This is a genomic window from Bacillus sp. SIMBA_074 (genome assembly GCF_046534555.1).
Taxonomy (GTDB): domain Bacteria; phylum Bacillota; class Bacilli; order Bacillales; family Bacillaceae_G; genus Bacillus_A; species Bacillus_A mycoides.
Window position 1 is genome coordinate 173,015 of record NZ_JAWRYM010000006.1, and the last position, 40,691, is coordinate 213,705.

The following is a 40,691-nucleotide window of genomic DNA, read 5'->3' on the forward strand; positions in this document are numbered from 1 at the left end:
CCGTAATGATAAACTATATGTTAACGGGAAACCTTATGAGGAGCCGTATTTAGATAAGCAGAAAAAACAACTTGCTGACGGACCGCTTACATATGATTTTACTCTTGAAGAAATGACAGGAAAGAAAACTGTTCCAGAAGGTCAATTATTTGTTTTAGGCGATAATCGTCGTTTTAGTAAAGATAGCCGTTCGATTGGTACAATTTCAATGGACCAAGTGATTGGTAAAGCAAATATGCTATATTGGCCGTTAAAAGATGCACGTATTGTGAAATAAAAGAAAAAGAAGGTGGCAACATGGTAATTCAATGGTTCCCAGGACATATGGCAAAGGCTAGACGCCAAGTAACAGAAAAATTAAAGTTAATTGATGTTGTAATTGAGCTTGTAGATGCTCGATTACCTTTATCTTCTCGTAATCCAATGATTGATGAAATTATTACACATAAACCAAGGCTTGTTGTTTTAAATAAAGCGGATATGGCGGATGATCGTCTTACAAAGCAGTGGATTGCATATTTTGATGAAAGAGGTCAAAAGGCAATTTCAATTAATGCGCAAGCTGGACAAGGTATGAAAGAAATTGCAGCAGCTTGTAAAGTTCTTGTCAAAGAAAAATTCGATAAAATGGTTGCTAAAGGCATTAGACCAAGAGCAATTCGTGCTTTAATTGTAGGTATTCCAAACGTTGGTAAATCTACACTAATTAATAAATTAGCGAAGAAGAATATAGCAAAAACAGGAGATCGTCCTGGTGTGACAACGGCCCAGCAGTGGATTAAAGTTGGGAAAGAAATGGAATTATTAGATACACCAGGTATTTTGTGGCCTAAATTTGAAGATGAATTAGTTGGTCTTCGTTTAGCGACGACTGGTGCAATTAAAGATTCTATATTAAATCTACAGGATGTAGCTATTTATGCGTTACGTTTTATGGAAAAACATTATCCAGAACGTTTAAAAGAGCGATATAATTTAAATGACATTCCAGAAGAAATTGTGGAGTTATTTGATGCAATTGGAAAAAATAGAGGTTGCTTAATGGGCGGCGGAATGATTGATTATGATAAAACATCTGAGCTTATACTTCGTGAGCTTCGTGGTGGAAGATTTGGAAAAATGACATTTGAAACACCAGAAGAGTTTGCAGAGCAGGTAGAAGATGCGGAAAAAGTAGAAGAAGTATAAGACGTGCGTTTGTACGTCTTTTCTTTTTGGTTACGTTTAAAAGGAGTGTAAATAGATGCAAAAAATGACTATTCATGAAGCGGAATGTTTGCTGCAAGAAATTATGAATGAAGAAGACGAGCGTTTTCAAATGTTAGTGAAAGATGAGCGAAAAGGTGTTCAAAAACTAATTTTGAAGTGGTATAAACAAAAAGAGTTAGCGCAAAAAGAAAGAGAAAAATTTCTAGAAATGTCAAAGTACGAAAATGAGTTACGTGAAAAAGGGCTCACATACATTGCTGGCATTGATGAAGTGGGTCGTGGGCCGTTAGCAGGACCGGTTGTGACGGCGGCTGTCGTCCTTCCGGAAGATTTTTATATTCCAGGATTAAATGACTCGAAAAAATTAAGTGAAGCGAAACGTGAGCGTTTTTATGATGAAATTAAAGAGCATGCAATTGCGATTGGAGTTGGAATTATATCACCACAAGTTATTGATGAAATAAATATTTATCAAGCGACGAAGCAAGCGATGTTAGATGCCGTTGCTAATTTATCATGTACACCAGAATATTTATTAATCGATGCGATGAAGCTTCCTATATCAATTCCGCAAACATCAATCATTAAAGGTGATGCGAAAAGTGTCTCTATTTCAGCTGCATCTATTATTGCGAAAGTGACGAGAGATCGCATGATGAAAGAGTTAGGAGGAAAGCATCCTGCATATGGATTCGAACAACATATGGGATATGGGACGAAACAGCATTTAGAAGCGATTGAAGTACATGGAGTATTAGAGGAACATCGAAAATCATTCGCGCCAATTAAAGATATGATTCAAAAATAAGCTGTATATTCACAGCTTATTTTTTATTTTGGCATATAAACATTATTATTTCCGAAAAAGAATAAAGCGATTTCAGTTTTCTGACACTTTATTGTAGACAGCGTGCCAATCATCTTATACAATGGCAATGTAATGTTTTTTAAACATTAAAAAACTTTTCGAGTAAAACAGGAAAACAGGGGAGGATGGGACCATGAATATCCATGAGTACCAAGGTAAGGCAGTCCTTAGAAGCTATGGGGTTAGCGTTCCGAACGGGAAGGTTGCATTTACAGTAGAAGAAGCTGTAGAAGCAGCGAAAGAATTAGGAACGGAAGTATGTGTAGTTAAAGCGCAAATTCACGCTGGTGGACGCGGCAAAGCTGGCGGTGTAAAAGTTGCGAAAAATTTAGAAGAAGTTCGTACATATGCAGAAAGCATTTTAGGAACTACACTTGTGACGCATCAAACAGGTCCTGAAGGTAAGGAAGTAAAACGCTTACTTATCGAAGAAGGTTGCGATATTAAAAAAGAATATTATGTAGGTCTTGTATTAGATCGTGCAACTTCTCAAGTTGTTTTAATGGCATCTGAAGAAGGTGGAACAGAAATTGAAGAAGTAGCAGAAAAAACGCCTGAAAAAATCTTTAAAGAATATATTGATCCAGCAGTAGGTTTACAAGGTTTCCAAGCGCGTAGAATCGCGTTTAACATCAATATTCCAAAAGAACTTGTAGGACAAGCTGTGAAGTTTATGATGGGCTTATACAGTGCGTTTATCGAAAAAGATTGCTCTATCGCTGAGATTAATCCACTTGTTACAACAGGTGACGGTAAAGTTATGGCGTTAGATGCAAAATTAAACTTTGATTCTAATGCGTTATATCGCAATAAAGATATTTTAGAACTTCGTGATCTTGAAGAAGAAGATTCAAAAGAAATTGAAGCTTCTAAATATGACTTAAACTACATTCCTTTAGATGGAAATATCGGTTGTATGGTTAATGGTGCAGGTTTAGCAATGGCTACAATGGATATCATTAAACATTACCATGGTGACCCAGCTAACTTCTTAGATGTTGGTGGCGGCGCAACAGCTGAAAAAGTTACAGAAGCATTCAAAATTATCCTTTCTGACAAAAATGTAAAAGGTATCTTCGTTAACATTTTTGGTGGCATTATGAAGTGTGATGTTATCGCAGAAGGTGTTATTGAAGCGACGAAGCAGGTAGGTCTTGAGTTGCCTTTAGTTGTACGTCTTGAAGGTACAAACGTAGAGCTAGGAAAGAAAATTTTAAATGAGTCTGGTTTAAATATTGTTGCAGCAGAATCTATGGCAGACGGTGCACAAAAAATTGTTTCACTAGTGGGCTAATAGAAAGCGGGGGAGAAAAATGAGCGTATTAGTTAATAAAGATACAAAAGTTATTGTTCAAGGTATTACAGGTTCTCAAGGGTTATTCCATACAAAGCAAATGATTGAATACGGTACGAAAATTGTAGGTGGTGTAACACCAGGTAAAGGTGGCACTGATATTGAAGGCGTACCAGTATTTGATACAGTAGAAGATGCTGTGAAAGCAACAGGCGCAAACGCTTCAGTTGTATACGTTCCACCCGCTTTTGCGGCTGATGCAATTATGGAAGCAGTTGATGCAAAGATTGATTTAGTAGTATGTATTACTGAAGGAATCCCTGTATTAGATATGGTAAATGTAAAGAGATATATGGCGGGTAAACATACACGTTTACTTGGACCAAACTGCCCTGGTGTCATTACACCTGACGAATGTAAAATTGGTATTATGCCAGGATATATTCACAAAAAAGGTCATGTTGGTATCGTATCTCGCTCTGGTACATTAACGTATGAAGCTGTACATCAGTTAACGCAAGAAGGTATTGGCCAATCTACTGCTGTAGGTATCGGGGGAGACCCTGTTAACGGTACGGACTTTATTGATGCGTTAAAAGCATTTAATGAAGATGAAGAAACGCATGCTGTAATTATGATTGGTGAAATCGGCGGTACGGCAGAAGAAGAAGCAGCAGAATGGGTACAAGCTAATATGACAAAACCAGTTGTAGGCTTCATTGGTGGTCAAACAGCGCCTGAAGGCAAACGTATGGGGCATGCTGGGGCGATCATTTCTGGCGGCAAAGGAACTGCTGCTGAAAAGATTAAAACAATGGAAGCTTGTGGTATTAAAGTAGCGGAAACACCAGCTGTTATGGGTGAAACATTAATCTCTGTTTTAAAAGAAAAGGGATTATTTGAGACTTGTAAAAACTACTAATCTTTTTGAAAGACACCTTCTTATTAGAGGGTGTCTTTTTACACATTTTTTGTTTACATAATAAAAATTATGGGTAAGGAGAATTGAGATGAAAAGAGAACGTTTATTGCACCTTCATTACATGTTGGCGGATCATTGGAAGGCGATGGAGAGACTACTATATGTTGATCCAGAACTGAAGGGAATATACACTTTTAGTCCGAAACAATTTGAATATTACGCTGGAATATCCTCGAAAAAATCTTTAGAACTAGTAAATTTTCTTCAAATTTCAAATCTCCAACAATATGTATCCCAGTTAGAAAAAAAGAGAATATTTTATATAACAATATGGGATAAGGACTATCCACAATTACTGCGAGAAATACAAGATCCCCCTTTTGTTTTATACGGAAAAGGAGAAAGAGATTTTCTAAATAAAGTAAATAAATTAGCGATTGTTGGAACGAGAGAACCGTCTTTATATGGAAAGGAGAGTATGAAGTTTATTTTACAACCTTTACTTGAAAAAGAATGGCTTATTGTTAGTGGGTTTGCAAGAGGGATAGATACAATTGCTCATGAAGTTACAGTAAGGCAGCATTGCCCGACCATTGCAATATTAGGACACGGATTATCTTATATGTATCCAAAGGAGAATAGAGGTTTATATGACACGTGGAAAGATTATATATTGTTATTGACAGAGTATCCGCCCCATTATGTGCCGAAAAAATGGTATTTCCCAAAAAGAAATCGAATTATTAGCGGTATAAGTAAAGGTGTTTTAGTTGTAGAAGCAAAAACGAGAAGTGGATCCCTTATTACTGCAGACCTTGCGCTAGAACAAAATAGAGAGGTGTTTGCGCTTCCTGGACCTATATTTATAGAGAGTGCAGCAGGAACGAATCATCTAATTCAACAAGGCGCCAAGCTAGTAAGAAATGCGGAGGATATCCTTGAAGAAATTTTAAATTAACCATATATTTTTATGTTTTTATTAAACAATTATTGACAAATGGTAGATTGTCGCTGTATGGTATATTCATTCTTGATTGACAAAAACAAGAGAAATCAATAAGATTGATGAAGACTTGAATCCACCTCTTAAGGAGGCACTAGCATGTCAGATTACCTCGTAATCGTGGAGTCGCCTTCTAAGGCGAAGACCATTGAAAAATATTTAGGGAAAAAATACAAAGTCGTCGCGTCCATGGGACATGTCCGCGATTTACCTAAAAGCCAAATGGGGATAGAAGTAAAGAATAACTTCACTCCGAAGTATATTACCATTCGTGGTAAGGGTCCCGTTTTAAAAGATTTAAAATCAGCGGCAAAAAAAGCAAAGAAAGTCTATCTCGCGGCCGATCCGGATCGTGAAGGAGAAGCAATTGCTTGGCATTTAGCAAATACGTTAAATGTGGACGTTGAATCAGATTGCCGAGTTGTATTTAATGAGATTACAAAAGATGCAATAAAAGAATCATTTAAATATCCTCGTGCAATTAATATGGATTTAGTAGATGCACAACAGGCAAGGCGTATACTCGATCGTCTTGTTGGTTACAATATCAGTCCTTTATTATGGAAGAAAGTAAAAAAAGGATTAAGTGCAGGACGCGTACAATCTGTAGCAGTTCGTTTAATCATCGAACGTGAAAAAGAAATTCAAAGTTTTGAACCTGAAGAATTTTGGACAATTAAAACAGAATTTGTGAAAGGGAAAGACACATTTGAAGCAAGCTTTTACGGTGTAGATGGTGAAAAAGTTCAATTAACGAACGAAGCACAAGTGAACGAAATAATCGAAAAGATGAAAGACAATGCGTTTTCGGTTGAAAATGTAACGCGAAAAGAGCGAAAGCGTAACCCTGCATTACCGTTTACAACATCTTCCTTGCAACAAGAGGCAGCGCGTAAGTTAAATATGCGAGCAAAGAAAACAATGATGCTTGCACAGCAGCTGTATGAAGGGATAGATCTTGGAAAACAAGGGACTGTAGGTCTTATTACGTATATGAGAACTGATTCAACACGTATCTCAGAAACAGCTCAAACAGAGGCTCGTGATTACATTACTGAGGCGTTTGGTGCGGAATACATAGGAACAGAGAAGAGGAAAGAAACGAAAAAGTCGAAAGCACAAGATGCGCATGAGGCGATTCGTCCTACTTCGGTAATGAGAAAGCCAGAGGAACTAAAAAGTTTCTTAAGTCGTGATCAACTCCGTTTGTATAAACTGATTTGGGAGCGATTTGTTGCAAGTCAAATGGCATCTGCTATAATGGATACTGTTACAGCGAAACTCATTAATAACAATGTTCAGTTCCGTGCAAGTGGATCAGTTGTAAAGTTCCCAGGATTTATGAAAGTGTACGTAGAGTCGAAAGATGATGGTGCGGAAGAAAAGGATAAGATGTTGCCACCGTTAGAAGTAGGTGAAACTGTATTTTCAAAAGATATAGAACCAAAGCAACATTACACACAGCCTCCGCCGCGTTACACAGAGGCTCGTCTAGTAAGAACACTTGAAGAGCTTGGAATTGGGAGACCGTCTACTTATGTACCGACACTTGAAACAATCCAAAAACGAGGATACGTTGCTTTAGATAATAAACGCTTCGTTCCGACTGAGCTTGGTGGAATAGTAATCGAACTTATTTTAGAGTTTTTCCCAGAAATTATTAACATTGAATTTACTGCCAATATGGAGCAAAGCCTTGATGAAGTAGAAGAAGGAAATGCAAATTGGGTGAAAATTGTTGATGATTTCTACGTAGGATTTGAACCGCGCTTAGAAAAAGCGGAAAAAGAAATGCGTGAAGTGGAAATTAAAGATGAACCAGCTGGGGAAGACTGTCAATTATGTAGTCACCCGATGGTCTTTAAAATGGGTAAATATGGGAAGTTTATGGCTTGTTCAAATTTCCCGGAATGTCGTAATACAAAACCGATTGTAAAAGAAATCGGTGTTACTTGTCCGAAGTGTGATAAAGGGCAAATTATTGAACGCCGTAGTAATAAAAAGAAACGCCTTTTCTACGGATGCGGTACGTATCCAGAATGTGACTTTGTATCTTGGGATAAGCCGATTGGTCGTAAATGTCCGAAGTGTGAAGGTATGCTCGTAGAGAAAAAGTTAAAAAAAGGCGTGCAAGTACAATGTATTTCGTGTGATTATGAAGAAGAACAACAAATGTGAGCGTAACTGCTCACATTTTTTTCGGGAAGAAAAGGAAAGGTGATATATATGACAACACAAGTAGTAAACGTCATTGGCGCAGGTCTTGCAGGAAGCGAAGCAGCTTACCAAATTGCAAAGCGTGGTGTCCAAGTAAAATTATATGAAATGAGACCAGTAAGGCAAACACCAGCTCATCATACAGATAAATTTGCTGAATTAGTATGTAGTAACTCACTTCGCGCAAACACATTGACAAATGCTGTTGGTGTTATTAAAGAAGAAATGCGTCTAATGGATTCTGTCATTATTCGTGCAGCTGATGAGTGCTCTGTACCAGCAGGAGGTGCCTTAGCTGTAGACCGTCATGAATTCGCGGCGAAAGTGACTGAATATGTGAAAAATCATCCGAACGTAACTGTAATGAATGAGGAAATCACTGAAATTCCAGAGGGACCAACTGTTATTGCGACAGGTCCACTTACGTCTCCGGATCTTTCTGCACAATTAAAAAAACTAACAGGTGAAGATTATTTTTATTTCTATGATGCTGCAGCGCCAATCGTTGAGAAAGACAGCATTGACATGAATAAAGTATATTTAAAATCCCGTTATGATAAAGGTGAAGCGGCATATTTAAACTGTCCAATGACAGAAGAAGAGTTTGATCGTTTTTATGAGGCTTTAATTGCTGCTGAGACAGTGCCTTTAAAAGAATTTGAAAAAGAAATTTTCTTTGAAGGTTGTATGCCAGTAGAAGTTATGGCAAGTAGAGGAAGACAGACGTTAGTATTTGGACCGATGAAGCCTGTTGGGTTAGAAGATCCGAAAACAGGGAAAACACCGTATGCGGTTGTTCAGTTACGTCAAGATGATGCAGCAGGAACATTATATAATATTGTAGGCTTCCAAACACATTTAAAGTGGGGGCCACAAAAAGAAGTGTTACAGCTAATTCCAGGACTAGAAAACGCAGAGATTGTACGTTATGGTGTAATGCATCGTAATACGTTTATTAATTCGCCTAATTTGCTTCGTCCAACATATCAATATAAACAACGTGATGATTTATTCTTCGCTGGTCAAATGACTGGTGTAGAGGGTTATGTTGAATCAGCAGCATCAGGATTATTAGCGGGTATTAACGCTGCTCGACTTGTACAAGGTGAAGAGCCAGTTGTATTACCACCTGTAACTGCAATGGGAAGTATGGCAAATTATATTACTGCGACAAATGCGAAAAACTTCCAGCCAATGAATGCAAACTTTGGTTTATTTACACCGTTAGAGAAGAAAATTAAAAAGAAACAAGAGCGAAATGAAGCATATGCTACACGCGCTTTGGAAACAATTCAAAATTTTGTAAATATTTAATTAAATTTCTTGCAAAGGCTACTAAGTTGTGATACGATTTAGTAGCCTTTATTGAGGTGAATTATATGGATGTGAATGTGAAGAAATTGTTACAATTATTCGTTGGATATTTACAAATTGAAAGAAATTATTCAAAATATACAATTGCAAGTTATCAAAATGATTTAGAACATTTTGTGCAATTTATGGAGCGAGAAGGCATATCCTCTTTTTTAGATGTTACATACGCGGATGTTCGTTTATACTTGACGACGTTGCACGATCAGAAGTTAGCCCGTAAATCTGTCGCAAGGAAAGTATCAAGCTTACGAAGTTTATATCGTTTTTTGATGCGTGAAGGTTATCAAAAAGATAATCCGTTTGCACTTGCGTCACTTCCCAAGAAAGAATTGTCAATCCCAAAGTTTTTATATGCTGAAGAGTTAGAGGAATTGTTTGAAGTTTCTGATACAGGGGCGCCACTCGGTCAAAGGAATCAAGCTTTATTAGAGTTGATGTATGCAACTGGGATTCGTGTAAGCGAATGCGTTAATTTGCAACTTACCGACATTGACTTTGCAGTGGGAACAATTTTAGTGATGGGAAAAGGGAAAAAACAAAGATATATTCCGTTCGGAAGCTATGCACAAGATGCTTTAATTACTTATATAGAGAACGGGAGAAAACAGTTAGCTCAAAAGACTGAAGAACAATCTCATATGGTATTTTTAAATGCGAAAGGTAAGCCGTTAACAGATCAGGGTGTACGTTATGTTTTGAACGAACTCATTAAGAAAGCTTCACTTACAATGCGGATAAGTCCCCATATGTTAAGGCATACATTTGCTACACATATGTTGGATGAAGGAGCGGATTTACGTACTGTGCAGGAGCTATTAGGTCATGAGAATTTGTCAACCACACAAATTTATACGCATGTCTCTAAAGAAAGATTGCGTTCTGTGTACATGAAGCATCACCCGCGGGCATAAATTGCTTTTAAGGCTATAAAAACATATAAAGGAGTTTTTTCTATGGGAAATTTCCACGCTACAACGATATTTGCAGTTCATCATAATGGAGAATGTGCAATGGCTGGAGATGGTCAGGTAACGATGGGGAATGCTGTTGTAATGAAACATACAGCTCGCAAAGTTCGCAAACTTTTCCAAGGGAAAGTTTTAGCTGGTTTTGCAGGATCAGTTGCTGATGCATTTACTCTTTTTGAAATGTTTGAAGGGAAATTAGAAGAGTATAATGGCAACTTGCAGCGTGCTGCAGTTGAGATGGCGAAACAATGGCGTGGTGATAAAATGCTACGTCAGCTAGAAGCAATGCTCATTGTCATGGATAAAACAACGATGCTCCTTGTTTCAGGTACAGGAGAAGTGATTGAACCAGATGATGGTATTTTAGCAATTGGTTCAGGCGGACATTATGCACTTGCTGCTGGTCGTGCTTTAAAGCAACATGCAAGTGAACATTTAACAGCGAAACAAATTGCGAAGGCCAGTTTAGAAATTGCAGGCGATATTTGTGTTTATACGAACCACAACATAATTGTTGAAGAATTGTAGAATCGTAAGGGAGGCATTTTATATGCATTTACATTTTACTCCGCGTCAAATTGTGGAAAAATTAGATCAATACATCATCGGTCAAAAAGATGCAAAGAAAGCGGTTGCTGTAGCTCTACGAAATCGATACCGTCGCAGTAAATTAGTTGAAAATTTACGTGATGAAATTGCACCTAAAAACATTTTAATGATTGGACCGACAGGTGTTGGTAAAACAGAGGTAGCACGGCGAATGGCGAAACTCGTTGGAGCACCTTTTATTAAGGTTGAAGCGACGAAATTTACAGAAGTTGGATATGTGGGTCGAGATGTAGAGTCGATGGTCCGTGACCTTGTTGAAACGTCTGTTCGCATTGTGAAAGAGGAAATGGTAGTTAAAGTTCAAGATAAAGCAGAAGAGCAAGCGAATCAACGTCTTGTTGAAATTTTAGTGCCGAGTCCGGAGAAGCAATCTGGATTTAAAAATCCATTAGAAATGCTTTTTGGTGGTAATCAAAATTCAAACCAAACATCTGATGCGCAGGAAGATGATGAAATCGAAAAGAAACGTCAAGATGTGGAAAGAAAGCTTGCGGCAGGCCTTCTTGAAGATGAAGTGATATCGATCGAAGTGACGGAACAACAGTCTTCTATGTTTGATATGTTGCAAGGAACTGGCATGGAGCAAATGGGAATGAATTTCCAAGATGCACTAGGAAGTATCATGCCGAAAAAAACGAAAAAACGTAAACTTTCTGTAAAAGAAGCAAGAAAACTCTTGACAAATGAAGAGGCACAGCGCTTAATTGATATGGATGAAGTTACACAAGAGGCTGTTTATCGTGCTGAACAGCTCGGGATTATTTTTATCGATGAAATTGACAAAATTGCTGGTAAGCAGTCGAATAGCGTAGATGTATCGCGTGAAGGTGTGCAACGTGACATTTTACCGATTGTAGAAGGATCGAATGTAGCAACGAAATACGGATCAGTAAAAACGGATTATATTTTATTTGTTGCAGCTGGAGCGTTCCATATGTCTAAACCGTCGGATTTAATTCCGGAATTGCAAGGGAGATTTCCGATTCGAGTAGAATTAACAAAATTATCGGCGGATGATTTTGTTAAAATATTAATCGAGCCTGACAATGCGCTAATTAAACAGTACACGGCGTTATTAGCGACTGAAGGTATAGAAATTGAATTTTCAGACGAAGCTATTCGTAAGATTGCTGAGATTGCTTATCAAGTTAATCAGGATACAGATAATATTGGAGCGAGAAGACTTCATACTGTTATGGAGAAGCTCCTTGAAGATTTATCGTTTGAGGCATCTGAAATTACGTTAGAGAAAATAACGATAACACCTCAATATGTTGAGGAAAAATTAGCGACAATAGCTAAAAATAAAGATGTGAGCCAGTTTATTTTGTAATAGTGTCATCAGGTGACTCGCCCTAGTTTCCAAGTGATGAAAAAATATGTAAGTAACATGTAGGAGGAAATTTTGAAATGGAATTATTAGCAAAAACGAGAAAATTAAATGCGTTATTACAGAGCGCAGCAGGAAAGCCTGTAAACTTTAGAGAGATGTCTGACACAATGTGTGAAGTAATTGAAGCGAACGTGTTCGTTGTAAGTCGTCGCGGTAAATTATTAGGATATGCGATTCACCAACAAATCGAAAACGAACGTATGAAGCACATGCTTGCAGAGCGTCAATTCCCAGAAGAGTATACGCAAAGTTTATTCAATGTTACAGAAACATCTTCAAATTTAGGTGTGGATAGTGACTACACAGCATTCCCAGTAGAAAATAGAGAATTATTCGGTCAAGGTTTAACTACAATCGTACCAATCGTTGGTGGCGGTGAGCGTCTAGGTACACTAGTATTAGCTCGTCTTGGTCAAGAGTTCTTAGACGATGATTTAATTCTTGCTGAATACAGCTCAACTGTTGTAGGTATGGAAATCTTACGTGAAAAAGCAGAAGAAATCGAAGAGGAAGCACGTAGTAAAGCTGTTGTTCAAATGGCGATTAGCTCATTATCTTACAGTGAGTTAGAAGCAATCGAGCATATCTTCGAAGAATTAAATGGAACAGAAGGTTTACTTGTTGCAAGTAAAATTGCTGATCGCGTAGGAATTACTCGTTCGGTAATCGTAAATGCACTACGTAAATTAGAAAGTGCTGGTGTTATTGAGTCTCGCTCTTTAGGTATGAAAGGAACATACATTAAAGTGCTAAACGACAAGTTTCTACAGGAACTTGCTAAATTAAAAACAAACTAATTTATAAAAAAACTCTCCTCGCTTGAGGAGAGTTTTTTGTTTTTTTAAGTGAATGATTTTGCTTACGTAAGGCGTCATGACAACATTCATTAGAAAACTATTAATTAACCTTCAATTCCTTGCTTAAAGGAATTGAAGGTTGGTAATACTAGGATTTGAGCGTGAAAAAAAGAAAGTTTTACATTGTTCGCATTTTCGACTTGATTGTAATATTTCAGTATGATATAGTAAGCAGTGGTGTCAGTACAAAGTACACACGTTTACTGATTTAAGTGTTGGTGCTACGTTCGTAGTTTCGCTTAGAGATGAAGTAAACGGAGGATATCAAAAAAACCATTTAGGAGGAACTAAATTATGTCAGTAATTTCTATGAAACAATTGCTTGAAGCTGGTGTTCATTTCGGACATCAAACTCGTCGTTGGAACCCAAAAATGAAGCGTTACATCTTCACAGAGCGTAACGGTATCTACATCATCGACTTACAAAAAACTGTGAAAAAAGTTGAGGAAGCTTACAGAACGATGCGTGACATCGCTGCTGAAGGTGGAGACATTTTATTCGTAGGTACTAAAAAACAAGCACAAGAAGCTATTAAAGAAGAAGCAACTCGTGCTGGTATGTACTTCGTTAACCAACGTTGGTTAGGTGGAACTTTAACAAACTTCCAAACAATCCAAAAGCGTATCAAGCGTCTTAAAGATATCGAAAGAATGCAAGAAGATGGTACTTTCGAAGTACTTCCTAAGAAAGAAGTTGTTCAACTTAAAAAAGAGTTAGAGCGTCTTGAGAAATTCTTAGGCGGTATTAAAGATATGAAAGGTCTTCCAAGTGCATTATTCATAGTAGACCCTCGTAAAGAGCGTATTGCAGTTGCTGAAGCACGCAAATTACACATTCCAATCATCGGTATCGTTGATACAAACTGTGATCCGGACGAAATCGATCACGTTATTCCAGCAAACGATGATGCAATTCGTGCTGTAAAACTTCTTACATCTAAAATGGCAGACGCGATCCTTGAAACAAAACAAGGTGAAGAAACTGTTACTGCGTAACAAATTTGGAAAGGTGATAAGGGGTTCGGCCTTTTATCACCTTTTTTAAGGTATAAACACCTTTATAAAAGGTATAAATACATATTTTAGGAGGATGAAAAATATGGCAATCACTGCACAAATGGTAAAAGAACTTCGCGAAAAAACTGGCGCAGGTATGATGGACTGCAAAAAAGCTTTAACAGAAACTAACGGCGACATGGAGAAAGCAATTGACTTCTTACGTGAAAAAGGTATTGCGAAAGCTGCTAAAAAAGCAGACCGCATCGCTGCTGAAGGTTTAACTTTCATCGAAACAAACGGTAACGAAGGTTTAATCTTAGAATTAAACTCTGAGACTGATTTCGTTGCGAAAAACGAAGGTTTCCAAGCGTTAATTAAAGAATTAGCTGCTCACTTATTAGCTAACAAACCTGCTAACGTTGAAGAAGCTATGGCTCAAACAATCGAAGGCGGCAAAACAGTAGAAGAGCACATCAACGAAGCAATCGCTAAAATTGGTGAAAAACTTACACTTCGTCGTTTCGAAATCGTATCAAAAACTGATGCTGATGCATTCGGCGCTTACCTACACATGGGTGGACGTATTGGTGTATTAACAGTTCTTGAAGGTTCTACTGACGAAGCAGCTGCTAAAGATGTAGCAATGCACATCGCAGCAGTTAACCCTAAATACATCGACCGCGATGCTGTAACAGCTGAAGAAGTTGAGCATGAGCGTCAAGTATTAACACAACAAGCTTTAAACGAAGGCAAGCCTGAAAAAATCGTTGCGAAAATGGTAGAAGGTCGTCTTGGCAAATTCTTTGAAGAGATTTGCTTACTTGACCAAACATTCGTTAAGAATCCTGACATGAAAGTTCGTCAATTCGTTGAGTCTAAAGGCGGAACATTAAAAGGATTCGTTCGCTACGCTGTTGGTGAAGGTATCGAAAAACGCGAAGACAACTTTGCTGAAGAAGTAATGAACCAAGTAAAAGGTAACAACTAATACAGATTAGGGAACACATTGTGTTCCCTTTTTTAAAATAAAGATGTAAGCAATTGGAGGTTCATTATGAGTAAACCGAAATATAATCGTGTCGTTTTAAAGCTGAGCGGAGAAGCTTTAGCTGGCGAGCAAGGATTTGGAATTAACCCAGCTGTTATTAAGTCAGTTGCGGAACAAGTGAAAGAAATTGCAGAACTTGATGTAGAGGTTGCTGTTGTTGTTGGTGGCGGTAACATTTGGCGTGGGAAAATTGGAAGCGAAATGGGCATGGATCGTGCAGGAGCAGATTACATGGGCATGTTAGCAACAGTTATGAATTCATTAGCTCTTCAAGATAGCTTAGAGAATATTGGAATTCAAACTCGCGTACAAACTTCAATTGAGATGCGTCAAGTGGCAGAGCCTTACATTCGTCGTAAAGCAATTCGTCACTTAGAGAAAAAACGTGTTGTTATCTTTGCTGCAGGTACAGGTAACCCATACTTCTCTACAGATACAACAGCAGCATTACGTGCAGCTGAAATCGAAGCGGACGTTATTTTAATGGCGAAAAATAATGTGGATGGCGTATATAGTGCAGATCCATCTATTGACCCAACAGCTACGAAATACGAAACACTTACTTACTTAGATGTATTAAAAGCAGGTTTAGGTGTAATGGATTCTACAGCTTCTTCTTTATGTATGGATAATGATATTTCATTAATTGTATTCTCGGTTATGGAAAAAGGTAACATTAAACGTGCCGTTTTAGGCGAAAATATTGGAACAGTTGTAAGGGGGAAATAAATTATGGGACAACAAGTATTGAAGTCTTCAAATGAAAAAATGGAAAAAGCAGTTGCTGCTTATTCTCGTGAATTAGCAACAGTTCGCGCTGGTCGTGCAAGCTCGTCTGTATTAGATAAGGTACAAGTTGATTACTATGGTGCACCAACACCAGTTGTGCAATTAGCGAACATTACAGTTCCAGAAGCACGTTTGCTTGTAATTCAACCTTATGATAAAACTTCTATCGGTGATATTGAAAAAGCAATTTTAAAAGCAGATTTAGGCTTAAACCCTTCTAATGATGGAACTGTAATTCGTATTGCATTCCCTGCATTAACAGAAGAGCGTCGTCGCGATCTTGTAAAAGTTGTGAAGAAATATGCTGAGGAAGCAAAAGTTGCTGTTCGTAACGTACGTCGTGACAGTAATGATGACCTTAAGAAGCTTGAAAAAGCTGGCGACATTACAGAAGATGATTTAAGAGGATATACTGAAGATATCCAAAAAGAAACAGATAAATATATTGCAAAAGTTGACGAAATCGCAAAAAACAAAGAAAAAGAAATTATGGAAGTGTAATAGCGATAATTTCGCAAATATGACCCTCTTCTTAAGGGGGTCTTTTTACACTTTTAGGCATACGTCTGCTTGTTGGAGGGTATGAATGATGTTTAAAAAGTTTCCTTTTTTTAAAAGTAAAAAGGTCACATCGTTTGATCATCTCATTGAAAAAGTGAAAAAAGGATATATCCCAGAACATATTGCTATTATTATGGATGGTAATGGAAGATGGGCAAAGAGAAGAGCCATGCCTCGCATTGCTGGTCATCATGAAGGTATGCAAGTTGTGAAGAAAATCACAAAATTTGCAAGTAAGCTTGATGTGAAAGTATTAACTCTTTATGCTTTTTCGACTGAGAACTGGAAAAGACCGAAAAAAGAAGTTGATTATTTGATGAAGCTTCCAGAAGAATTTTTAGGTGCATTTTTACCAGAGTTGATTGAAGAAAACGTACAAGTCCGAGTAATAGGGCAAAAAGATCGTCTTCCTACGCATACGCGCAGAGCGATGGAAAAAGCCATGGAAGATACGAAAGAGAATACGGGATTAATTCTTAATTTCGCGTTAAACTATGGAAGTCGAGATGAAATCGTTTCTGCTGTGCAACATATGATGAAAGATAGTGAGGAAGGAAAAATTCGTTCGGAAGAAATAAGTGAAGAAAAGATTTCTTCTTACTTAATGACGAGTTCTTTACCTGATCCAGAGTTGTTAATCCGTACAAGCGGAGAGCTACGTATTAGTAATTTCATGTTATGGCAAATTGCTTATTCGGAATTTTGGTTTACAGATGTGTATTGGCCAGATTTTACCGAGGAACATTTGCTAAATGCGATTACAGACTTTCAACATAGAGGGCGCAGATTCGGAGGCGTGTAGAAAGAGAGGGTTTGGTAGTGAAACAGAGAATTATTACTGGAGTGATTGCTGCCGCGCTATTCATTCCCATCGTAATTTACGGTGGCGTGCCTTTTACAGTTTTAGTGTATGCACTTGCTTCTATAGGTTTATATGAATTAATTCGTATGAACAAGCTTACGCTTATTTCGGTACCAACAGTTTTAGCTGCAGTATTATTGTGGATTATTTTAATTCCGAGTAGTGCATCAGAACTGTTTACGTGGATTGGGTTAGGTAAATTAGAAATCACATTTGTGATTGTTTTATTACTTTTATCATATACAGTCCTTTCTAAGAATACATTTACTTTTGACAATGCTTCATTTTTACTTATGGCAACGACATATGTTGGAATGGGATTCTTATATTTAAATGAAACGAGAATATTAGGAATCAAATATGTGTTCTGTGCACTATTTGTCATATGGGCAACTGATTCAGGTGCATATTTCATAGGGAAAGCATTTGGAAAAAGAAAATTATGGCCAGAAATTAGTCCGAATAAAACGATTGAAGGTTCATTAGGCGGTATTGTTTGTGGAATTGTTGTTGCACTTGTTTACAATATGTTCTTCCCAGTTGAAGCGAATGTAGGAGTTTTAATCGTTCTGACGATTATCATTTCTATTTTTGGACAAATTGGTGATTTAGTGCAATCTGCATTTAAACGCCATTATGGTGTAAAGGATTCAGGTACAATTTTACCTGGACATGGTGGTATTTTAGATCGAACAGATAGTTGGTTATTTGTGTTACCAATTCTATACTTCTTATTACAATACAATTAATAAATGAACGAGGGGTTGGAGTCATGAAAAACATTAGTTTACTAGGTGCAAGCGGATCAATTGGTACACAAACATTAGATGTGTTACGCTCGCACCCAGACCAATTCCGTCTCGTTGCTTTTTCTGTAGGGAAAAATGTTGATTATGCAGTAAAGGTAATTCAAGAATTTTCCCCGCAAATTGTCTCTGTGCAAAGAGAGGAAGATGTTTTAAAATTACAAGCTGTTTCTGGTAATACAAAAGTAGTATATGGTAGCGAAGGCTTATTAGAAGTAGCGCTGCACCCAGATACAGAAATTGTAGTGAATGCTGTTGTAGGTAGCGTAGGGTTGTTACCGACACTCCGCGCAATTGAGGCGAAAAAAACAATTGGAATTGCAAATAAAGAAACGTTAGTAACTGCAGGGCATCTTGTAATGGAAGCAGCACGAAAACATAATGTATCGTTACTTCCAGTAGACAGTGAACATTCAGCTATTTTTCAATGCTTGAATGGTGAAAATGAAAAAAGAATCTCTCGCTTAATTATAACTGCTTCAGGCGGAAGTTTTCGTGATAAAACGAGAGATGAATTGCATCAAGTGACCGTAGAAGATGCACTTCGTCATCCAAACTGGTCAATGGGTTCGAAAATTACAATTGATTCTGCTACAATGATGAATAAGGGGCTAGAAGTAATTGAAGCACACTGGCTTTTTGGTATCCCTTATGAGCAAATCGATGTTGTTCTACATAAAGAAAGTATTATTCATTCTATGGTTGAATTTGAAGATCGTAGTGTAATGGCACAGCTTGGCTCACCTGATATGCGAGTACCGATTCAATACGCGCTTACATATCCTGATAGATTGCCTCTTTCAGACACGAAACAGTTAAATTTATGGGAAATGGGAACATTGCATTTTGAGAAAATGAATCAAGAGCGTTTCCGTTGTCTACGTTTTGCGTATGAAGCTGGAAAGACAGGTGGAAGTATGCCGGCTGTAATGAACGCGGCAAATGAAGTAGCTGTTGAAGCTTTTTTACAAAAGAGAATTGGTTTCTTAACAGTGGAAGACCTCATTGAAAAAGCAATGCACCATCACACTGTCATTGCACGTCCGAGCTTAGAGGAAATTCAGGAAATTGACGCAGCCACAAGACGGTTTGTGATGGAACAAATTTAGCAAAGGTGGTTATGGAATTGAATACAGCGATTGCCTTTATATTAATTTTCGGTGCACTCGTATTTTTCCATGAGCTAGGGCATCTATATTTCGCAAAAAGAGCAGGTATTTTGTGCCGCGAGTTTGCGATTGGTTTTGGTCCGAAAATATTCTCATTTGAAAAGAATGAAACGGTGTATACGATTCGATTACTGCCCCTTGGTGGCTATGTAAGAATGGCTGGCGAGGATGCGGACACAGTTGAGTTAAAACCTGGAAAAAAGGTTGGACTTGTATTAAATGAAAAAGACGAAGTTGTGAAATTAGTTTTTGACGGACATGAAAAATATCCAAATGTTCGTGTCATTGAAGTCGAACAAGCTGATTTAGAGCATAATCTTACAATTTTGGGTTATGAAGAGTACGAGGAAGAGCTGCAAACATTCCGAGTGAATGAAAAAGCTCGTATCATTTCTGCGGGAGAAGAAATTCAAATCGCTCCGTACAATAGACAATTTGGCTCTAAAAAATTGGGCCAACGTGCTCTAACAATCTTTGCAGGTCCTGCAATGAACTTTATTCTAGCATTTGTTATTTTTGTGATTCTTGGATTTGTACAAGGAGTTCCTGTTGACAAACCAATGGTTGGAAAAGTAATGGAGAATAGTGCTGCAGAACAAGCTGGATTAAAAGAAAACGATACGATTCAAGCAATCAATGGGAAGAACACTAGTACATGGAAAGATGTTGTAACGATTGTACGTGAAAACCCAAATAAAGAAATTACGTTACATGTAAAGCGTGATAGTGAGCAATTTAATGTGAAAGTAACACCAACGCTTGATAAAGAAGGAAAAGACGAAGTTGGTAGAATTGGTGTTTATTCTCCTGTAGAGAAAACAGTGATGGGTTCTATTAAATCAGGGTTTGAACAAACATACGAATGGACGAAACTAATTTTTGATTCTCTTGTGAAATTAGTAACGGGTCAATTTTCTATTAATGAGTTGTCAGGTCCAGTAGGAATTTATAATCTAACAGATCAAGTTGTAGATTATGGATTTACGCGTGTACTAAGTTTAGCGGCAGTTTTAAGTATTAACCTTGGTTTATTTAATTTATTACCAGTCCCAGCTTTAGACGGTGGACGTTTGTTCTTCTTCTTAATTGAAGCGTTACGAGGAAAACCAATTGATCGTCAAAAAGAAGGAATGGTTCACTTTATTGGGTTTGCATTATTAATGTTGCTTATGTTAGTTGTAACATGGAATGACATCCGTAAGTTTTTCTTGTAAAATAAGAAGAAGTTTATAATGAAATAGAGCTCATAGAATAAAATCCCTCACCTAACTCGAGGTGAGGGGTTTTATTGCGTGTAAGAGTAAAATGAAGAGGTGCGAATAAATGAAACAAAGTATGGTATTCAGTCCTACATTACGTGAAGTTCCAGCAGATGCTGAAATTAAGAGTCATCAATTATTACTTCGCGCAGGGTTTATGCGTCAAAATGCTTCTGGTATTTATAGTTTTCTACCATTTGGTTTAAAAGTGTTACACAAAGTAGAACGTATTGTTCGTGAAGAAATGGAGCGCGCAGGGGCAGTAGAACTATTAATGCCAGCTATGCAAGCTTCTGAATTATGGCAAGAATCAGGTCGTTGGTATTCTTACGGATCAGAATTAATGCGTATGAAAGATCGTAATGCTCGCGAGTTTGCGCTAGGGGCAACTCATGAGGAAGTAATTACAGATCTTGTACGTGATGAAATTAAATCATACAAAAAACTACCATTAACATTATATCAAATTCAAACAAAATTCCGTGATGAGCAAAGACCACGTTTCGGTTTATTACGCGGAAGAGAATTTTTAATGAAAGATGCGTATTCTTTCCATGCAACACAAGAAAGTTTGGATGAAGTATATAGCGGTTTATACAAAGCGTATTCTAATATCTTTGCTCGTTGTGGTTTGAATTTCCGTGCAGTTATCGCTGATTCTGGAGCAATGGGTGGAAAAGATACACACGAATTTATGGTGTTATCTGATGTAGGTGAAGATACAATTGCGTATTCTGATACATCTGATTATGCGGCAAATATTGAAATGGCTCCTGTTGTTGCTACGTATACGAAGAGTGATGAAGCCGAAAAAGCACTTGAAAAAGTAGCAACTCCAGATCAAAAAGCTATTGAAGAAGTATCTGCATTCTTAAATATCGCAGCGGAAAAATGCATTAAATCTATGGTGTTTAAAGTAGATGCGAAATTAGTAGTAGTACTTGTTCGTGGCGATCATGAAGTCAATGATGTAAAAGTGAAGAATGTATACGGAGCTTCAGTCGTTGAGCTTGCTTCACATGAAGAAATAAAAGAGTTATTAAACTGTGAAGTGGGTTCTTTAGGACCGATTGGTGTTACAGGGGATATCGAAATTATCGCTGACCATGCTGTAGCATCAATTGTCAACGGATGTTCAGGAGCGAACGAAGAAGGGTTCCATTATGTAAATGTAAATCCAGAACGTGACTTTAAAGTAAGTCAATATACAGATTTACGCTTCATCCAAGAAGGAGACCAATCTCCAGATGGAAATGGAACAATTCTTTTCGCACGTGGAATTGAAGTTGGTCATGTATTCAAATTAGGAACTCGTTATAGTGAAGCAATGAACGCAACGTTCCTAGATGAAAACGGAAAAACAAAACCACTTATTATGGGTTGTTACGGTATCGGTGTATCTCGTACAGTGGCAGCAATCGCAGAGCAGTTTAATGATGAGAACGGTTTAGTTTGGCCAAAAGCTGTTGCACCGTTCCATGTGCATGTAATTCCAGTAAATATGAAATCTGATGCACAACGTGAAATGGGTGAAAATATCTACAACTCATTACAAGAACAAGGGTACGAAGTATTACTAGATGATCGTGCAGAACGTGCAGGTGTTAAATTTGCAGATGCAGATTTATTCGGCCTTCCAGTTCGCGTGACAGTTGGTAAAAAAGCAGACGAAGGTATTGTAGAAGTGAAAGTACGTGCTACAGGCGAGTCTGAAGAAGTGAAAGTAGAAGAACTTCAAACATATATTGCTAATATTTTAAAATAAGAAGAGGTACCTCGTAATGAGGTACCTTCTCTTTCTTTGTAAACGTATTTTGTAAAAGAAGAAGGAAGAAATCTTTCTTTGTAGTACGTTTCAATTTATAATAGCAAATGGAAGGAGAGTGCTTATGTCATTAACAAATGAACAGCAAGAGCGATTTCAAATTTTGCTCCAACAGTTGCAAATACCAGAAGACCTTATAAATCAATATTTACATGGCGGTGGTATTGAAAAGCTAGTTATTGATAAAGCGAATAAAAGTTGGCATTTTGACTTACAAGTGCCACGTATTTTGCCGACAGAATTATATGAGTTGCTAGAAACAAAGCTTAAGCAATCATTTTCTCATATTGCAAGAACAACATTTGCATTAGAAGCAGAGAATAAACAATTTACAGAAGAAGAAGTGAAGGCATATTGGCCGCTTTGTACAGAACGAATTACATTTTCACCTATGTTCGCGTACTTAAAGAAGCAACTTCCGCAGGTCAATGGCGTGAAGTTGCTATTAAATGTGAATAATGAGCTGGAATCTACTACTTTAAAGAAAAACGTTGCGAAACCAGTAGGTGATCAATACGAAGCTTTTGGATTCCCGCGTTTTCAGTTAGACACACATATAAAGCAAAATGCAGAAGAAATGCAAAAGTTTCGTGAGCAGACACAGGAAGAAGATCGTCAACGAGTTATACAGGCTATGGAAGAGATGGCTAAAAGGCAAGCTGAAGAAAGTGATGTTGTTCATGAAGGACCAGTTGTGCTTGGTTATCTTATTAAGCCAGATGAAGAGATTACGCCGCTGCGTGAAATTCAAGATGAAGAAAGAAGAAAAACCGTTCAAGGGTATGTTTTCCATGTAGAGACGAAAGAACTTCGTAGTGGACGTACATTATTAACTTTAAAGATAACTGACTATACGGACTCTATTATGATTAAGATGTTCTCACGTGATAAAGAAGATATCCCGATGTTACAATCCTTGAAAAAAGGAACTTGGGTAAAAGCGCGTGGTTCAGTTCAAAATGATACATTCGTGCGTGATTTAGTTATGATCGCAAATGATATAAATGAAATAACGGGACCTTCTCGTAAAGATAAAGCAAAAGAAGGGGAAAAAAGAGTAGAACTTCATCTTCATACTCCAATGAGTCAAATGGATGCTGTTACTTCTGTTTCTAAGCTCGTTGCCCAAGCTGGAAAATGGGGGCATGAGGCTATTGCAGTTACAGACCATGCTGTTGCACAGTCGTTCCCAGAAGCATATTCTGCTGGTAAAAAGGCTGGAGTTAAAGTTCTATATGGTGTAGAAGCAAATTTAGTTAATGATGGTGTGCCGATAGCATATAACGAAGCACATCGTCTACTTGCAGAAGAAACATATGTTGTCTTTGACGTTGAGACAACAGGGTTATCTGCTGTATATGATACAGTCATTGAGTTAGCTGCTGTAAAGATAAAAGGTGGAGAAATTATTGATCGCTTTGAATCTTTCGCAAATCCTCATCAACCATTATCGGCGACGATTATTGAATTAACAGGTATTACAGATGATATGTTAACTGATGCACCAGAAGTGGACGAAGTGTTTAAAAAGTTTGAGGAATGGATGGGTGACCATACACTTGTTGCTCATAACGCAAGCTTCGATATGGGCTTTATTAACGTAGGTTTTAAAAAGGCTGGGATAGAAAAAACGAAAAATCCAGTTATTGATACGTTAGAACTTGCACGGTTCTTATTCCCAGAAATGAAAAATCATCGATTAAATACGATGTGTAAAAAGCTTGATATTGAATTAACGCAACATCACCGTGCGATTTATGATACAGAAGCAACGGGATATTTACTTGTGAAGATGTTAAAAGATGTGATTGAAAAGGGATTTGAATATCACGATCAACTAAACGATAGTATGGGACAAGGGGATGCGTATAAACGTGGGCGTCCAAGTCATATGACGTTACTTGCCACATCAGATGTTGGATTGAAAAACTTATATAAACTTGTTTCATATTCTCACTTGAATTACTTTTATCGTGTACCACGTGTACCACGATCACTATTAAAAAAATATCGCGAAGGCATTTTAGTAGGAACAGCTTGTGACAAAGGTGAAGTGTTTGAAGCTATGATGCAAAAAGCGCCTGAAGAAGTAGAAGAAATTGCACAGTTTTACGATTACATTGAGGTTATGCCTCCAGAAGTGTTACGTCATTTAGTGGAACGTGAACTCGTTCGAGATGAAGGACAGTTAAAAACAATAATTTCTAACTTAGTAAAACTAGGTGAGACGTTAGATAAGCCAGTTGTTGCTACTGGGAATGTGCATTATTTAGATCCAGAGGACGCGATATATCGGAAAATTTTAGTCAGTTCGCAGGGAGGAGCTAATCCGTTAAATCGCCATTCATTACCGCCTGTACATTTCCGTACAACAAATGAAATGCTAGATTGTTTTTCATTCTTAGGTGAAGACAAAGCGAAAGAAATTGTTGTGACAAATACAAACAAGATCGCATCATTAATTGGTGATGTTCGTCCAGTAAAAGATGATTTATACACACCGAAAATTGAAGGTGCTGATGATGAAACACGTGATATGAGCTATATAATGGCAAGAAGTATCTATGGAGATGAACTACCGGAAATTGTAGAAGCTCGTTTGGAAAAAGAATTGAAAAGTATTATTGGACATGGATTCGCCGTTATTTATTTAATTTCACATAAGCTTGTGAAAAAATCGTTAGTGGACGGTTATCTAGTAGGTTCGCGTGGATCGGTAGGTTCATCATTTGTTGCAACGATGATGGAAATTACAGAAGTAAACCCATTACCACCGCACTATGTATGTCCAAAGTGTAAACAATCAGAGTTCTTTAATGACGGTTCTGTAGGTTCTGGTTTTGATTTACCAGATAAAGAATGCCCAACATGTAATGTTCCATATGTGAAAGATGGGCATGACATTCCTTTCGAAACGTTCCTTGGATTTAAAGGGGATAAGGTACCGGATATCGATTTGAATTTCTCCGGAGAATACCAACCACGCGCCCATAACTATACGAAATTACTGTTCGGTGAAGATTATGTATACCGCGCAGGAACAATTGGTACGGTTGCGGAAAAAACCGCTTATGGGTATGTGAAAGGCTATGCTAATGATCATAACTTAACAATTCGAAATGCAGAGATTGATCGCTTAGTTGCGGGATGTACAGGTGTAAAGCGTACGACCGGACAGCATCCAGGTGGTATTATCGTTGTACCAGATTACATGGATATTTTTGACTTTTCACCAATTCAGTTTCCGGCTGATTCAATAGGTGCTGAGTGGAGAACAACGCACTTTGACTTCCACTCGATTCATGATAATTTATTGAAACTTGATATATTAGGACACGATGATCCGACTGTTATTCGTATGCTTCAAGATTTAAGTGGTATTGACCCGAAAACAATCCCAACGGATGATCCAGAAGTAATGAAAATTTTCTCTGGTCCAGAGTCTTTAGGGGTAACGGAAGAACAAATTAACTGTAAAACAGGTACACTTGGTATACCGGAGTTTGGTACGAAATTCGTAAGACAAATGTTAGAAGAAACGAAACCAACGACGTTTTCAGAGCTTGTTCAAATTTCTGGACTGTCCCATGGTACAGATGTATGGTTAGGTAATGCGAATGAATTAATTTATAACGGTACGTGTACACTGAGTGAAGTTATCGGTTGTCGTGATGACATCATGGTATATTTAATTTATCAAGGCTTGGATCCATCATTAGCCTTCAAAATCATGGAGTCGGTGCGTAAAGGTAAAGGTGTACCAGAAGAATGGGAAGAGGAAATGAGAAATAACAATGTACCAGGTTGGTATATTGATTCATGTAAGAAGATTAAGTACATGTTCCCTAAAGCCCATGCGGCTGCTTACGTACTTATGGCTGTACGTATTGCATACTTTAAAGTACATTTCGCACTTTTATTCTATGCGGCATATTTTACAGTTCGTGCAGATGACTTTGATGTAGAGGCGATGGCGAAAGGTTCAGCATCCATACGTGTAAAAATTGATGAAATTGCACAAAAAGGATTGGATGCAGCACCGAAAGAGAAGAGTTTATTAACGGTACTAGAAATGACACTTGAAATGTGTGAGCGTGGTTATTCATTCCAAAAGGTTGATTTATACCGCTCGCATGCAACCGAATTTATAATTGATGGGGATACTTTAATTCCTCCATTTAATGCAGTTCCTGGTCTTGGTACAAACGCAGCTTTCAGTATTGTTGAAGCTCGTAAAAATGGTGATTTCTTATCAAAAGAAGACTTACAGCAGCGCAGTAAGGTTTCTAAAACGATTATTGAGTATTTAGATGGTCAAGGTTGTCTAGGAGATTTACCGGATCAAAACCAATTGTCACTGTTCTAATAGGTAGGAAAAATCTTTGCAAATCAACATTTGCTATGGTATACTATAAACCGAGATAACCATGTCATGTATATTTTGTGAAAAAGAGAGTGGGGAAACCCACTCTTTCGTGTTACTATCTACATTTTGCTTATGTAGATAGTAATGATATTTCTGTCGTATATACATATTTTGTTACAAGTTTTACTTCTTAAATTTGGTAATACTAAGACAGATATTCCCTGCTTAACGGCAGGGGCTTTTGTTAGCTAACGAGAAAGAATAAGATAGACCGTCTTTATGAACGGGATCTTTTCTTGTAAATGGTACATGGCGGCAGGAAGGAGGCTGTTTATGGATAAGAAAGTCACAGAAATTGTAGAAGCATTTGCGCAGCCAATCGTTGAAGAGTTAAATCTTGAACTTGTAGATGTAGAGTATGTGCAAGAAGGACAAGACTGGTTCTTACGCGTATTCATTGATTCTGAAAAGGGAGTCGAAATTGAAGAATGCGGTGCGGTAAGTGAACGTTTAAGCGAAGCTTTAGATAAAGAGGATCCAATTCCTCATCTTTACTTTTTGGATGTATCATCTCCTGGAGCGGAACGCCCATTAAAGAAAGAGAAAGACTTCCAGCAAGCGGTAGGAAAACAAGTGGCAATTAAAACATATAAGCCGATTGATGGTGAGAAGATGTTTGAAGGAAAGCTACTTTCCTACGACGGTACTACAATTACACTACTATTAACAATTAAAACACGTAAAAAAGAAATCCAAATTCCAATGGATAAAGTTGCAAATGCGCGACTTGCTGTTACGTTTTAGTAAGAAGGGGGATCTTCATGAGCACTGAGTTGTTAGATGCTTTGCTCGTATTAGAGTCAGAAAAAGGTATTAGCAAAGATATTATTATTGATGCGATTGAAGCAGCATTAATCTCTGCTTATAAACGCAATTTTAACCAAGCACAAAACGTTCGTGTGAGCTTTAACCCAGAAGTGGGAACAATTCAAGTTTTAGCACGTAAGGACGTTGTAGATAATGTGTTTGATCCACGTCTTGAAATCTCTGTAGAAGAGGCAAGACAAATTAATCCAAACTACCAAGATGGTGACGTACTAGAAATTGAAGTAACGCCAAAAGATTTTGGTCGTATTGCAGCGCAAACTGCAAAACAAGTTGTAACACAACGAGTTCGTGAGGCGGAACGTGGTGTAATTTATTCAGAATTTAGTGATCGTGAAGAAGACATTATGGTTGGTATTGTACAGCGCCAAGATGCTCGTTTCATCTATGTAAGCTTAGGTAAAGTAGAAGCTTTATTACCTGTAAGTGAGCAAATGCCAAATGAGCAATATAAACCACATGATCGTATTCGCGTATTTATTACAAAAGTAGAAAAGACAACAAAAGGACCACAAATTTACGTATCACGTACACATCCTGGTCTTTTAAAACGTTTATTCGAAATGGAAGTTCCAGAAATTTATGATGGAACTGTAGAAATTCGCTCTGTAGCACGTGAAGCAGGCGACCGTTCTAAAATTTCTGTATATGCAGAGAATATCGATGTTGATCCAGTAGGTTCTTGTGTAGGACCGAAAGGACAACGTGTACAACGTGTTGTAGATGAACTAAAAGGTGAAAAGATTGACATCGTTCGCTGGTCGAATGACCCAGTTGAATATGTTGCAAATGCTTTAAGTCCATCACAGGTTGTTAAAGTACTTGTAGATGAAGCAGAGAAAGCAACAACTGTTGTTGTTCCAGACCACCAGCTTTCATTAGCGATTGGTAAGCGTGGACAAAATGCGCGTCTTGCAGCTAAATTAACAGGCTGGAAAATTGATATTAAAAGTGAGTCTGATGCGAAACAACTTGGTATTGTGACAGAAGAAGATAGCGTAATCGCATTCGGATTCGATTCAGCTGAAGACGAAATCGAATAGAGGTGATGAGTATGAGCAATCGAAAAGTTCCGTTACGAAAATGTATTGCGACGCAAGAGATGAAATCAAAACGAGAGCTAGTTCGCATTGTTCGTTCCAAAGAGGGCGAAGTGTCTATTGATTTATCAGGAAAAAAATCAGGACGAGGTGCATATTTATCAAAAGATAAAGAAAGCATTATTCAAGCTCAAAAGAAAAACATTTTGGAACATCATCTAAAAGCGAAAATCGACAGTTCTCTGTACGAAGAGCTTCTTGAGCTTGTTGAGAAGGAGTCGAAATAAGTGTCTGATTGGAAATCATTTTTAGGACTAGCAAACCGCGCTCGAAAAATTATTTCGGGTGAAGAACTCGTTTTAAAAGAAGTACGAAGTGGCAAAGCAAAGCTAGTATTGCTTTCTGAAGATGCGTCAGCGAACACTACAAAACGTATCATTGATAAAACCACGTACTACAACATACCAATGAGAAAAGTCGAAAATCGACAACAATTAGGGCATGCGATTGGGAGAGACGAGCGAGTCGTTGTAGCTATTTTAGATGAAGGCTTTGCGAAAAAGCTACGTAGCATGCTCGATACAAATTACCGGGGGTGAAGGTATGAGTAAAATTCGAGTACATGAATATGCAAAAAAAAATAATATCTCAAGTAAAGATCTTATGACAAAACTAAAAGAGATGAATATCGAGGTTTCGAATCATATGACAATGTTAGAAGATGAAGTAGTAAACAAATTAGATAATCAATATAGCGCTGGAGCGGAAAAACCTTCTGTTGCAGATGAGTTTGAAGTAGAAGAGAAAGTTGTTCGCAGTAAAAAGAACAGCAATAAGAATAAGAAAAAAGGCAAAGCAAATGAAGATAAACGTCAAGATAACTTTGCTGGAAGACAACAAACACCAATAGTAGAAACACCAGATAAAATCACTTTCTCTGGAAGCCTTACAGTAGGTGACCTTGCTAAAAAGTTAAGCAAAGAGCCATCTGAAATTATTAAAAAGCTCTTCATGCTAGGAATTATGGCGACAATTAACCAAGACTTAGATAAAGATACAATTGAGTTAATTGCTACTGATTACGGTATTGAAGTAGAAGAAGAAGTAGTTGTAAGTGAAACTGAATTTGAAACATTCATCGATGAGCAAGATGATGAAGAAAACTTAAAAGAACGTCCAGCTGTTGTTACAATTATGGGACACGTTGACCATGGTAAAACAACATTGCTTGACTCTATCCGTAATTCAAAAGTAACTGCTGGCGAAGCTGGTGGAATTACTCAGCATATCGGTGCATACCAAGTTGATGTAAATGATAAGAAGATTACGTTCTTAGATACACCAGGTCACGCGGCATTTACAACAATGCGTGCTCGTGGTGCACAAGTAACAGATATTACAATTCTTGTTGTTGCAGCTGATGACGGTGTTATGCCACAAACAGTTGAAGCGATTAGCCATGCGAAAGCAGCTGGAGTACCAATTATTGTTGCTGTGAATAAAATGGATAAACCAGCGGCAAATCCTGATCGTGTAATGCAAGAATTAACAGAATATGAATTAGTTCCAGAAGCTTGGGGCGGAGACACGATTTTCGTACCAATTTCTGCAATTCAAGGCGAGGGAATTGACAACTTACTAGAAATGATCCTTCTTGTGAGTGAAGTAGAAGAATATAAAGCAAATCCAAATCGTTATGCAGCTGGTACTGTAATTGAAGCACAGCTTGATAAAGGTAAAGGAACTATCGCGACATTACTTGTTCAAAACGGTACACTTCGAGTTGGAGATCCAATTGTTGTTGGAACATCATTCGGTCGTGTTCGTGCAATGGTAAGTGATATTGGTCGTCGTGTAAAAGTTGCTGGTCCGTCAACTCCTGTTGAAATTACAGGTTTAAATGAAGTGCCACAAGCGGGAGATCGTTTCATGGCATTCGCTGATGAGAAGAAAGCTCGTCAAATCGGTGAATCACGTGCACAAGAAGCGTTAGTTGCACAACGTGGTGAGAAATCTAAATTCAGCCTGGAAGATTTATTCCAACAAATCCAAGAGGGCGATGTAAAAGAAATTAACTTAATTGTGAAAGCAGACGTACAAGGTTCTGTAGAAGCAATGGCAGCATCACTTCGTAAAATTGATGTTGAAGGCGTAAAAGTGAAAATTATCCATACAGGCGTAGGTGCGATTACAGAATCTGATATTATTTTAGCTTCTGCATCTAATGCAATTGTAATTGGATTTAACGTACGCCCTGATGTGAATGCGAAGCGTACAGCTGAATTAGAGAAAGTTGATGTTCGTTTACACCGTATTATTTATAAAGTAATCGAAGAAATTGAATCAGCAATGCAAGGTATGCTGGATCCAGAATTCGAAGAAAAAGTAATCGGTCAAGCGGAAGTTCGTCAAACATTCAAAGTAACAAAAGTTGGAACAATCGCAGGTTGTTACGTAATAGACGGTAAAATTACACGTGATAGTGGCGTTCGTATTATCCGTGATGGCGTAGTAGTGTTCGAAGGAAAACTTGATACGTTAAAACGTTTCAAAGACGACGTAAAAGAAGTTGCACAAAACTATGAGTGTGGTATTACAATTGAGAGATATAATGATCTTAAAGAAGGGGACATCATTGAAGCATACGTTATGGAAGAAGTGAAGCGATGATTATCGCTTCACTCTCATTCGAGTGTATGATTTACGATGTGCATTCTTTAAAAGAGAAACGAGCAATTTTGCAACGTGTGTTAACTCGTGTGAAACAGCGCTATAATGTAGCTGTTTCTGAAGTTGGGCATCAAGATGTATGGCAACGTACAGAAATTGCAATTGTTTCCGTATCCTCAAATCGTGTTGTCTGTGAAAAAGAAATGAATCGTGTACTTGAGTATATCGATTCATTTCCTGAAATTGAACGTACGATAACACATTTGGAATGGTATTGAATGAGGTGAAGAGTTATGAAATTACGTGCGAACCGTGTGGGCGAGCAAATGAAAAAAGAATTAGGCGACATTATCAGTCGTAAAATTAAAGACCCACGTATTGGATTTGTTACAGTAACAGATGTACAAGTGAGTGGAGATTTACAAATTGCTAAAGTATACATTTCTGTTTTAGGTGACGAAGAACAGAAAGAAAATACATTAAAAGGTTTAGCGAAGGCAAAAGGCTTTATTCGTTCAGAAATTGGCCAACGTATTCGTCTTCGTAAAACACCAGAAATTACCTTTGAGTTTGATGAGTCTATCGGATATGGTCATCGAATTGATACACTTTTACATGAAATTAATAAAGACGGTAAACGTGAAGAATAATGGATAGACATTTGTCTATCCATTTTTTCAATGTAAAATAAGTTTTGCATAATTGCAATTACTACAAAAGAATAATGATGAGGTGAGTATATGGAAGGTGTAGTATTATTACATAAGCCAAAGGGAATGACATCACATGATTGTGTGTTCAAATTAAGAAAGATATTGCGTGAGAAACGAATTGGTCATACAGGGACACTGGATCCAGATGTAACAGGAGTATTACCTATTTGCGTTGGGCGTGCAACAAAAATTGCGCAATTTTTAACAAGTGAAACAAAAACATACGAAGGTGAAGTGACATTAGGATTTTCAACAACAACAGAAGATGCTTCTGGTGAAGTTGTGGAGAAACAAGATGTAAATCGTGTCATTACACGTAAAGAAGTAGAAGAGGTACTAGCGGAATTAACAGGGACAATTGAACAAATGCCGCCGATGTTCTCAGCTGTAAAAGTTAACGGGAAAAAACTATACGAATATGCAAGGGCAGGACAAGAAGTTGAACGTCCAGTTCGTACAATTACAATTCATGAATTTGGATTACTTGATGAACGTGAAGTTTTTGAAGGGGAAAATATTTCATTTCGTTTCCGTGTAACGTGTAGTAAAGGAACATATGTAAGAACACTAGCAGTAATGATAGGTGAAAAACTTGGATTTCCATCACATATGTCTCACCTTGTAAGAACAGCATCTGGTGAATTTTTACTAGAAGATTGCATATCATTTGAAGAAATTGAAGAAAACGTGCAAAATGGAACAGTAGAGTCTATTTTCATCTCAATTGATGAGGCGCTAAGTAAGTTTCCAAAAATGGTTGTAGATGAAAAGCAAGCTGAAAAAATAAAGAACGGTATGTTCTTAAAGAATGAATTAGAAACAACAGCACCATTTATTACAGTATTTGATAAAAATGATCGTTGCTTAGCAATTTATGAGCATCACCCAAAACACCCTGGAATGCTAAAGCCAATGAAAGTACTTGTGAATAATCAAGAACTAAAGCTATAATGAATTATTGGAAGGATTATTACAGAAAAAGGTGAATTCAAGCGTGAAACTTATTCATTTAACTCATCCACATGAACAAAATAAAATAGAATTACCACCTACTGTAATGGCATTAGGATATTTTGATGGCATTCATTTAGGACATCAACGTGTGATTCGAACAGCGAAAAAAATAGCGGATGAAAGAGGATGTAAAAGTGCTGTCATGACGTTCCATCCACACCCATCTGTTGTATTAGGAAAAAAAGAAGCGCATGTGGAGTATATTACACCGATGCGCCTTAAAGAAGAAATCATCGCAAGTTTAGGAATTGATATCTTATATGTGGTGAAATTCGATGAGCCATTTGCTGGATTATTACCACAGCAGTTTGTCGATGAGTATATTATTGGTTTAAATGTAAAGCATGTAGTAGCAGGCTTTGATTATTCATATGGACGTTTAGGAAAAGGGAAGATGGAGACTTTACCATTTCATGCAAGAGGGGAGTTTACACAGACCGTGATCGAAAAAGTTGAATATCAAGAAGAAAAAGTAAGTTCTACTTCATTACGAAAGTTAATTCGAAACGGTGAAATGGAACAAATTCCATCTATTTTAGGGAGAGCTTACACGGTAGAAGGAACAGTTGTACACGGTGATAAGCGTGGACGTCAAATTGGTTTCCCAACTGCAAATGTAGGTTTAAGTGATGAATATTTGTTGCCACCTGTAGGTGTATATGCGGTAAGATTGAAGGTTCATGATGAATGGCATGATGGTGTATGTAATATCGGATATAAACCAACTTTCAAAGAGAATGAGCGTCAATTATCTATTGAAGTGCATCTATTTGAATTTAATAAAGACATATACGATCAAAGTGTTACAGTGGAATGGCACATGCGTATAAGAGAAGAAAAAAAGTTTAATGGAATTGATGAGTTAGTTGCTCAAATCGCTCAAGATAAAAAGGTTGCCCAAGAATATTTTGCGAGCGTAAAGAATATACTTGCTTTTTCAAATGAAAAGTAGTATTCTATGTTATGTACTTTATGACAACCATTACTTGGCATTGCGACTCACCGATGCTTGCTAGGTAACTGGGGGTTTAATTATTAGGAGGTGAAATAGGATGGCTTTAACACAAGAGCGTAAAAATGAAATCATTGCACAATTTAGAACTCATGAGACTGATACTGGTTCTCCAGAGGTTCAAATTGCTGTCCTAACGGAGCAAATTAACACTCTAAACGAGCACTTACGTACTCACAAGAAGGATCATCATTCACGTCGTGGTCTATTAAAGATGGTTGGTAAACGTCGTAACTTACTTACTTACCTTCGTAATAGCGATATCACACGTTACCGTGAATTAATCACAAAGCTTGGCTTACGTCGATAGTCAAAGAAGCGGGAATATTCCCGCTTTTTTGTTAGGTAAAAATATATCTTCTACTCTTTATAGCTTACTTAATTTTCGGCAATACTAGAGGAAAGAATATTGTGATATACTATCCATTTACATAGAAGAATTGAATATTTTAAATTGAGAGGGGTACTTAAATGAGTCAGGAAAAGCAAGTCTTCTCGATAGATTTAGCTGGTCGTCAGCTAACAATTGAAACAAGTCAGCTTGCAAAACAAGCAAACGGAGCAGTATTAGTAAGATACGGCGACACAGCAGTTCTATCTACAGCAACTGCATCAAAAGAGCCAAAAAATGTAGATTTCTTCCCGCTTACAGTAAACTATGAAGAGCGTTTATATGCAGTTGGAAAAATCCCAGGCGGTTTTATTAAGCGCGAAGGCCGTCCAAGTGAAAAAGCAATTTTAGCAAGTCGTTTAATTGACCGTCCAATCCGTCCACTTTTCGCAGATGGTTTCCGTAATGAAGTACAAGTTGTCAGCATCGTAATGAGTGTTGATCAAGACTGTTCTTCTGAGATGGCAGCTATGCTTGGTTCTTCATTAGCATTATCTATTTCAGATATTCCATTTGAAGGTCCAATCGCAGGTGCGACAGTTGGTCGTATTAATGGCGAGTTCGTTATTAATCCAACAGTAGAACAGCAAGAACAAAGTGATATGCACCTTGTTGTAGCTGGTACGAAAGATGCAATTAACATGGTTGAAGCAGGAGCGGATCAAGTGCCTGAAGAAACAATGTTAGAAGCAATTATGTTTGGACACAATGAAATTAAACGTCTAATTGCATTCCAAGAAGAGATTGTACAAGCTGTCGGTAAAGAGAAAACAGCAGTGAAACTTTATGAAGTGGATGCTGATTTGAACCAAGCTGTACGTGAAATGGCTGAGACAGATATGCATTCTGCAATTCAAGTGCACGAAAAACATGCACGTGAAGATGCAATTAGCGTAGTGAAAAAGCGTGTAATTGAGCATTACGAAGCTGAGGAAGCTGATGCTGATACATTAGGACAAGTAAGTGAGATTTTATATAAAATTGTAAAAGAAGAAGTACGTCGTCTTATTACAGTTGAAAAAATCCGCCCAGATGGTCGTAAAGGTGACGAAATTCGTCCTTTAGCATCAGAGGTTGGCATTTTATCTCGTACACATGGTTCTGGTCTATTCACACGTGGACAAACGCAAGCATTAAGTATTTGTACATTAGGTGCATTAGGCGATGTGCAAATTTTAGATGGTCTAGGTGTAGAAGAGTCAAAACGCTTTATGCACCATTATAATTTCCCTTCATTTAGTGTTGGTGAAACAAGACCAATGCGTGGACCAGGTCGTCGTGAAATTGGTCACGGAGCACTAGGAGAACGTGCTCTTGAACCTGTGCTTCCATCTGAAAAGGATTTCCCATATACAGTTCGTCTTGTATCTGAAGTATTAGAGTCAAATGGTTCTACTTCACAAGCGAGTATTTGCGGTAGTACATTAGCGATGATGGATGCGGGTGTACCACTTAAAGCACCAGTTGCTGGTATTGCAATGGGTCTAGTGAAATCTGGTGAGCATTATACAATTTTAACAGATATTCAAGGAATGGAAGACCATTTAGGTGATATGGACTTTAAAGTAGCAGGTACTGCAAAAGGTGTAACTGCACTACAAATGGACATTAAAATCGATGGTTTATCTCGTGAGATTTTAGAAGAAGCATTACAACAAGCGAAAGTTGGTCGTATGCACATTCTAAATCATATGTTATCTGTTATCGCTGAACCTCGCATTGAGTTATCTGCGTATGCTCCGAAGATTATTACAATGGCAATTAACCCAGATAAAATTCGTGATGTTATTGGACCAAGTGGTAAACAGATCAATAAAATCATTGAAGAAACTGGCGTTAAAATTGACATCGAGCAAGATGGTACAGTATTTATTTCATCAATTAATCAAGAGATGAATGAAAAAGCGAAGAAAATTATCGAAGATATCGTTCGCGAAGTACAAGTAGGCGAAATCTACTTAGGAAAAGTTAAACGCGTTGAAAAATTCGGTGCGTTCGTTGAATTATTTAGCGGTAAAGATGGACTTGTTCACATTTCTGAACTTGCACTTGAGCGTGTAGGTAAGGTAGAAGACGTTGTGAAAATCGGTGATGAGATTTCAGTTAAAGTTATCGAGATTGACAAACAAGGTCGTGTAAACTTATCTAGAAAAGTATTGCTAAAAGAAGAGCAAGAAAAAGAAGCAGCTAAAGAAGAAGCAGCTAAAGAAGAAAACGCACAAGAGCAACAATAAGTGAAAGCCAGTTTAGCTGGCTTTTTTTGTTATGTAAAAAATGTGATTCATTTAGATTTTTATGTGAGTATAGGTATAGTTTTCATCATAACGCTCAAATTAACAAAGATAAGAAGAAAATGGTTTCTTTTTTATAGTTAATGGGAGGGTTTATATGAAAGCTCGTATATTAGCGTACATATTTATATTTTCTTTATATATGGGTTGTGGCTCTTATTCCGTTTTTGCGCAGGATAACTTGCATGAAGAGATTCAAAAGCATGTAAAACAGTACGAGATTATGCCGCAAAATGCGATGATTGATAAGATTTGGAAGGCTACGCCTGGGTATAATGGAAAACAAGTGGATATAGAAGCGTCCTATAATAATATGAAGAAAATCAAGAAGTTTGATCAAAAACAACTTGAATTTAAGGAAGTATCACCGAGTGTTCACTTAGAAGATTTACCACCAGCTCCGATTTATCGAGGACATCCAAATAAAAAGATGGTGGGATTAACAATTAATGTGGCCTGGGGTAATGAGTATTTGCCACGTATATTAGAGATATTGAAAAAACATGATGTGAAGGCGACTTTCTTTTTAGAAGGACGCTGGGTGAAAGAAAACTTACGATTTGCCAAAATGATTGTCGATGCAAATCAAGAAGTAGGAAATCATTCTTACACACACCCTAATATGAAAACGCTGTCTACAGATGAAATACGAGATCAATTACAAAAAACGAATCGAATGATAGAAGCAGCTACAAATCAGAAAGTGAGATGGTTTGCTCCGCCAAGTGGAAGCTTTCGGGATGAGGTAGTAAAAATAGCGGATGATTTCCAAATGGGGACGATTATGTGGACTGTAGATACAATTGATTGGAAGCGGCCAGAACCGGGTGTGCTATTGCAGAGAGTAATGCGAAAAATACATCCAGGTGCTATTGTGCTAATGCATCCTACTTCATCTACAACAGAAGCGCTAGATACTATGATTAAAAATTTAAAGGAACAAGGATATAAAGTGGGGAATATTACAGAATTACTAGATGAAAAACGTGTGGATTAAATACATTTGCATGACATTCATCTCTAAACTTGTTATCATTAAATAATAGCAATTATTTAGAGAAACTGGCATTAGGAGGAAAGTTTTTGATTAAAAAATATACGTGTAAAAATGGTGTAAGAATTGTTATGGAGAATATACCAACTGTACGCTCGGTTGCGATTGGTATATGGATCCACGCAGGTTCAAGAAATGAAAATGAAAAAAATAATGGGGTTTCGCACTTTTTGGAACATATGTTCTTTAAAGGGACAGAAACGCGAAGTGCAAGAGAGATTGCAGAATCATTTGATAGCATTGGTGGACAAGTAAATGCTTTTACTTCAAAAGAATATACATGTTACTATGCGAAAGTGCTAGATGAGCATGCTAAATATGCATTAGATGTTTTAGCAGATATGTTCTTTAATTCAACATTTGATGAGGAAGAACTGAAAAAAGAGAAGAATGTTGTATGTGAAGAAATAAAAATGTACGAAGATGCGCCAGATGATATTGTGCATGATATGTTAACGAAAGCAACATATGAAACGCATCCGCTTGGATATCCTATTTTAGGAACAGAAGAAACGCTTGAAACATTTACAGGTGATACGTTACGTCAATATATGAAAGATCATTACACACCTGAAAATGTTGTTGTATCAATTGCAGGGAATATTGATGAAGCATTTTTACAAACTGTAGAGCAATATTTCGGTAGTTACGAAGGGACAACAAATCGTGAACAAGTACATAGCCCAATTTTCCATTTCAATAAAGTAGCACGTAAGAAGGAAACAGAACAAGCTCATTTATGTTTAGGATATAAAGGCTTGCAAATGGGACACGAAGATATTTATAACTTAATTGTATTAAATAATGTTTTAGGCGGTAGTATGAGTAGCCGTTTATTCCAAGAAGTACGTGAGCAACGTGGATTGGCGTACTCAGTATTCTCTTATCACTCTTCTTATGAAGATACAGGAATGTTAACACTTTACGGTGGAACAGGTAGTAAACAATTAGATACACTGTATGAAACAATGCAAGAAACGTTAAATACGTTGAAAAATACAGGTATTACAGAAAAAGAGCTTGTTAATAGTAAAGAACAATTAAAAGGAAACTTAATGTTAAGTTTAGAAAGTACGAATAGTCGTATGAGTCGTAATGGTAAAAACGAATTGCTTCTTCGTAAACATCGTTCTCTTGATGAGATTATTGAAAGTGTAAACACTGTAACAAAGCAAAATGTAGACGAGTTAATTCGCAATATGTTTACCGATGAATTCTCTGCGGCACTTATTAGTCCAGATGGAAAACTGCCAAAAGGAATGAAACTTTAATCGATCTTGTAATTCATTCGCTTTCGGAAATAACCGTATCTCTTTTATATGAGATGCGGTTATTTTTTTTATATATGCAGAATAGGTACTTATTATAGGATAACCTTCATAAAAAGTAGGATAGGGGGAGATTTAATGCGTTTAAGTGAATTAAGTGGCAAAGAGATTGTGGATTTAGAAAGAGCGGAAAAAATGGGAGTTTTAGGTCATGCAGATTTAGAAATTGATGAGAGAGATGGAAAAATACAAGCGCTTATTATACCTGCTGGGAAATGGGGAGGTTTTAAAAGAGAACAGCAAGAAGTGAGAGTAGAATGGAGCAAAATAAAGAAGGTTGGAAATGATATGATACTTTGCGATCTTACGAACCATTCAAGATCATAGTGAAAGATGACCATTTTGGTTGTCTTTTTTTTATCTTTATATAAAGAAGATAAATCACGTGTGCTTTTTGTTTTTCAATCACCTCAAACTCGTACATTACATATGATGTGGAGGAAAAAGAAAAAGTAGGCATTTTTCTTATAAATGAAAGAAAAAGAAGGTGAATTAGGGAATGTTGACTGAGATGCATATTGCTGTCATAGGAGGAGATGCACGGCAGCTAGAAGTAATTCGCAAGCTAGTCGAACTGGACGCGAAACTTTCATTAATAGGGTTTGAACAGTTAGATCATGGCTTCACAGGGGCAGCAAAGGAAAGTATACAAGATTTAAATTTCACTTCTTTAGATGCAATTATTTTGCCGGTTGCAGGGACGAATGCCAGAGGAGAAGTAGATACTATTTTTTCAAATGAAAAAGTTTCCATAACGAAAGAACAAATTGAAAAGACGCCAGAAAACTTCACTATATATTCAGGTATTGGTACACCTTACTTGGAAAATCTCGTAGCTACTACAAATCGCAAACTTGTAAAATTATTTGATCGTGATGATGTTGCAATCTATAACTCTATTCCGACCGTAGAAGGTACACTAATGATGGTTATTCAACATACTGATTACACAATTCATGGATCGAATGTAATGGTTTTAGGATTTGGTAGAACTGGTATGAGTGTTGCAAGAGCCTTTCAATCATTAGGAGCACATGTCAAAGTTGGAGCGAGACGTTCGGAACATATTGCTCGTATTACAGAAATGATGTTTTCTCCTTTTCATATGCAAGACATAGAGAAAGAAGTAGGTAATATCGATATTGTTATTAATACAATTCCGCATCTCGTTGTGACAGCGAATGTTATTTCAAAAATGCCAGCTCATACGCTAGTTATTGATTTAGCTTCTAAGCCAGGTGGCACGGACTTTCGCTATGCGGAGAAGCGTGGAGTGAAGGCACTATTAGCACCTGGTCTTCCTGGGATTGTTGCACCGAAAACAGCAGGACAAATATTAGCGAATGTTCTTTCTCAGTTATTAATAGCAGATGCAATCGCAAAGGAGGATGATGAGAAATGAGTTTGAAGGGAAAACGAATTGGTTTCGGATTTACAGGGTCACATTGTACGTATGAAGAAGTTATGCCACATTTAGAGAAGTTAATTGCAGAAGGTGCAGAAGTACGTCCCGTTGTTTCTTATACTGTCCAATCAACAAATACTAGATTTGGCGAAGGGGAAGAATGGATTAAAAAGATCGAAGAAATAACCGGTTTTAAGGCAATTAATTCAATCGTTGGCGCAGAGCCACTAGGACCGAAAATTCCACTAGATTGCATGGTGATCGCACCACTAACAGGGAATTCGATGAGTAAATTTGCAAATGCAATGACAGACTCTCCAGTATTAATGGCAGCAAAAGCGACGCTTAGAAATGGGAAGCCTGTCGTATTGGCTGTTTCGACGAATGATGCTTTAGGGCTTAATGGAGTAAATCTAATTACACCAACAAGGTGACGACAAAGCGCGAACGCTTATATGTCGCCATCTTGAGGGAGCTTAGGGTAAAGCAC

37 protein-coding genes and 1 pseudogene (1 of these 38 cut by a window edge) are annotated in these 40,691 nt (G+C 37.5%); all 38 read left to right on the forward strand.

All coding sequences use genetic code 11. The features are described 5' to 3' along the window. Positions 1 to 277 carry the 3' portion of a signal peptidase I gene (gene lepB / locus SB773_RS10245; RefSeq protein WP_002066791.1) on the forward strand. 275 nt of this gene lie to the left of the window's left edge, so only the last 277 of its 552 coding nucleotides appear in the window; its start codon lies beyond the left edge, outside the window; it ends in the stop codon at positions 275 to 277. A 20-nt stretch (positions 278 to 297) separates the two neighbouring features. After that, positions 298 to 1,188 (forward strand): ribosome biogenesis GTPase YlqF, encoded by an 891-nt coding sequence (gene ylqF / locus SB773_RS10250; RefSeq protein WP_002128821.1) that lies wholly within the window; start codon positions 298 to 300, stop codon positions 1,186 to 1,188. A gap of 55 nt (positions 1,189 to 1,243) precedes the next feature. Beyond that, positions 1,244 to 2,017, forward strand: a complete 774-nt coding sequence (locus tag SB773_RS10255; protein WP_410589773.1) for a ribonuclease HII — start codon at positions 1,244 to 1,246, stop codon at positions 2,015 to 2,017. Positions 2,018 to 2,210: 193 nt separating this feature from the next. After that, the gene (gene sucC / locus SB773_RS10260) at positions 2,211 to 3,371 is read left to right on the forward strand and encodes an ADP-forming succinate--CoA ligase subunit beta (RefSeq protein ID WP_002014529.1); all 1,161 of its coding nucleotides are present in this window, start codon (positions 2,211 to 2,213) and stop codon (positions 3,369 to 3,371) included. 19 nt (positions 3,372 to 3,390) lie between these two features. Then, positions 3,391 to 4,293 (forward strand): succinate--CoA ligase subunit alpha, encoded by a 903-nt coding sequence (gene sucD / locus SB773_RS10265; RefSeq protein WP_000115186.1) that lies wholly within the window; start codon positions 3,391 to 3,393, stop codon positions 4,291 to 4,293. 88 nt (positions 4,294 to 4,381) lie between these two features. Further along, a complete protein-coding gene (gene dprA / locus SB773_RS10270) occupies positions 4,382 to 5,251 on the forward strand; it encodes a DNA-processing protein DprA (protein WP_002014531.1) in 870 nt (289 codons plus the stop codon). 144 nt (positions 5,252 to 5,395) lie between these two features. Further along, the gene (gene topA, locus SB773_RS10275) at positions 5,396 to 7,474 is read left to right on the forward strand and encodes a type I DNA topoisomerase (RefSeq protein ID WP_410589776.1); all 2,079 of its coding nucleotides are present in this window, start codon (positions 5,396 to 5,398) and stop codon (positions 7,472 to 7,474) included. Between the two features lie 48 nt (positions 7,475 to 7,522). After that, positions 7,523 to 8,827: an FADH(2)-oxidizing methylenetetrahydrofolate--tRNA-(uracil(54)-C(5))-methyltransferase TrmFO gene (gene trmFO, locus SB773_RS10280; protein WP_002066796.1), complete on the forward strand. Its 1,305-nt coding sequence runs from the start codon at positions 7,523 to 7,525 to the stop codon at positions 8,825 to 8,827. Positions 8,828 to 8,898: 71 nt separating this feature from the next. Then, on the forward strand, positions 8,899 to 9,798 hold the full coding sequence (xerC, locus tag SB773_RS10285) for a tyrosine recombinase XerC (protein ID WP_078175468.1): 900 nt from the start codon (positions 8,899 to 8,901) through the stop codon (positions 9,796 to 9,798). Positions 9,799 to 9,840: 42 nt separating this feature from the next. Next, positions 9,841 to 10,383, forward strand: coding sequence for an ATP-dependent protease proteolytic subunit HslV (gene hslV / locus SB773_RS10290; protein ID WP_002014538.1), 543 nt, complete (start codon positions 9,841 to 9,843; stop codon positions 10,381 to 10,383). A 22-nt stretch (positions 10,384 to 10,405) separates the two neighbouring features. Next, the gene (gene hslU / locus SB773_RS10295) at positions 10,406 to 11,797 is read left to right on the forward strand and encodes an ATP-dependent protease ATPase subunit HslU (protein ID WP_002014539.1); all 1,392 of its coding nucleotides are present in this window, start codon (positions 10,406 to 10,408) and stop codon (positions 11,795 to 11,797) included. A gap of 77 nt (positions 11,798 to 11,874) precedes the next feature. Next, positions 11,875 to 12,654: a GTP-sensing pleiotropic transcriptional regulator CodY gene (codY, locus tag SB773_RS10300; RefSeq protein ID WP_002014541.1), complete on the forward strand. Its 780-nt coding sequence runs from the start codon at positions 11,875 to 11,877 to the stop codon at positions 12,652 to 12,654. A 354-nt stretch (positions 12,655 to 13,008) separates the two neighbouring features. Then, on the forward strand, positions 13,009 to 13,710 hold the full coding sequence (gene rpsB / locus SB773_RS10305; protein ID WP_002088178.1) for a 30S ribosomal protein S2: 702 nt from the start codon (positions 13,009 to 13,011) through the stop codon (positions 13,708 to 13,710). 103 nt (positions 13,711 to 13,813) lie between these two features. Beyond that, positions 13,814 to 14,701 (forward strand): translation elongation factor Ts, encoded by an 888-nt coding sequence (tsf, locus tag SB773_RS10310; protein WP_002088177.1) that lies wholly within the window; start codon positions 13,814 to 13,816, stop codon positions 14,699 to 14,701. A 66-nt stretch (positions 14,702 to 14,767) separates the two neighbouring features. Then, positions 14,768 to 15,490, forward strand: coding sequence for a UMP kinase (gene pyrH, locus SB773_RS10315; RefSeq protein ID WP_002014544.1), 723 nt, complete (start codon positions 14,768 to 14,770; stop codon positions 15,488 to 15,490). A 3-nt stretch (positions 15,491 to 15,493) separates the two neighbouring features. Next, a complete protein-coding gene (gene frr / locus SB773_RS10320) occupies positions 15,494 to 16,051 on the forward strand; it encodes a ribosome recycling factor (protein ID WP_000531506.1) in 558 nt (185 codons plus the stop codon). An 85-nt stretch (positions 16,052 to 16,136) separates the two neighbouring features. Continuing rightward, complete coding sequence (gene uppS, locus SB773_RS10325; RefSeq protein ID WP_002014545.1) at positions 16,137 to 16,913, forward strand: undecaprenyl pyrophosphate synthase; 777 nt, start codon at positions 16,137 to 16,139, stop codon at positions 16,911 to 16,913. Between the two features lie 17 nt (positions 16,914 to 16,930). Beyond that, on the forward strand, positions 16,931 to 17,722 hold the full coding sequence (cdsA, locus tag SB773_RS10330; protein WP_002088171.1) for a phosphatidate cytidylyltransferase: 792 nt from the start codon (positions 16,931 to 16,933) through the stop codon (positions 17,720 to 17,722). A 23-nt stretch (positions 17,723 to 17,745) separates the two neighbouring features. Continuing rightward, positions 17,746 to 18,888, forward strand: coding sequence for a 1-deoxy-D-xylulose-5-phosphate reductoisomerase (dxr, locus tag SB773_RS10335; protein ID WP_002014547.1), 1,143 nt, complete (start codon positions 17,746 to 17,748; stop codon positions 18,886 to 18,888). Positions 18,889 to 18,905: 17 nt separating this feature from the next. Continuing rightward, positions 18,906 to 20,162, forward strand: coding sequence for an RIP metalloprotease RseP (gene rseP, locus SB773_RS10340; RefSeq protein ID WP_002088169.1), 1,257 nt, complete (start codon positions 18,906 to 18,908; stop codon positions 20,160 to 20,162). A 109-nt stretch (positions 20,163 to 20,271) separates the two neighbouring features. Next, positions 20,272 to 21,972 carry a proline--tRNA ligase gene (locus tag SB773_RS10345; RefSeq protein ID WP_078175371.1) on the forward strand — a complete coding sequence of 567 codons (1,701 nt, stop codon included), beginning with the start codon at positions 20,272 to 20,274 and terminating at the stop codon, positions 21,970 to 21,972. Between the two features lie 124 nt (positions 21,973 to 22,096). Further along, a complete protein-coding gene (locus SB773_RS10350) occupies positions 22,097 to 26,398 on the forward strand; it encodes a PolC-type DNA polymerase III (RefSeq protein WP_088034484.1) in 4,302 nt (1,433 codons plus the stop codon). A gap of 333 nt (positions 26,399 to 26,731) precedes the next feature. Then, the gene (gene rimP / locus SB773_RS10355; protein WP_002146103.1) at positions 26,732 to 27,202 is read left to right on the forward strand and encodes a ribosome maturation factor RimP; all 471 of its coding nucleotides are present in this window, start codon (positions 26,732 to 26,734) and stop codon (positions 27,200 to 27,202) included. A gap of 17 nt (positions 27,203 to 27,219) precedes the next feature. Beyond that, complete coding sequence (gene nusA / locus SB773_RS10360; RefSeq protein ID WP_002014554.1) at positions 27,220 to 28,326, forward strand: transcription termination factor NusA; 1,107 nt, start codon at positions 27,220 to 27,222, stop codon at positions 28,324 to 28,326. Positions 28,327 to 28,337: 11 nt separating this feature from the next. Continuing rightward, positions 28,338 to 28,610 (forward strand): RNase P modulator RnpM, encoded by a 273-nt coding sequence (rnpM, locus tag SB773_RS10365; protein WP_002088161.1) that lies wholly within the window; start codon positions 28,338 to 28,340, stop codon positions 28,608 to 28,610. Continuing rightward, positions 28,611 to 28,922, forward strand: coding sequence for a YlxQ family RNA-binding protein (locus SB773_RS10370; protein ID WP_002111365.1), 312 nt, complete (start codon positions 28,611 to 28,613; stop codon positions 28,920 to 28,922). A gap of 4 nt (positions 28,923 to 28,926) precedes the next feature. Further along, positions 28,927 to 30,993 carry a translation initiation factor IF-2 gene (gene infB / locus SB773_RS10375; protein ID WP_002014558.1) on the forward strand — a complete coding sequence of 689 codons (2,067 nt, stop codon included), beginning with the start codon at positions 28,927 to 28,929 and terminating at the stop codon, positions 30,991 to 30,993. Beyond that, entirely contained in the window at positions 30,990 to 31,271 is a 282-nt protein-coding gene (locus SB773_RS10380; RefSeq protein ID WP_002088157.1) for a DUF503 domain-containing protein, read from the forward strand. Before infB ends, SB773_RS10380 begins: the two co-directional genes overlap by 4 nt. A gap of 15 nt (positions 31,272 to 31,286) precedes the next feature. Further along, entirely contained in the window at positions 31,287 to 31,643 is a 357-nt protein-coding gene (gene rbfA / locus SB773_RS10385) for a 30S ribosome-binding factor RbfA (protein WP_000776437.1), read from the forward strand. Between the two features lie 90 nt (positions 31,644 to 31,733). Beyond that, entirely contained in the window at positions 31,734 to 32,657 is a 924-nt protein-coding gene (gene truB, locus SB773_RS10390) for a tRNA pseudouridine(55) synthase TruB (protein ID WP_410589787.1), read from the forward strand. A gap of 43 nt (positions 32,658 to 32,700) precedes the next feature. After that, entirely contained in the window at positions 32,701 to 33,672 is a 972-nt protein-coding gene (gene ribF / locus SB773_RS10395) for a bifunctional riboflavin kinase/FAD synthetase (RefSeq protein ID WP_002128800.1), read from the forward strand. Positions 33,673 to 33,772: 100 nt separating this feature from the next. Beyond that, complete coding sequence (gene rpsO / locus SB773_RS10400) at positions 33,773 to 34,042, forward strand: 30S ribosomal protein S15 (RefSeq protein WP_001229392.1); 270 nt, start codon at positions 33,773 to 33,775, stop codon at positions 34,040 to 34,042. 161 nt (positions 34,043 to 34,203) lie between these two features. After that, on the forward strand, positions 34,204 to 36,357 hold the full coding sequence (gene pnp / locus SB773_RS10405; RefSeq protein WP_410589789.1) for a polyribonucleotide nucleotidyltransferase: 2,154 nt from the start codon (positions 34,204 to 34,206) through the stop codon (positions 36,355 to 36,357). Positions 36,358 to 36,511: 154 nt separating this feature from the next. Further along, the gene (locus SB773_RS10410) at positions 36,512 to 37,411 is read left to right on the forward strand and encodes a polysaccharide deacetylase family protein (RefSeq protein ID WP_002033683.1); all 900 of its coding nucleotides are present in this window, start codon (positions 36,512 to 36,514) and stop codon (positions 37,409 to 37,411) included. Between the two features lie 86 nt (positions 37,412 to 37,497). Next, positions 37,498 to 38,739, forward strand: coding sequence for a M16 family metallopeptidase (locus SB773_RS10415; protein ID WP_002088150.1), 1,242 nt, complete (start codon positions 37,498 to 37,500; stop codon positions 38,737 to 38,739). 135 nt (positions 38,740 to 38,874) lie between these two features. After that, positions 38,875 to 39,123 (forward strand): YlmC/YmxH family sporulation protein, encoded by a 249-nt coding sequence (locus SB773_RS10420; RefSeq protein WP_002014571.1) that lies wholly within the window; start codon positions 38,875 to 38,877, stop codon positions 39,121 to 39,123. Positions 39,124 to 39,295: 172 nt separating this feature from the next. After that, the gene (gene dpaA, locus SB773_RS10425; RefSeq protein WP_002128797.1) at positions 39,296 to 40,198 is read left to right on the forward strand and encodes a dipicolinic acid synthetase subunit A; all 903 of its coding nucleotides are present in this window, start codon (positions 39,296 to 39,298) and stop codon (positions 40,196 to 40,198) included. Beyond that, positions 40,195 to 40,620, forward strand: a pseudogene (gene dpaB, locus SB773_RS10430) (dipicolinate synthase subunit B); the annotation flags it as partial. The gene dpaA and the pseudogene dpaB, both read left to right, overlap by 4 nt. Positions 40,621 to 40,691: the final 71 nt, after the last annotated feature.

Excerpts from the sequence above, each read along its gene's own strand:
- ylqF (WP_002128821.1), top strand. The coding sequence starts at position 298 with ATGGTAATTCAATGGTTCCCAGGACATATGGCAAAGGCTAGACGCCAA.
- SB773_RS10255 (WP_410589773.1), top strand. The coding sequence starts at position 1,244 with ATGCAAAAAATGACTATTCATGAAGCGGAATGTTTGCTGCAAGAAATT.
- sucC (WP_002014529.1), top strand. The coding sequence starts at position 2,211 with ATGAATATCCATGAGTACCAAGGTAAGGCAGTCCTTAGAAGCTATGGG.
- sucD (WP_000115186.1), top strand. The coding sequence starts at position 3,391 with ATGAGCGTATTAGTTAATAAAGATACAAAAGTTATTGTTCAAGGTATT.
- dprA (WP_002014531.1), top strand. The coding sequence starts at position 4,382 with ATGAAAAGAGAACGTTTATTGCACCTTCATTACATGTTGGCGGATCAT.
- topA (WP_410589776.1), top strand. The coding sequence starts at position 5,396 with ATGTCAGATTACCTCGTAATCGTGGAGTCGCCTTCTAAGGCGAAGACC.
- trmFO (WP_002066796.1), top strand. The coding sequence starts at position 7,523 with ATGACAACACAAGTAGTAAACGTCATTGGCGCAGGTCTTGCAGGAAGC.
- hslV (WP_002014538.1), top strand. The coding sequence starts at position 9,841 with ATGGGAAATTTCCACGCTACAACGATATTTGCAGTTCATCATAATGGA.
- hslU (WP_002014539.1), top strand. The coding sequence starts at position 10,406 with ATGCATTTACATTTTACTCCGCGTCAAATTGTGGAAAAATTAGATCAA.
- codY (WP_002014541.1), top strand. The coding sequence starts at position 11,875 with ATGGAATTATTAGCAAAAACGAGAAAATTAAATGCGTTATTACAGAGC.
- rpsB (WP_002088178.1), top strand. The coding sequence starts at position 13,009 with ATGTCAGTAATTTCTATGAAACAATTGCTTGAAGCTGGTGTTCATTTC.
- tsf (WP_002088177.1), top strand. The coding sequence starts at position 13,814 with ATGGCAATCACTGCACAAATGGTAAAAGAACTTCGCGAAAAAACTGGC.
- pyrH (WP_002014544.1), top strand. The coding sequence starts at position 14,768 with ATGAGTAAACCGAAATATAATCGTGTCGTTTTAAAGCTGAGCGGAGAA.
- frr (WP_000531506.1), top strand. The coding sequence starts at position 15,494 with ATGGGACAACAAGTATTGAAGTCTTCAAATGAAAAAATGGAAAAAGCA.
- uppS (WP_002014545.1), top strand. The coding sequence starts at position 16,137 with ATGATGTTTAAAAAGTTTCCTTTTTTTAAAAGTAAAAAGGTCACATCG.
- dxr (WP_002014547.1), top strand. The coding sequence starts at position 17,746 with ATGAAAAACATTAGTTTACTAGGTGCAAGCGGATCAATTGGTACACAA.
- SB773_RS10345 (WP_078175371.1), top strand. The coding sequence starts at position 20,272 with ATGAAACAAAGTATGGTATTCAGTCCTACATTACGTGAAGTTCCAGCA.
- SB773_RS10350 (WP_088034484.1), top strand. The coding sequence starts at position 22,097 with ATGTCATTAACAAATGAACAGCAAGAGCGATTTCAAATTTTGCTCCAA.
- rimP (WP_002146103.1), top strand. The coding sequence starts at position 26,732 with ATGGATAAGAAAGTCACAGAAATTGTAGAAGCATTTGCGCAGCCAATC.
- nusA (WP_002014554.1), top strand. The coding sequence starts at position 27,220 with ATGAGCACTGAGTTGTTAGATGCTTTGCTCGTATTAGAGTCAGAAAAA.
- rnpM (WP_002088161.1), top strand. The coding sequence starts at position 28,338 with ATGAGCAATCGAAAAGTTCCGTTACGAAAATGTATTGCGACGCAAGAG.
- infB (WP_002014558.1), top strand. The coding sequence starts at position 28,927 with ATGAGTAAAATTCGAGTACATGAATATGCAAAAAAAAATAATATCTCA.
- SB773_RS10380 (WP_002088157.1), top strand. The coding sequence starts at position 30,990 with ATGATTATCGCTTCACTCTCATTCGAGTGTATGATTTACGATGTGCAT.
- rbfA (WP_000776437.1), top strand. The coding sequence starts at position 31,287 with ATGAAATTACGTGCGAACCGTGTGGGCGAGCAAATGAAAAAAGAATTA.
- truB (WP_410589787.1), top strand. The coding sequence starts at position 31,734 with ATGGAAGGTGTAGTATTATTACATAAGCCAAAGGGAATGACATCACAT.
- rpsO (WP_001229392.1), top strand. The coding sequence starts at position 33,773 with ATGGCTTTAACACAAGAGCGTAAAAATGAAATCATTGCACAATTTAGA.
- pnp (WP_410589789.1), top strand. The coding sequence starts at position 34,204 with ATGAGTCAGGAAAAGCAAGTCTTCTCGATAGATTTAGCTGGTCGTCAG.
- SB773_RS10410 (WP_002033683.1), top strand. The coding sequence starts at position 36,512 with ATGAAAGCTCGTATATTAGCGTACATATTTATATTTTCTTTATATATG.
- SB773_RS10420 (WP_002014571.1), top strand. The coding sequence starts at position 38,875 with ATGCGTTTAAGTGAATTAAGTGGCAAAGAGATTGTGGATTTAGAAAGA.
- dpaA (WP_002128797.1), top strand. The coding sequence starts at position 39,296 with ATGTTGACTGAGATGCATATTGCTGTCATAGGAGGAGATGCACGGCAG.